Raw genomic sequence first — 57147 nt, forward strand, 5'->3', positions numbered from 1 at the left:
CCAGGTCGGCCTGGGTGTGCCGGCCTCCACCCGCGCGGCGGGCGGCGGCTACGTCCCGCCGTCCGTGGTGAACAGCGCCCTGGACTGCCTGACCAAGGGCTCGGGCTGCGGCTCCTTCAAGCCGCCCCGGACCTATCCGGACCTCCGGGGCGCGATGACCTGGTCGACCAACTGGGACGCTACGGCCGGCAACGCGTGGTCCAGCGCGGTGGGCCCGCACGTGCACGGCCTGCCGTAACCGGCCGCCGTCCGCCTCGCCGGCCCCCTAGAAGAACTCCCCCCACGGCTGGTCCCAGACCTGCTTCACGCACAGGACCAGGAAGAGCAGGCCCGCGACGGCGAGCATCGCGTTGCTGAGCGGGCCGTTGCGCCACTCCCGGGGTGTCCGGGGTGAGTTCAGGAGCCAGATCAGCGTGCCGGCGAGGAAGGGCAGGAAGGCCGCGCCGAGGACGCCGTAGATGATGATCAGCCGGAAGGGCTGGTCTTCGAAGAGGAGGATCATGGGCGGGAAGGTCAGCCAGAGCAGGTAGGCGCGGAAGGGCCAGGAGCGTTCGCGTGCGCCCGAGGCGACCTCCTCGCCCTTGGCCTGGCCCTTGCCCGACAGCCGGGCCACGAAGTCGGCGAACATCAGGCTCACGCCGTGCCAGACGCCGATCAGGGAGGTGAAGGACGTGGCGAAGAAGCCGATCAGGAAGAACTTCGCCGTCGCGGCGCCGTACTCGTCCTCCAGGATGTCGCCCAGCTGGATCAGGCCCTTGTCGCCGCTCGCGATCGCGACGTTCGCCGAGTGCAGCAGCTCCGCGCCGACGAAGAGCATGGCGACCACGAAGATGCCGGTCGTGGCGTAGGCGACGCGGTTGTCCAGGCGCATGACCTTCATCCAGCCGGTGTCGGTCCAGCCCTTGGCGTTGACCCAGTAGCCGTAGGCGGCGAGGGTGATCGTGCCGCCGACGCCGCCGATCAGGCCCAGGGTGTTGAGGATCGAGTCCTTCTCGTCCGGGAGGACCGGGAGAAGGCCCGCGAAGGCGTCGGGGATGTTGGGCGTGACGCGGATCGCCAGGTACACCGTCACCACGAACATGACGCCCACCAGGACCGTCATGACCTTCTCGAACACCGCGTACTTGTTGAACCAGACGAAGACCAGACCGACCAGACCGCAGGCGATGCCCCACCACTTCAGGTCCATCACGTCGGGGAACAGCGCCTGGAGCGGCAGCGCGCTCGACGACATCGCCGCCGCGCCGTAGACGAAGCCCCAGACCACGACGTACACGGCGAAGAACCAGGTGGTCCAGCGGCCGAGACTGGCCCAGCCGTCGAACAGGGTGCGGCCCGTGGACAGATGCCAGCGGCCCGCCGCCTCCGCCAGGGAGATCTTCACCAGACAGCCGATGATCGCGGCCCACAGGAGGGTGTAGCCGAAGTTGCTGCCCGCGATCAGCGTGGCGACCAGGTCGCCGGCGCCGACGCCGGTCGCCGCGACGACGATGCCGGGGCCGATGTACTTCCAACTCGCCTTACGGGGCTGAGGCTGGTGCGACGCCTCGTGGTCCGTGGTGTTTCCCGTGGTGTCCGCCATGCAGGTCAACAAACCGCAAAGAGCCCGGCCCGACAAGAGGGCCTGAGCGGAAACCCCTTAGGGGCGCGGGGCTGTATCGATATGCGGCTCCGCCGCGTGGGCGCGCCCAGCCCCCACGAACCCGCGGACGGGAACGGCCCCCCGGCGGCTGGGCGAGCCCCGGGGACGGCCGAACCCAGCGGAGCGTCACGGCTGTCGCCGACCACAGCCGTCCGATCCGCATGTGCCGAGCTCGAACCACACGATCTTGCCCGGCCCGTCCCGGTGGCAGCCCCAGCGCTGGGCCAGCGCGTCCACCAGGAACATCCCACGGCCGTTCTCCCCGGTGCCCGCCGCCAGCACCCGGGGCACGCGGCGTTCCCCGTCGGCGACCTCGCAGCGCAGGACGCCGTGCGCGGCGAAGAGTGTGAGCCGGAAGCGGCTGTCGGCGTGCACCAGGGCGTTGGTGGCCAGTTCGCCGACGAGCAGTTCCGCGACGTCCGCCACCTCACCGCGCTCCGCCAGCCCCCATCCCTCCAGGTGCCTGCGCACCTGAGCGCGGGCTTCGCGGACGGCGGAGGGCTCGGGGGCGAACTCGACGCTCAGGTGGCCTGCTCCCAGCGGCGGTTGCGGGAACGGGCCGTACCCGGCGTCGGGGTCCGGGAGGTGGGGCCCGGAGAGTTGCAGCATGCCTCCAGGGTGGCCCGGGGGCCGGTCGGGCACAGGGGGAGGACTACCCGATCCCCTACCTGCTTGTGCAGGTGGGCGGGTTATGCGTACTGGAGGCGGACGGTCGTTCCCCCGGCGTCGTCGCGGATGTCCACGTACGCGCAGACCTGGCGCGCGTACCACAGGCCCGGGCCGGGTTCCGCGCCGGTGGGCGGGGGCGGGACGAAGCCGGCGAGCGGGTCGCCGACGGGGCGGGCCGAGCGCAGTTCGCAGACGCAGGCGGGCGCCTCGCCCCACAGCAGGGCGGTGCCGTCGAGGGGCGCCAGGGCCGCCGCCGTTTCCGCGACGGCCGTGGCGAACAACTCGGCGTCGGCGGCGGGAAGCCCCCGGGCTTCTGCCCAGGCCTGCACGGCCGCGGCGTGCGTCTCCGCCAGGGGCTGGGCGCCCGCCGGGGGCAGGGGCAGTGGTACGGCGTCGAGTTCGGCCGTGAGCCGCAGCGGGTCCTGGTACACGTCCGTGCCGGGGTGGGCGCGGCGGGCCGCGGCGACGACGGCGGGGCCGGCGGTGCGGGTGTCGTAGGCACACAGGGCGGTCGTGGCCATGGGCGCGAAGAGGAGGTTGGCGAGGGCCTCGTAGCGGATCCACTCGGTGGTCTCGCGGGTCGAGCGGCCGGCGCGGCCGCTCCAGACGGGTTCCATGAGGAGGTGGATCCGGCCGCCGGGACCGGCGTGGGCGGTGAGGTAGGAGGCCGCCTGGGCGACGGCGTTGGCGGCGGAGCCGGTGTACCAGTCGGTGTGCGGGATGCAGGTGACGTCCTTGGCGTCCCCGCCGAGGGCGTCCCGCAGGAGGTCCAGGTTGCGGGGGTCGGCGATGGCCACGGGGGGTGGTTCGCCGGGCGCGGCGAGGCCTTCGCCGAGGAAGGACAGGGCGGCGGCCACGAAGTCGCCGTCGGTGTCGAAGACCGCCATGCGGTGGTCGAACGCGGCGGGCGTGGGGGGCTGTCGGGTGCTCATGGGCTTCCCTCGGGGTCTGTGGTGCGGGTGGGGGTCTGCGGTGCGGCGGTCAGCGCTGGGCCGTCATCCAGGCGGCGATCTGGCTGCGGTTGCTGAAGCCGAGCTTGCTGAGGATGCGTTCGACATGGCCTTCGGCGGTGCGGCGGGCGATCACCAGCCGGTCGGCGATCTGCTGGTTGGCGAGCCCTTCGGCGACGAGCCGGGCGACCTGGGTCTCACGGGGGGTGAGCCGGACCGGGGTGTCGTCGTGCGGGGCCGGGAACTCGCCGGGGTGCGGGCGGGCCGGTTCCTGGAGGGCGTGGCCGACGAGTTCGGCGAGGCCGAGGCTCCCGCCGCGCCGGTGGGCCTGTTCGAACGCGTCCCGTCCCAGGGCCCGGCAGGCCCGCTCCTCGCTGTCCCGGCGTGCGGAGTTGAGGGTGCGCGCGCCCCAGCGGGCGGCGTCGATGTCGGCCCAGACGCGGTCGGCGCCGCCCAGCAGCACGGCCGCGTGCCGGTGGGCGCCGCGTTCGGTGGCGATCGACGCGAGCAGGTCGAGGGTGAGGGCGATGCCGATGACGTCGTGGACGGCGAGCTTGAGGCGCAGGGCCTCGCGGGCGTGCCGCTCGGCCGGGGCCCAGTCGCGGCGCACGGTGTGCGCGAGGGCGAGCATGCGCAGCACGTACGACCGTACCCACTGCTCGCCGTACCGCTCGCACAGCCCGAGGGCCCGCTCGCACACCTCGACGGCCCGGTCGGCCTCGCCCAGGAAGCCCAGCGCGCAGGCGAGTTCGACCTGGCCGAGGCCTACGACGCTGAGGTGCTGGCCGGGCACGGGGCCGCGGGCGACGGTCGTCTCGAAGTGCCGCAGCGCGCCGGGCAGGTCGTCGCCGAACAGCCGCAGGACGCCGATGACGTACTCGGCGTGGGCGGCCTCGGCGGTGTCGCCCAGGACCCGGGCGAGGGCGAGGGCGTCCCTGGCGTCGCGGCGGCCGCGGGGGAAGTCCTGGGTGGCGGCGGCGAGCAGCCCGGCGACCCAGAGGCCGCGGGCCCGTTCCGGGGTCGGCTCGGGGTTGGCGGCCAGGGCCCGGTCGAGCCAGTACAGGCCCTCGCGCGGGGCGCCGCAGGCGTGCCAGTAGAACCAGAGGGTGCCGGCGAGCCGCAGCCCGGCGAGCGCCTCGCCCGGGGTGGAGAGGCTGAAGTCGAGGGCGGCGCGCAGGTTGTCCCGGTCGGCGCGCAGCCGGGCGACGGTCTCCGGCTGCCCGGGCCCGAACCAGCCGCGCTCGCACTCCCCGACCCACCGCAGCATCCAGTCCCGCTGCCGCCGCCGGACAGCGCCCTCCTCCCCGGCGGTCCGGCGCAACTGCTCCAGCCCGTACTGCCGCAGCGTGTCGAGCATCCGGTACCGCACCCCACCGGGCCCCGGCTCCCGGCACAGCACGGACTTGTCCACCAGCCCGGCGACGGCGTCGAGCACGTCGTCGGCACGGAGGCCCTGGCCGGGCCGGGCAGGCCAGGTACCGGCGGCGTCCGCGGCGGGCGGGGGCGCGGCGGGGTCTGCCGGGTCGGGCAGGGGCGGCGGCAGCATCGGGCCGCCGGAGTGGGCCGGAGCTGGGAACGAGGTCATGGCCCCGGGGCCGGGCACGGACGGGGGCCGCGTCAGGCCGCCGAGCCGGGACAGCGGCATGTCTCCCGGGCTCTGCGCGGGCGGGGGCAGGTGCGGGAACGAGGTCATGGCCTCGGGCCCCTGCACGAACGGGGGCCGCGTCAGGCCGCCGCCCGGGCCGGTCCCGGGGCTCGGGACGATCAGGGGCTCGGGGCGCATCACGGGCAACGGCACGGGCCCGGCTGCCGGAGCCGGCATGGGCGGCACCGCGCTGCCCGAACCGCCGTCGAGCGGGGGCAGCGTCACCGTCCCCGCGAGCGCCGGTGCGGGCCGGGTACGTTCACCGGAGCCGTCCGTGAACCGGGCGCCGCCCGACGGCACGTCGGGACGTGCCCCGCCCGGGACACCACCCGTGCACGCCCCGCCCGGCGGGAGCGCCTCCGCCGGCGCCGGGCCCCTTCCCCGCCGGGCGCCGGGCTCCCCCGTGTCGTCCGCGCACACCGCCTCCGCCGTCTCCAGGTCGAAGCTGCCCGCGAGGACCGACAGCCGGGCCCACACCAGTTGCTCGGGGGCGGTGCACAGGTCGTGGCTCCAGGCGACCGCCGCTCGCAGGGTCTGGTGGCGGGGCAGGGCGGCGGGGCTGCCGGTGGTGAGGAAGCGGTAGCGGTCGTCGAGGCGGTCCAGGAGCTGGTCGACGTCGAGGACGCGCATGCGCACGGCGGCGAGTTCGATGGCGAGGGGAAGGCCGTCCAGGCGGCGGCACAGGCGGGCCACGGAGGCGCGGTTGTCCGGGGTGAGGCGGAAGCCGGGGACGACGGCGGCGGCCCGGTCGGCGAAGAGCGTGAGGGCCGGGTAGCCCTCGGCGGCGGAGAGGTCGCCGTCCGGGTCGGGCACCGGCAGGGGCCGCACCTCCAGCAGATGCTCCTCGGTGAGCCCGAGCCGGTGCCGGCTGGTGGCGAGAACGCGGACGCCCTCGGTGCCGTGCAGCAGGGCCGCCGCGAGTCGCGCGCACGCACCCGCCAGGTGCTCGCAGTTGTCGACGACGAGCAGCAGCCGCCGGTCCCGCACCTGCTCGACGAGGGCGTCCAGCGGCGGCTGGGCGGAGTGGTCGTGCAGGCCCAGCGCGTCGGCGGCGGCGAGCGGCACGAGCGCCGGGTCGTGCAGCCCGGAGAGGTGCACGAAGCGCACGCCGTCCGGGAAGGCCCGCTGCACCCGGGCCGCGACGCGCGCGGCGAGCCGGGTCTTGCCGACGCCGCCCGGCCCGGTCAGCGTCACCAGCCGTGCGCGGGCCAGCAGCTCGCGGCCCTGGGTCAGTTCGCCCCGCCGGTCGACGAAGCTGGTCGTCTCGACCGGCAGTTGGTGGTCCCGTCGTGGCGCTGATCCGCCCATGATCAGCCAGTCCTCTGGGGGTGTGGTCCGAGGGCCGACAGGCCCTAGCGCGGGCCCTCACTCTCCCCCTTCGCGTACATATATGCACGCTCGGGTCACACCCGTGGGTGTACTTCGGCCGGGACAGCTCGACCGCAGGGCCGCACGCGTACACTGCGCGTCCGCTTTCAGTCTTGACCTGCTCATGCCATTAGCAGAACGATGTGCGCCACCCGCACCACGTACGTCGCACGGAACAACCCCACCTCCCACAAGGAGATTTCATGCGACTCCGCATACGAGGCTCCGGTGCCCGCACCGGCAGACGCACCGCCGCCCTCGCCGCCCTCCTCGCACTCGCCCTCGCGGCGCCCCTCTCCGCGACGACGACCGACGCCACCGCCGACAGCGTCCGCAAGGCGGCCCCCTCCGCCGACGACGTCCGGCAGTACGAGATCCACATGCACTCGACGGCCGGGGACCGCACGGCACTTCAGCGCACCGGAGTGACCGTGGACGAGGCCCACGGCCACGGTGTCGTCGTCTCCGGACGCGCGGACCAGATCAAGAAGCTGCGCACGCTGGGCTACGAGGTCACCCCGCTCGGCGCGGTCCCCGACCGGTCCGCCGGCGAGGACGACATCCGGATCTCCGACTTCCCGTCGGGCGACTCGAAGTACCACAACTACGCGGAGATGACGAGCGAGATCAACTCGATCGTCTCGGCCAACCCGTCCATCGCGAGCCAGCGCGTGATCGGCAAGTCGTACCAGGGCCGGAACATCGTCGCCGTCAAGATCAGCGACAACGTCGGCAGCGACGAGTCCGAGCCGGAGGTGCTGTTCACGCACCACCAGCACGCCCGCGAGCACCTCACCGTCGAGATGGCGCTCTACCTGCTGCGCGAGCTGACCTCCGACCACGGCTCCGACTCGCGCGTCACCAGCCTGGTGAACAACCGTGAGATCTGGATCGTCCCGGACATCAACCCGGACGGCGGCGAGTACGACATCGCCACCGGGTCGTACCGCTCGTGGCGCAAGAACCGCCAGCCCAACAGCGGCAGTTCGTACGTCGGTACGGACCTCAACCGCAACTGGAACTACCGCTGGGGCTGCTGCGGCGGCTCCTCCGGCTCGACGTCCTCCGACACCTACCGGGGCTCCGCGCCCGAGTCCGCGCCCGAGGTGAAGGTCGTCGCCGACTTCGTGCGCAGCCGGGTCGTCGGCGGGGTGCAGCAGATCAAGGCCGGCATCGACTTCCACACGTACAGCGAGCTGGTGCTGTGGCCGTTCGGCTACACGTACTCCGACACGACCACCGGGATGACCGCGGACGACCACGCGGCGTTCAAGACCGTCGGGCAGAAGATGGCCGCGAGCAACGGGTACACGGCGGAGCAGTCCAGCGACCTGTACATCACGGACGGGTCGATCGACGACTACCTCTGGGGCGCGCACAAGATCTTCGGGTACACGTTCGAGATGTATCCGAGGTCCGGCGGTGGCGGGTTCTACCCGCCCGACGAGGTGATCGAGCGGGAGACCTCCCGTAACCGGGACGCGGTGTTGCAGTTGCTGGAGAACGCCGACTGCATGTACCGGTCGATCGGCAAGGAAACCCAGTACTGCCGATAGTCGCCCGGCCGGCTACTCGGCGTCTTCCTCGAAGTAGGCGTCCAGTACCGCGTCCAACTGCTCGTCCCACTCCGTGAAACGGCTCCTGGCCGGCGCTTCGATCTCGATCGGGTACCAGCGCCGGTCAGGGGTGTGGACGGTGACGGTGTAGCGCTTGCCGAACCGGGCGGTCTCCGTTTCGACCGCCCCGATCTCGTCCCAGCGGAACTCGCATTCCTGGTCGTCAAGGGACAGGCGTACGCCTCTGCTGTCGGCGACTATCCTCGCCCGGCGGTCGGAGGCCTCGAAGACGGGGCCGTCGGCATCGGCCTCCTCCGGCTCGGAGGGCGACGTCTGAGCCGTCTCCGTCGTCTCCTCCTGCTCGGGGGCGGCCTCCTCGGCTTCCTCGGCCTCGGCGACCTCAGGATCCTTCTCCGGCCCGTCGTCCTCCGTCCTTCCGGACGCGGGTGACGTGAGCCCGGGGATGAAGGCCGGGTCGAATCCGGCGCCCTTCACGGGCTCGGCCTTAAGGGGCTGGCTGCTCGAACCTATGCGCTGCTCCACAGCGGAGCAGTATGGTCGACGAACCTGTGCCGCACACAGTCGGCCCCCGCATCGTTACACGAAGATGCTCAACACCGCGGCCACCACGAACCCGGCCACCGACAGGACACTCTCCAGCACGGTCCACGACTTCAGCGTGTCCCGCTCGCTGATGCCGAAGTACTTGGCGACCATCCAGAAGCCGCCGTCGTTGACGTGCGAGGCGAAGATGGAGCCCGCCGAGATGGCCATGATGACGAGGGCGACGAACGCCTGGGAGTGGTCGCCCTCGGAGAGCAGGGGCGCCACGATGCCCGCCGTCGTCACGATGGCCACCGTCGCGGAGCCCTGGGCGACGCGCAGCACCACGGAGATCAGATAGGCGAGGACGAGCACCGGCAGGCCCACGTCGTTGAACGTGTCCGAGAGGGCCTGGGCGACGCCGCTGGCCTTGAGGACGGCGCCGAAGATGCCGCCCGCGCCGACCACGAGCAGGATGTTGCCGACCGGCTTCAGGGACGCCGTGGACACCGTCTCAAGGGACTTGCGGGACCAGCCGCGCCGGATGCCGAGCAGGTAGTACGCGAGGAACAGGGCGAGGGTGAGCGCCACGAAGGGGTTGCCGAAGAACTCGATCACCGAGCGGAGCGTGGAGGGGTCCAGGGCGATCGAGGAGAAGGTCGCGGCGAGGATGAGGACCAGCGGGGTGCCGATGATGCCGAGGACCGTGCCGAGGGAGACCGGCTGCTCGCGCGGCTCCGTACCTGCCGCCCGCTGCTCGTCGACGACGGCCTGCTTGGCTTCCTGGGCCGCCTCGACCATGTCCTGCGGCACGGCGACGAAGATGCGGCGGCCGATCCACGCCGAGTACGCCCACGCGGCCACGACGGCCGGCAGACCGCAGACGATGCCCATGAGGATGACCCAGCCGAGGTCCACGTGCAGGAGGCCGGCCGCGGCGACCGGGCCGGGGTGCGGCGGCAGGAAGGCGTGCGTGACCGACAGGCCCGCGAGCAGGGGCAGGCAGTAGAGCAGGATCGACTTGCCCGAGCGCTTGGCGGCGGCGTAGACGATCGGCGCCAGGACGAAGATGCCGACGTCGAAGAAGACGGGGATGCCGAAGATCAGGCCCGTCAGGCCCATGGCGAGCGGGGCGCGCTTCTCGCCGAACATGCCGAGGAGCCGGCCGGCCAGCACCTCCGCGCCGCCGCTGACTTCGAGGATCGCGCCGAGCATGGTGCCCAGGCCGATGATGATGGCGACATGGCCGAGGATGCCGCCCATGCCGGACTCGATGGTGGAGACGGCGTCCGACTTCTGGACGGTGCCGAAGAGTTCGGTGACCGAAAGTCCGGCCGCGAGGCCGACGGCTATGGAGACCGCGAGCAGGGCGACGAACGGCTGGAGTCTCATCCTGATGATGAGGAACAGCAGCAGTGCGATGCCGAGCGCGGCGGTGAGCAGGAGTCCGGCCGTACCGTCGACCAGGAGGAGCAGGCCTCCGGTGTGGGGTGGGGTCTCGGCAGGGGCGGACGCGGCGAGCGGATGGGACATTTGGGGGTCCTCTGGGTAAATGCATACAGCTTCGGGGTAGGGGGGAGCGCGGCGCGGCGCATCGGTGGCGCCGCGCCTCACGGGCGTGCGGGAGTGGGAGTGTCAGCCGAGAACGGCCAGCGCGTCGATCTCGACGAGGAGACCCGCGGGCAGGCCGACGTAGACCGTCGTGCGCGCGGCGGGCGGCTGGGTCAGGCCCTGCTCCTCGAAGTACGCGTTGTAGATCTCGTTGAACTCGGCGAAGTGGGCCACGTCGGTGAGGTAGACGCGGATCATCATCGCGTCGTCCCAGCCGGCGCCGCCCTCTTCGAGGACGGCCTTGACGTTGGCCAGGGTCTGGAGGGTCTGCTCGCGCAGGGTCGGCCCGGCGGGCGTGGGCGGCTTGCCCTCCTCGGCGGGCAGGAAGCCGACCTGGCCGGCGACCTGGAGGATGTTGCCCTTCCTCACACCGTGCGAGAACTTCGCCGGCGGGGTGGTGTGGGTCTCGGGGATGAGCGCGGTCTTGTCCGTCATTCGGTGCCCTTCACTGGTGTTCTGCCGGAGTACTCGCCGCTGATGGCGTCCGCCGTACGGCGCACCAGCGGCAGCAGGGTGAGGAGTTCGTCGGCGGTGACGACGACGTTCGGCGCGGAGACCGACATCGCGGCGACGACCCGGCCATCGGCGCCGCGGATGGGCGCCGCGACGCAGTTGATGGACTCCTCGTGGCCGCCGAGGTCGGTGGCCCAGCCCTGTTCGCGCACCTTCTCCAGCTCACGCAGGAACGCGGTGGCGCTGGGTGTCGAACGGGCCGTGTACGCGGGGTAGTCGAGCTTCTCCGCCACCGCCCGCCGCTCGTGCTCGGGCAGGTCGGCCAGCAGCAGCTTCGCGACCGCGGCGACGGTGATGGCGACGGGCTTGCCGATGCGGGAGTACATCCGCACCGGGTAGCGGCTCTCGACCTTGTCGATGTAGAGGACCTCGTTCTCCTCGTACACGGCGAGGTGCACGGTGTGTCCGCAGCTCTCGTTGAGGCGGACCAGGTGGGGATGGGCGATCTCGCGGACGTCGAGGTTCTCCATCGCCTCCTGGGCGAGGGCGAAGAGGCGGGCGCCGAGGCGGTAGCGCTGGTCGGACTGGCGGTAGACGAGGCCGTGCTCGTGGAGGGTGCGCAGCAGGCGCAGGGCCGTGGACTTGTGCACGCCGAGGCGGTCGGCGACCTGCCCCAGGTCGGCGGGGCCCTCGGCGAGCAGCGGCAGGATGCTGAGCGCGCGGTCGACGGTCTGGCTCATGGCGTACGTACCTCCTCGGGGGCCCGCTGTGTGTCATCGGTCCAGCCCGGGCCGAGTCGCAGTCTCCCCCATGCGGCGTCGTCCAGGGCGGCGAGGCGGTCGGCGTGCTTCCGCGCGGGCGGCGCGGCGAGGTCGCCGGGGGCGGTGAGGGCGGCGGCGGCCAGCAGGTGCCCGTGCCGCAGCCGGTCCCGGACGGGCAGTCCGCGCAGGGTGGCGGAGAGGAACCCGGCGGCGAAGGCGTCCCCGGCGCCGACGGCGGCGACGACGTCGACCCGCGGGGCGGGCACGAAGGTGACGTCCCGCTTCTCGAAGACGGTGGCTCCCGCGGCGCCCTGCTTCACGACCAGCACCTCGGGTTCGGGGAGGGCGGCGCGGACGGCCTCGGCGCCGCGCAGCCCCCAGGCCTCGTCCTGCCCGACGAACACGAGGTCCGCGCCCCGCGCGAGGTCCCGCAGCACCTCCGGGGCGTCCGTGTCGCGCCACAGTCCGGGCCGGTGGTTGACGTCGAAGGAGACCAGGGGGCGGCCGGGCCGGCGCGCGGTCAGCTCGCGCATCAGGTCCAGGCAGGTCCCGGACAGCGCGGCCGTGATCCCGGACAGGTGCAGCACGCGGCCGGCGCGGACCGCGTCCAGGTCCACGTTGCCGGACGACATGGCCGAGGCCGCCGATCCGGCCCGGTAGTACGCCACCTCGTGCGCGTCGGTGGCCCGGTCCCCGGCGGTGCGGAAGTAGATGCCGGTGGGGCGGGCTGGGTCGCGCCGGACGTGTGCCACGTCCACTCCGTACCCGCCGATGGCCTCGACCAGGTGGTCGCCGAACGGGTCGTCCCCCACCCGGCTGACCCACCGCACGGAGTGCCCGGCGGCGGCCAGCACGCACGCCGTGTTGGACTCGGCGCCGCCGATGCCCCGGTCGAAGGAGGGGACGTCGGCGAGCCGTCCCGGCCGGGACGGCAGGAACGTGACCATGGACTCGCCGAGCGCGACGACGTCCACGACGTCGGGGGCGTTGCAGGGTCCGGTGGGGGTCACGATGCTCGTAGCTCCTGGTTGCTCGGCGGGGGCGGCGGGTGCGGCCGCTTTCGTTGACCCCGGGTGGCCGAGATGTTAGACAGCGTTGAGCGATATACGCAATGAATGTTGCAGTCAGTGCAACACCCCTGATCAGGGAGGCTTCATGACAGCCGATACCGCCGCCGAGTCCCTCGCCCGGCTCGCCGCCGAGCGCGTCGACCACCGCTTCAAGGGCCTCCCGCCGGACGCCGACGGCCTGACCGTGGGCGAGCTGGCCGCCCAGCGCCGGAACCTGTTCACCGGCGGCTTCGCCACGCCCGTGCTCGCGCTGTCCGCCGAGCGCCTGGAGCACAACCTGAGACTCATGGAGACCTACGCGGACCGGCACGGCCTGGCCTTCGCTCCGCACGGCAAGACCTCCATGGCGCCGCAGCTGTTCCAGAGGCAGATCGAGCACGGTGCGTGGGGCATCACGCTGGCGGTGCCGCATCAGGTGCGGGTGGCGCGCGCGTTCGGCACCCGGCGCGTGTTCCTGGCGAACGAGCTGGTCGACGCGGCGGCCCTGCGCTGGATTTCCGCCGAGCTCGACGCCGACCCGGAGTTCCGCTTCGTCTGTTACGTGGACTCGGTGCGCGGGGTGGAGCTGATGGACGCCGCGCTGAGCGGTGCCCGGCGCCCGCTGGACGTCGTCGTCGAACTCGCCGCCGGGGAGGGCGCCCGTACCGGGGTGCGTACGGAGGCGGAGTGCGCGGCGGTCGCGGACGCGGTGGCGGGGACGCGGACCCTGCGGCTGGTCGGCGTCGCGGGCTACGAGGGCGAGGTGCCGAAGGCCGACCCGGAGCGGGTCACGGCGTGGCTGCGGCGACTGGTCGCGCTGGCCGCCGACTTCGACAAGGCCGGACGGTTCTCCGGTGCCGACGAGATCGTCGTCAGCGCGGGCGGCAGCGCCTGGTTCGACGCGGTCGCCGACGTCTTCGCGGCGATCCCCCAACTCTCCCTGCCGGTCCTGAAGCTGCTGCGCTCGGGCGCCTACGTCTCGCACGACGACGGCCACTACCGCAAGCTGACCCCGTTCAACCGGGTGCCCGAGGAGGGCGCCCTGGAGCCGGCGTTCCGGCTGTGGACGCAGGTGGTGTCACGGCCCTGTGCCGAGCAGGCCTTCGTCAACGCGGGCAAGCGGGACGCGGCCTACGACCTCGACCTGCCCTTCGCCCAGGTGATCCGCCGGGACGGCGCCGAGCGCCCGGCCACCGGCGTGTCGGTGACGGCCCTGTCCGACCAGCACGCCTGGCTGAGCACCACACCGGAGGCGGACCTGGAGGTGGGCGACTGGGTCGGTCTGGGGCTGTCCCATCCGTGCACGTCGTTCGACAAGTGGCCGCTGATCCCGGTCGCCGAGGCCGACGGCACGGTCGTCGACTACGTCCGTACGTTCTTCTAGGAGGCCGGGAGCGATGGAAGAGCTCGTCATCCGGGACGCGGACGTCGTCGACGGCTCCGGCGCGGACTCCTACCGGGCCGATGTCGTGGTCGACGGCGGCCGGATCGTGTCCATCGTCAAGGAGGCCGCCGCGGCCGGCTGCCAGCGGCCGAAGGCACGCCGGGAGCTGGACGCCGAGGGCCTCGTGCTGTCCCCCGGCTTCGTCGACATGCACGCCCACAGCGACCTGGCCCTGCTGCGCGACCCCGACCACAGCGCCAAGGCCGCGCAGGGCGTCACCCTGGAGGTCATCGGCCAGGACGGGCTGTCGTACGCGCCGGTCGACGACCGCACGCTCGGCGAGGTGCGCCGGGCGATCGCCGGATGGAACGGCTCCGGCGACGACATCGACTTCGACTGGCGGACCGTGGGCGAATACCTCGACCGCCTGGACCGCGGGATCGCCGTGAACGCGGCCTACCTCATCCCCCAGGGCACGGTGCGCGCGCTCGCCGTCGGCTGGGAGGGCCGGGAGGCGACCCCGCGGGAGCTGGACCGGATGCGGCAGTTGGTCGCCGAGGGCATGGAACAGGGCGCCGTCGGCATGTCGTCGGGGCTGACGTACACCCCCGGCATGTACGCGCAGGACGCCGAACTGACCGAGCTGTGCCGGGTGGTGGCGTCGTACGGCGGCTACTACTGCCCGCACCACCGCTCCTACGGCGCGGGCGCCCTGGAGGCGTACCGGGAGATGGTCGCGGTGACCCGTCAGGCGGGCTGCTCCCTGCATCTCGCCCACGCCACCATGAACTTCGGCGTGAACAAGGGCCGGGCGCCCGAGCTGCTGGCCCTGCTGGACGAGGCGCTGGCGGAAGGGGCGGACATCAGCCTCGACACGTACCCGTACACGCCGGGCTGTACGACGCTGGCGGCCATGCTGCCGAGCTGGGCGAGCGAGGGCGGCCCCGAGCGGGTCGTCGAGCGGCTGGCGGACGAGGAGACGGCCGAGCGGATCCGCCACGACCTGGAGGTCACCGGCTCGGACGGCTGCCACGGCGTGCCCATCGAGTGGGACACGATCGAGATCTCCGGCGTGGGCGACCCGGCGCTGGCCGATTACGTCGGCCGGACCGTCCAGGAGTCGGCCGACCGGCGGGGCGAGGCCCCCTGGGTGACCGCGCGCGGACTGCTGCTGGCCGACCGGCTGGCGCCGACGATCCTCCAGCACGTCGGCCATGAGGAGAACGTCCGGGCGATCATGCGCCACCGCGTGCACACCGGCGGGTCGGACGGCATCCTCCAGGGCGCCAAGCCGCACCCGCGCGCCTACGGCACGTTCCCGCACTACCTCGGCCACTACGTGCGGGAGTTGGGGGTGCTGTCGCTGGAGGAGTGCGTCGCGCACCTCACCTCGCGCCCGGCGGCCCGGCTCCGGCTGCCGGACCGGGGCCTGGTGCGCGAGGGGTACGTCGCCGACCTGGTGCTCTTCGACCCGGCGACGGTCGCGGCGGGGTCGAGCTTCGCCGAGCCGCGCGTGCTCCCGACGGGCATCCCGTACGTGCTGGTCGACGGACGGTTCGTGATCGAGGACGGGCGCCGCACGGACGCCCTGGCGGGCCGGGCGGTCCGCAGGACTCCCGCGTGACCGCCCGCCCCGAGGGGACCTGCCCTGGCCTTACGGCTTGGGCAGGGTGCAGCCGCTCGCGCTCAGGTCGAGCTTGTTGTCGATGCCGAAGCAGGCCGGGATCTGGTAGGTCTCCTGGCCGTAGTTGATGCCCTTGCGGACCGTCACGTTGCCGCTCGCGTCGACTTCACACGGGTTGTTCACGGTGCAGCGCTCGCCGTCCGTGTTGCCGGTGTTGTTGACGGCGACGACCTTGCCGGTGGCCTCATCGACGACGGGCGAGCCGGACGTGCCGCCGATGGTGTTGCAGGCGGAGGTGTAACGGACCGAGTCCTTCCAGGTCCAGTCGCCTTCCTTGAGGGTGTGCGCGAACCCGTCGATGTCGCAGCTGTAGACCCGCTTCCAGTAGCCGGAGGGGATGCTGATGGCGGTGCCGGCGACCGGGTGCTTGTCGTTCAGCGTCAGCGGGTTGATGCCGTACGAGCTCTTGATCTGCCCGTAGGTGGTGGTGAGTTGGTAGAACGCGACGTCCGTGTCGGTCATCGTGCCGTAGGCGAGCTTGGCGGCGCGCAGGGTGGCGACGCGCGAGCCGGAGGCGTTGAGCAGGCTGAAGGTGCGGCTGGACGCCTTGTCGACGAGGACCTCGCCGGGGCCGGGGAAGCCGGACTCCAGACAGTGGCCGTTGGTCATCACCAGCGCCGGGTCGTCGGCCTCGGAGTCCGGCATGCGCACGACGGAACCGGAGCAGTTGCTGAGCGCGACGGTGCCGGCGAGGTTCACGGCCTTGGCCGACGGGTTGAGCCCGGACAGCGCCCGCTCCACGGACGTGACCACGTCCGGGACGGCGGACGTGGCCGAGCCCGTGTCCGCGACCTTGCCGACGCCCGTGGGGGCGGCCTCGGCAGCGGTCGCGGGAGCCGCGCCGGCCCCGGCTATCGCCAGGGCGCAGAACGCGGCTGCGAGAGGTTTTCTCATGGGGGGTCCCCTCTTGCGACGGAGGCGGCCGGAAATCTTCCGGCCGCCCGCAGTGTTGTCATGCGCATTGTGATCGTCGCAAGGCGGGTGGGGCAAGGAGTTGTTCCGCACGTGGAACCTGTCCGTCCGGTTTGACCCTACCCAACGGCCTTTCCCGGCGGATCACTTGGGGCCCTTGGCGCCGCCGGGACGTGTCGGTGGACGGACTCGCGGGCGCCGGGCCGGACAGCTCGCCACGACCGTTCGCCGGCCGAAGGGCGGGGCCTCGGGCGGCGATGCCGTCGGCCGCCACCGGCCCCGGCCGGCCCGCCCTCGCTCAACGCGGCCCCTGCTCAACGCCGCCCGAGAACCGACTACTTGGGGCCCTTGGTGCCGCCGGGACCATGCCCGGGCTTTCCCTCGGTCCGGCCCGGGGGCGCGGCGGTGGCGGTGGGAGCGGAGGTCGTCGGGGTGACGGCCGTGGGGCTGTCGGCCGAGGGGCCCGGGGTGTCGGGCCCGGACTCGGACGGGGTGGGGCTCTCCGCGGTGGACGGGTTCGCGGACGCGGCGCCGGACGCCTCGCCGCTGTCCGCCGGCGGGGCGACGAGGGGGGTCCCGGGGGTCGGAGTCCGACCGGTGCCGGTGGACGGCGCCGTCGGCGACTCCCCCGCCGCCGGTCCCGTACGGCCGCCTCCGCCCTCGCGCGACCCGCCGGAGGGCGCGTCCGAGAAGCCGAGACCGGCGATCAGCGCGGCGGCCGACACGGCACCCACGGCTCCGGCGGCGACCGCCACGCGGCGTGCACGCCAGGACCGCCGTCCCCGCCGGGAGTGGCGGCCCGCACCGGACCGGCCATGCGCCGGCATCGACACAGGCACAGGCACAGGCACCGGCACCGGCGGCAGCTCGCGTGTGTCGTCCATGCCGCGCGCGGCGTCCCGGGCGTTCCGGGTGTCCTGGGTGTTCCGGGGGTCCCGGGTGTCCTGGGTGTTCCGGGTGTCCTGGGTGTCCTGGATGTTCCGGGCATCCGTCGGGTCGTACACGTCCTGCCACCCGTGCGCCGCCGCCGGATCGGCGTACGCGTCGTACGCCGGGGGCGGGTCGGTCTGCGGCAGGTACACGTTCGGCGGGCCCTGGGGCTCGCCGCCCGTCGCTCCGTCGGCGTATTCGGATGGCCTGAACATGGCCGCGAATTCTAGGCATCGATGGTGCTGGTGGGACAGCGAACGGCGTTATCCGCACAAACCGACGCGTCTCACGTGGCGGAAAACACGGCCCATGGCGCAATACCGGGCCGTAAGCTCCCAGACATGCAGGTGATCCAGTCGACCAAGCTCGCCAACGTCTGTTACGAGATCCGGGGCCCGGTGCTCGAGGAGGCGATGCGGCTGGAAGCCGCCGGTCACCGCATCCTCAAGCTGAACACCGGCAACCCGGCCGCCTTCGGCTTCGAGTGTCCGCCCGAGATCCTGGAGGATGTCCTCCGGAACGTGTCCTCGGCGCACGGATACGGAGACGCCAAGGGCCTGCTGGCCGCCCGCCGCGCGGTCGTGATGCACAACCAGACCCTCGGCATCGAGACGGACGTCGAGCACGTCTTCATCGGCAACGGCGTCTCCGAGCTGATCGTGATGGCGATGCAGGCGCTGCTGGACGACGGGGACGAGGTCCTCGTGCCGGCCCCGGACTATCCGCTGTGGACCGCCGCCGTGTCCCTGTCCGGCGGCACCGCCGTGCACTACCGGTGCGACGAGCAGGCCGACTGGATGCCGGACCTGGCCGACGTCGAGCGCAAGGTCACCGACCGCACCAAGGCGATCGTGATCATCAACCCCAACAACCCGACCGGAGCCGTCTACGACGAGGCGATGGTCAAGGGGCTCACCGACATCGCCCGCCGCCACAACCTGCTGGTCTGCTCGGACGAGATCTACGACAAGATCCTCTACGACGGCGCCACGCACACCCCGACCGCCGCCGTCGCCCCCGACCTGCTGACCCTCACCTTCAACGGCATGTCGAAGGCCTACCGGGTGGCCGGCTACCGGGTCGGCTGGATGTCGATCTCCGGGCCCCGCGCGCACGCCGACTCCTACATCGAGGGCCTGACGATCCTGGCGAACATGCGACTGTGCGCGAACATGCCGGGTCAGCACGGCGTCGTCGCGGCGCTCAGCGGACGCCAGACGATCAACGACCTGGTGCTGCCGGGCGGCCGGCTGCGCGAGCAGCGGGACGTCGCCTACGAGCTGCTGACCCAGATCCCGGGCGTGACCTGTGTGAAACCGAAGGGGGCGCTGTACCTCTTCCCGCGCCTCGACCCCAAGGTCTTCAAGATCAAGGACGACCGGCGGATGGTCCTGGACCTGCTCCGGCGCGAGAAGATCATGGTCGTCCAGGGCACCGGCTTCAACTGGCCGGAGCCGGACCACTTCCGGGTGGTGACCCTGCCGACGGTCGGGGACCTGCGGGACGCGGTGGGCCGGATCGGGCACTTCCTGGACGGCTACAGCCAGGCCTGACGGGGCGCCTCGCTCACGTTATGTGTGCGGTCAGTCCGGCTTTGTGAACAACTCAACTTTAGACGAAATCTAAGCTAGGATGGCTTCCTGAAAGCACTCAGGAGGCCCTCCCATGTACGAACCGATCCGCACCAAGTCGGTCCACAGCACGGTGGACGGCCCCAACCCCGACTTTCCCCACCGTTCCCGCGAGGAAGAGCTGGACATCCAGCTCGCGGGCCATCTCGCCGCCCTGCTCGCCGTCACGGACGAGCTGCGCGCGACGAAGGCCTCGGCCGATCTGGACACCGCGGCGGAGCGGCTCGCGGAGCAGGTGGGCCGACTGCGCGGAGGGCGCGCACCGGTCCGCGCGTCGATGAGCGGCTCCCGCCGTGAGCGCGGCGGGACGGCCCTGCACCGGCGGGCACACGCCCTGGCCGGTCGCGCGCTGGTGGTGGCCGCCTCCCGCGCCGACACGGCGGCCGCGATCCTGGCCGCCGAGCGGATGGACGCGCACGCCGCGGCTCTCGAGCCGCGCGAACTCGCGTCCCGCTGAGCCCCACGGGGGCTCCCCCGACGGCCCCGGTCCGCGCGCACCCGCAGCGACGCGCGGACCGGGCGCCACAACAGCACCGCATCGGCTTGAGCCGGTTGTCGCCGTTGTGGTTCTCGGGTGGGTTGGTGCGGGGTTGAGTGCGGCTGGTCGCGCCCACGCGGCGGAGCCGCACATCGATACAGCCCCGCGCCCCTGAGGACGTGCCCCTCAGCGCCTCACGTAGACCTCCGCCGAGGCCGTTGAGCCCTCGTGCAGACCGTCGCCCGGCCAGCTGACCGTGTAGGTCACCTCGCGGCGGGTGCGCGGCACGTCGTTGATCGTGAACGTGCCGTCGGCGGCGACGGTCACCGACGACAGGGCGCCCGTACCGAGCCGGTCCTCGCGCACGACCTTGAGCACGGCCCGCTCGGGCAGCGCCTTGCCCTGGGCGGTGAACGTGCCGGTGATCTCGATGCCGCCGGACATGCTCGCCTCCTCGGGCGCGGTGAGCGCGATCGAGGTGGGCGCCTTGCCGACCGTCACGGTGTGGGTGACGTCGGTGGCCGGCCGGTGGGTCAGATCCCCGAGATACGACACCGTGTACGTGGCCTCGCCGACCAGGTCGGGCTCGTCGAGGACGGTGAAGGTGCCGTCCGCCTTGACGGTGGCGGTCCCCAGGTCGTGGGTGCCGCCCGCGTCGGTGCGCGTCGCCCTGACCTTCAGCGGCTCGGCGGGCGCGGGTCCGTCGTGCTCCAGCCTGCCGCGCACGGCCAGCGGCTCGCCCGCCACGGCCTGGCCGGGGCTGTGGGTGAGGCCGCCGGTGAAGCGGGCGTCGTACTGGACGGCGGGCGGCTTGATGATGTGCAGCCAGTACTGGCCGCCGGCCGCGTTGGTGGTGACCGCGAACAGCCGGGAGCCGTCCGCCGACCACTCCATGCCGCGCGGCACGACACGGTCGCCGTCGAGGCTGCCCTCGAAGACGAACTCCAGCGGGGTGGTCGAGTCGCCCGGGTCGGCCGGCTGCACCAGCAGGTCGGGGACGGAACCGGTGGCGGCGGATCCGCGTGCGATGTACGTGCCGTCACCGCTGAAGGCGACCGCGCTGGCGGTGGCACCGTCGGGCAGGGCCTGGTAGCCGGTCGCCGCGTCCGACAGGTCGCCGGTGTTCAGCAGCCGGGTGCCCGCGGTGGCGTCGGCGACGGCGACCTTGCCGCCGTCGGCGGACAGCGCCAGGTCCTTGAGGTTCAGGGCGCCGTCGCCCGCGTCGTCGGCGAAGCGGCGCGCGGCGTTACGGACCAGGGCGCCGTTGCCGGTGTCGTACACGGCGAGGAAGGGGTCGGCCGCCTTCGCGTTGAGCGGCTGACCCATGAGCATGCGGTCCCCGGCGCCGGACTCCAGCAGCAGATCGCCGTAGTCGTTCCAGCCGGTGTACGTGTACGCGCCGTTCACGATCCCCGCGAGGTGGGTCTCCGAGGTGGCGCACTGGGAGACCGAGGACGCGTTGGGCGTCGTGAAGTAGAGCTGGCCGCTGGACTGGGCGACCTCGCGGCCGCAGTAGTCGGTGCCGACGGCGACGGCGGCGGTGCGCTGGAAGGTGGTGGTGTCGTAGGTCTCGACGCGGTCGCGCAGACCGGCGTAGAGCTTGCTGCCGTCGGCGCTGACCGCGAGGCCCGAGACGTGGGCCTGGTTGGTGGTGAGGGTCGTGAGGCGCTCGCCCTCGAAGTTGTAGACGGCGATGGTGCCGGAGTTGAGGTAGTAGCCGACGTTGCTGTCCGCCACGAAGACACGCTGGTGGACGTTGTCGACGGCCAGTGCCGAGTACGACGAGATCGGCAGCTTGGCGACGGCGTCGGAGGCCGCCGCGTGTGCCGCGGGCGCGGCGGCGACGGTGAGCCCGGTCCCCGCGAGTAACGCGGCGGACAGCGTGGCCACGAGCCGTCTGGAACGGTGTGCAGTCTTCAACTGTGCCCCCCACAGGCTTGTCTGCGGCCTCACCGGGACCGGTGAGACACCTGGAGAGAGCATGAAACAGGCGTGAAGATCCTGTGAGCAAGGGGGCGCGACGGAAACGGCGGAGGCAGGGGCCCGCACGCCGTTGTGCGGGCCCCTGCCTCCCCTGGTGCTGTCACCGCGGCCGGCCGTGACGATGTTGCTGGTCAGGGCACGATCGGAGCCGGCCGCGGCGTCGGTGGAGGGCTGTCTCAGCCCAGGCGCTGCACCAGCGCGCGGTACTCGTCCCACAGCTCCTTGGGCGTGTGCTCGCCGAAGGTGTTGAGGTGCTCGGGGACCAGGGCGGCCTCCTCGCGCCAGACCTCCTTGTCGACGGTGAGCAGGAAGTCCAGGTCGGAGTCGGCCAGTTCCAGGCCGTCGGTGTCCAGGGCCTCCTTGGTCGGCAGGATGCCGATCGGGGTCTCGACGCCCTCCGCCTTGCCCTCCAGACGCTCCACGATCCACTTCAGGACGCGGCTGTTCTCACCGAAGCCGGGCCAGACGAACTTGCCCTCGTCGTCCTTGCGGAACCAGTTGACGTAGTAGATCTTCGGCAGCTTCGACTGGTCCTTGCCCTTGGCGACGTCGACCCAGTGGCCCATGTAGTCGCCCATGTTGTAGCCGCAGAACGGCAGCATCGCGAACGGGTCGCGGCGCAGCTCGCCGACCTTGCCCTCGGCGGCGGCGGTCTTCTCTGAGGCCACGTTGGCACCGAGGAAGACGCCGTGGTTCCAGTCGAAGGACTCCGTCACCAGCGGTACGGCGGTGGCGCGGCGGCCGCCGAAGAGGATCGCCGAGATCGGCACGCCCTTCGGGTCCTCCCACTCCGGCGCGATGATCGGGCACTGGGCGGCGGGGACGGTGAAGCGGGCGTTCGGGTGGGCCGACGGGGTCTCCGACTCCGGGGTCCAGTCGTTGCCCTTCCAGTCGGTGAGGTGGGCGGGCGGCTCCTCGGTCATGCCCTCCCACCAGACGTCGCCGTCGTCCGTCAGCGCCACGTTGGTGAAGACCGCGTTGCCCCAGAGCGTCTTCATCGCGTTGGCGTTGGTGTGCTCGCCGGTGCCGGGCGCGACGCCGAAGAAGCCCGCCTCGGGGTTGATGGCGTACAGCCGGCCGTCCTCGCCGAAGCGCATCCAGGCGATGTCGTCGCCGATGGTCTCGACCGTCCAGCCGGGGATGGTCGGCTCCAGCATGGCGAGGTTGGTCTTGCCGCAGGCGCTCGGGAAGGCCGCCGCCACGTACTTGGACTCGCCGCGCGGCGGGGTGAGCTTGAGGACGAGCATGTGCTCGGCCAGCCAGCCCTCGTCACGCGCCATCACGGAGGCGATGCGCAGGGCGTAGCACTTCTTGCCGAGCAGGGCGTTGCCGCCGTAGCCCGAGCCGTAGGACCAGATCTCGCGGTCCTCGGGGAAGTGCGAGATGTACTTGGTCGTGTTGCAGGGCCAGGGGACGTCCTCCTGGCCGGGCTCCAGCGGGGCGCCCAGGGTGTGCACGGCCTTGACGAAGAAGCCGTCGGAGCCGAGCTCGTCGAGCACCGCCTGGCCCATGCGCGTCATCGTGCGCATGGAGACCGCGACGTAGGCCGAGTCGGTGATCTCCACACCGAGCGCGGACAGCGGCGAGCCGAGCGGGCCCATGCAGAAGGGCACGACGTACATGGTCCGGCCGCGCATCGAGCCGCGGAACAGGCCGCCCTGGCCTCCGGAGCCCTGGAAGATCTCCCGCATCTCGGCGGGGGCCTTCCAGTGGTTGGTCGGGCCCGCGTCCTCCTCCTTCTCGGAGCAGATGAACGTCCGGTCCTCCACGCGGGCGACGTCGATGGGGTCGGAGGCCGCGTAGTAGGAGTGGGGGCGCTTGATCGGGTCGAGTTTCCGGAAGGTGCCCTTCTGGACGAGCTCCTCGCACAGTCGCTCGTACTCGGCCTCGGATCCGTCACACCAGACCACGTTGTCCGGCTGCGTCAGCTCGGCGATCTCGTTCACCCACGAGATCAGGCCCTGATGGGTGGTGGGGACGGTGGGAGCCGCGATGTCGCGCGCCACGATTGCTCCTAAATGAGGGATTTTTTTGATGTGGAGGAGGCCCCGTGGGGGCTGCGACCCGGATGCTTCACGGTGAAACTTGGGCGCTCATCCGGTGCCGACTGCACTCATTTGATCATCCGACGCCTGCGCCCATCTGTCCAGAGGAGCGCACAGGTGAGCAACGTGAGGATCGCCACGGTTTCTCGCGCCCCTTTACATGCACGTTGGGTTCACCTGACCATCCGTTTGCGTAACCATCGTTCGACCCCGGTGAGAGGATGGCCACTCTTCATCGGCCGATCGACGGGACCGATAGGTCACTTACGGTTCCGTAGCTAACATTTGGCCATGACTGCGTTCGCCCCCGACGCGCCTTCGGACACGCCGGCCGACGGCCGTGGTCCCACGGCGCTCTCCCTGCCGCACCCGGTGAAACCCAAGCTGCGCGGTTGGATTCACCTCGGCATGTTCCCGGCCGTCCTCGTCGCGGGCCTGGTTCTGACCGCCCTCGCGGACTCCACCAGAGGACGCATCGCCTGCGGAATCTTCGCTCTGACGGCGTGCCTGCTGTTCGGTGTGAGCGCGCTGTACCACCGGGGCGACTGGAGTCCGCGCATGGACGGCGTGCTGCGCCGTCTGGATCACGCCAACATCTTCCTGATCATCGCGGGCACCTACACACCGCTGACCATGCTGCTCCTGCCGGGCTCCAAGGGTCAGTGGCTGCTGTGGAGCATCTGGGCCGCGGCGGCGGCCGGCATCCTCTTCCGCGTCTTCTGGGTCGGCGCCCCGCGCTGGCTCTACACGCCCTGCTACATCGCCATGGGCTGGGCGGCCGTCTTCTTCCTGCCGGACTTCATGCGGACCGGGGGCGTCGCCGTCCTCGTCCTGGTCGTCGTCGGCGGCCTGCTCTACAGCGCGGGCGGCGTGATCTACGGGATCCAGCGGCCCAACCCGTCACCACGCTGGTTCGGCTTCCACGAGGTGTTCCACTCCCTCACACTGGCGGCCTTCATCGCGCACTACGTGGGGATCTCGCTGGTGGCGTACCAGCACGGCTAGAAGCCCGCTCCACCCTCCCGGCCACGGCTTTCGAGCCGTGGCCGTTTGCGTTGCCCTCGGGTTTCGTTGCACTCGGGGTGAAATTGACAGTGGATGGTGATTGAGAGTTACTGTCGATTCATGGCCAGTGTCACCCCCGCCGACCAGCCCCCATTGGGACTCCGGGAGCGGAAGAAGATCAAGACCCGCAAGGCTATCCGCGCCGCGACCTACGCGCTGATCGAGGAGCAGGGTTACGACGCCACGACGATCGAGCAGATCGCCGACCGGGCCGAGGTGTCGCCGTCGACCGTCTTCCGCTACTTCCCGACCAAGGAGGACATCGTCATCACCGACGAGTGGGACCCGGTGATACTGGCGGAGCTGCGGGCCCGGCCGGACGACGAGTCGTGGGCCGAGGTCCTGCGGCACGTGATGCGCGCGGCCCTCGATCCGAGCCTCGCCGAGGAACCCGAGGTGACCCGGCTGCGCAGCCGGCTAGGGGTCGAGGTCCCCGCCGTCCGCGCCCGCATGATGGAGAGCATGGCGGCGACCGGCCGACTGCTCCGGGAGGCCCTCGCCGAGCGCTCGGGGCTGGCCCCCGACAGCCTGGAGCTACGGGTCTTCGCCATGTCCGTGATGGGCGGGCTGATGGAGGTCTCCCACTACTGGGCCGAGACCGGCCACCGGGACGACGTCCGGGAACTCGTCGACCGGGCCCTGGACGTCCTGGAACACGGCCTGGCGACCGGAAAACACCGAGGCCGGCGCCCGTCGCCGTGACATCCTGACCGGGTGAACGGTCCCGAGATCCACGTCGAGTTCGCCCCCGAGCTGCACGTGTTCGTCCCCCAGGCCCGGCGCGCGGGCACCCTGCTCGCCACCACGGACGGCGTCTCCAGTCTGGGCCATGTCGTCGAGTCGCTGGGGGTGCCGCTGACCGAGGTGGGCGCCCTGGTCGTGGACGGCCGCGAGGTGCCCGTCTCGCACGTCCCGGCGGCCGGCGAGTCGGTGACCGTGCGGACCGTCGCCCGCCCCCAGCGGGTGCCCGGCGCTCCCCTGTGCTTCCTCCTCGACGTGCACCTCGGCACGCTGGCCCGCCGCCTGCGGCTCCTCGGTGTCGACACGGCCTACGAGTCGACCGACATCGGCGACCCCGCGCTCGCGGCGCGTTCGGCGGCCGAGCAGCGCGTCATGCTCAGCCGCGACCGGGGGTTGCTGCGGCGCCGCGAGCTGTGGGCGGGGGCGTTCGTCTACAGCACCCGGCCGCAGGAGCAGCTCCGGGACGTCCTGGACCGGTTCCAGCCCGAACTGCGGCCCTGGACGCGGTGCACGGCCTGCAACGGGCTGCTCCGCAAGGCGACCAAGGACGAAGTCGCCGACCAGCTCAAGCACGGCACGCACGCGACGTACGACGTGTTCGCGCAGTGCACGGAGTGCGGCCGGGCCTACTGGAAGGGCGCGCACCACGAGCAGCTCGAGGCCATCGTGGAGCGCGCCCTCGCCGAGTTCGGAAGCTAGCTCTTCCTCATGTCTCCCTTACCGCAGGCGATCCCGTCCCCGTTGCGGTCCAGGCGCAGCGGGTCGTCCTTGCCGTTGACCTTCAGGCGGCCGTAGTCGTTCGCCTTGAGCCACGCGCAGCGGGCTGCCGTCGTCTTCTGCACCTGCGCCGGGAAGTCGGTCGGCACGCAGACGTTGATCGAGCCGTAGTGGCGGTCGCAGCCGGAGATCGTCGGGCTGACCTTCTGGGACGTGCGCTTCTTGCCGGGCCCCGCGACCTTGCCCTCGGGCGAGTCCGCGAAGTCGTGGACGTGCGCCGAGGCGTCGGTCGCCTTGAGGGCCTGCGGGCCCTTCAGGTGCACCCACTTCGCCACCGACGGCACCCCGTTCGCGTCCACCGCGAAGAGCATGTACCAGCCGGGCGGGGCCAGGTTGGGGTTGCTCGTCACGTTCAGGTCGACGTTGTTCCCGTCGACGGACAGCGGCAGGTCCACGAACCGCTGGTTCGGGTCGGAGGAGTGCGTGACGGCGGCCGGGCGGATCAGCTCGGCCTTGGCGATGGGCCGGTCGACGGTGATCCGCTGGGTGTCGCCGTAGTTCCACTCGGTGTCGATCACCGAGGTGATCGCCGGTCGCGGTCCCTTGAACAGGTAGGGCGGGCTGTAGACCGACACGTCGTGGTTCCAGGAGCCGTTGCCCGGGTTGTCGCCGGTGGTCATCACGCGGCCGTCGGGGAGCAGGAACGCCGAGGCGTGGTAGCCGCGCGCCTCGGGGTCGACGGCCACCGGGTCGAAGGTCTCCGACTCGGGGTCGAAGACCGACGTCTCGTAGACCGGGTTGGCGCGGTTGTGCAGCGCGCCGCCCGTCTCCAGCACCTTGCCGTCCGGCAGGAGCACCGCGGAGACGTACATCTTGCCCTGGTTCCCGGTCTGCGGGACGGGCCCGTTGCCCAGGTCGACCGTGCCCTGCGGGATCGGCGGCCCGGCCACGTAGGACGGGTTCGGCTGCTTGAGGTCGATGATGTCGGTCAGGCGGTTCGCCTCGGGGTTGGAGTCGATGTTGCCGCCGCCGAGGGTGAGGACCTTCTGGTCCTGCGCCGGGGGCAGCAGCACGCTGGCCGACTGGTCGCGCTCGTCCTTCCTCTGGAGGCCCGGGACCTGGGTGGTGGTGTTGGCGCCGTAGTCGTAGATCGCCGAGCCGGTGCCGGGGATGTTGTTGCCGAAGACGTGGCTGCCCGAGTAGAAGAGGCGGCCGTCCTGCATGAGGATCATCGACGGGTACAGGCCCCAGTACGACCAGGTCTGGTTGACCTTCCACAGCGGCTGCCACCGCTGCTCGGCCTCGGAGAACAGCTCGGCGGTGACCGAGCCGGTGGAGTCCTCCTTCAGGCCGCCGAAGGAGATGACGTCGCCGTTGCCGAGGATCGTGGCCGACGGGTACCAGTGGCCGTCGTTCATGTCGTTGGTCTTCATGTAGGTCTCGGTCTCCGGGTCGAAGATGTACGAGTCCTTGTAGCCCTGGTAGCCGACGCGGCCGTCCGCCGACGGGTAGCCCTTGTTGCCGCTCATCACCAGCACGCGCCCGTCCTGGAGCTGCACGTGGCCGGCGCAGAACATGTCCTTCGGCGTGGGGACTACCTTGTAGGAGCCGTTCGCCGGGTCGTAGACCGCGGAGGTGAACGTGCCCGCCTTGAACATCGACTCGTCGTTGCCGGAGCCCGCGATGAGCAGCACCTTGCCGTTGTTGAGGACGACGGAGTGCATGGAACGGACCGGGTTCTTCGTGGGCAGCACGTCCCACTTGCCGTTCGCGCACTGCTCGGCCGTGCCGGTGCACTTCGGCGGCAGGACCGGGTCGGGGACCTGGTCCATCCGGTAGTCGTCGGTGGTGGCGGAGCCGGTGCCGTAGACGGAGACGCCCCAGGAGATGCGGTCGGTGCCGGCCGGGACCTCGGGGGTGCGGACCGTGGCCTCGGTCCAGTCGCCCGCCAGGTCCAGCGTCTTGAGGTCGGTCCAGTACTGCCAGCCGGCCGTCGCGTCGTGCCGGAACAGCGTGATCGACGCATCGGGCGTGGTCGTCTTGTACCAGAGGCCGAGGTCGTACTGCTTGCCCGGCGTCACCACCGGCGCGCACTCGGCGGACTCGGTGATCAGCGCCTTGCGGTCGCCGCCGGCGCGGCGGGTCAGCTCGACCTTCATGGCCTTGCCGCCCGTGTGCGCGTCGTTCGTGGTGGTGAAGGTGAAGTCGTTGTCGCCCCAGCCGGACTTCTCCCAGCAGTACGGCATGTCGCCGGTGCCGGCGGTCTCGAAGCCCGGGTTCCTGATGAGGTTGGCGGCGGAGGCGGGCTGGGGCGCGCTCAGCAGGAGGCCGGCCGTGAGGGCGCCCACCCCGGCGAGTGCGGTTCTTCTCCGGTACTTGTCCAGGTACTTGTTCACGCGGCTCTCCTCGCGGTGCGGCTCTCGCTCACGGGCTTCTCCGGGCCCCGGCGCGGCAGATAGACCAGCGCTTCGGTCGCCGCGAAGCGCAGGACGAACGTCGTCACCAGCGCGAGCGCGGTGGCGGACAGCACACCCAGGTGGAACTGGTGCACGAACAGCGCGATCAGCGGGATCCGCAGCACCAGATCGGCGTTGGCGAGCAGCGCGAACCGCCCGGCCCGGTCCCACCACCGTCGGTGCCGGCGCCGCTCGCGGAACAGCAGGTGCTCGATGAGCACGAAGTTCCAGGCGACGCCGAGCTGGTTGGCGAGGATCTCCGCCGGTACGTAGTGCATGCCGGCGGCGGTCAGCGCCCACAGGCCCAGCAGGTTCGGCACGAAGCCGGTGAGCCCTATCAGGCCGAAGCCGACCATGCGCGCGACCGGCGAGGCGGCGCGCAGCCCGGCCAGGTGGCGCAGGAAGCGCAGACCCTCCTGGGCGGTGGACTTGGACTCCCCGGCGAACCGGTCCCGGAAGACGAAGGGCACCTCGGTGACCGTGCGGGGGCGGCTGCGCACGGCGAGTTCGAGGAGGATCTTGTAGCCGAGCGGCTGGAGGACCTCGGCCGTGACCGCGCTGCGGCGGATCGCGAAGAAGCCGCTCATCGGGTCGCTGATGCCGTGCAGCCGGCGCGGGAACAGCGCCTTGGTCAGCCAGGTCGCCCCGCGCGAGACGGCCACGCGGTAGCTGCCCGCGAGCCCGGCCCGGCTGCCGCCCTTGATGTACCGGGAGGCGACGACGAGCCCGGCGTTGGCCCGCTCGCCGGTGGCGACCAGGTCGGGCACGAGGGACGGCGGGTGCTGGCAGTCGCCGTCCATGACGACGATCCAGTCGGACGTGGCCGCCTTCAGCCCCTCGACGACCGCGCCGCCGAGCCCTCCCACCGGTTCCTGGCGGTGCAGCACGGTCACCGGGAAGGGGCAGTCCTGCGCCGCCTTCTGGATCACCTCGGGCGTGTCGTCGGTGGAGTCGTCCACGAAGACGACCTCGCAGGGCAGCCGGGCCGGCACGGCCTCGGTGATCTGCCGCAGCAGCTGCCGTACGTTCGCCGACTCGTTGAACGTCGGTACGACGATGGTGACGGCGCCCGGTTCGGGGATCTCGGCGGTCTCGACGACCTCACCGGGGACGGTGGACTCCTGGCTCATCGCGCGCCTCCGGCGGTGGTCTGGATCTGGCGGATCTCGATGCGGTCGGGACCGGTGCCGAAGGTGGCGACCGGGGCCGAGTGCTCCATGGCGGCCTTGACGTTGGGCAGGTCGGCCGCGTCACGCCGCACGGTCGGCGAGGCGACGACGTAGTCGAGGTCCTTCCAGCCGCGCGGCATCGTCTTCGTCACCGCAGGGTCGAGGTCGGCCTTGTAGAACCAGATGACGCCGAGCCCCGGCCGGTAGCCCTGGTGCACGAGGTCGAGCCAGAGGGCGTCGTCGACCAGCACGCGGGTGCGCTCCGGGTTCTCGACCTCGGTGGCCAGCCACTTGGAGGCGGCCTTGTAGGGGGCGTTGGCGTCGGTGGTGACGGCGGTGCGGGCGCCGTCGTACCAGTGCGGTACGACGTAGGCGCCGGCGGCGAGGGCGAGGACCGCGGCGAGCGCGTACCGGCCCACGGCGACGTGCCGTTTCTCCGCCTCGGAGCGCCAGCGGCTCAGCACGGCGTGCGCGACGGAGGCGGTTCCTCCGGCGAGGACGAGCGCGAGGAACGGCAGGGCCTGGATGACGTACATCGCGGGCAGGTAGCCGTTGGGGCGCAGGGCCAGCGCGGCGAAGATCGCGACGGCGAGGGCCGGTCCGGCCAGGGCGCGGGCGGTGACCGACCAGCGCCAGGTGACGAGGAGCAGCAGGGCGCCCGCGAGGCCGCCGAGGGGCAGGATCTTGTCGTAGTACAGCCACGACTGGAGCACGCCCCAGGAGCCGGAGCCCTGGTCCAGGACGAAGCCCGAACCGGGTCTGGTCATCTGGTACTTGACGCCGTCCCAGAGGGAGACGTGCCCGGCACCCGGCAGCAGCTCGCCCTTGAGCAGGGCGAACAGCGGATACGAGAAGCCGATCAGGGCGCAGGCCGTGACGGCTCCGGTGAGGGCGAACTTGCGGGTGTCCTTGTGGCTGTGCCGCCACATGGTGAGGAACAGGGCGGGCAGGACGATGAGCATCGTCTCCTTGGTGAGGACGGCCGTGGCGGCCGCCATTCCCGCGCCGAAGTGGTGCCAGAGGTGGCGGCTCGGGGACGCTGCCAGGGTGAAGGCCAGCAGCGTCCACATCACCGCGAGGTTGTCGAGGAAGATCTCCCGCTGGAGGACGACCGACAGCGGCGAGAGACCGAAGAACACCATGCCGAGTGCGGCCGCCCAGCGGGGCAGGGCGAGGCGGCGGCCCAGTACGTAGACGAGGACCGCGCTGATGCCGCTGATCACGAGCATCGCGGCCCGCATGGTGCCCACCGTCATCGACTCGGGGCTGATCAGCGCCGGGATCCAGGTCAGCACGGCGATCTGGATCCAGCCGAGCGGCGGGTGGTCGTACCAGTAGGTGTAGTGGGCGAGGCCGTTGCCCTGCTGGACCGACCAGGCCTGGGCGAGGTAGGTGCCCTCGTCGTCGCTGAGGGCCGGGTAGTCGGCGATGTTCCAGCCCTGCACGACGAGGATCGCCACGAGGAGGACACCGCACAGGAGCAGGTCGGGCCGGGAGGAGCGCAGCCGCTTCGGCGGCTCCGCCCGCCGTTGCGCACCGGTGCCGGGCACAGGCCGGCGCTGCGCGGGGACCTTCGCTGTGGTCACCGCGGGAAGGGTGGAGGTCACGCGGGAACGTCCTCTCGGGTCATGGGAACGTCCTGCCGGGTCACGGCCGTCTCGTCGAGATGCGCGCCGACGTGGGTCGTCAGCTCCCAGTCGTTGCGGCCGCGCTGCTCACGCCACACGGCACGGACGGCCGCCCCGGCGAGCAGGACCTGGTAGAAGGGGCCGCCCACGACCAGTTTCAGGTAGTGCGCGAACCGCACGCGCAACCCGTACTGCTTGCCGAAGTCGTGAAGGCCGACGATCTCGAAGACGAAGGTGACCAGGGCGGTGACGGCCGGCAGGAAGGTGATGAAGGCGATGCCGACGGGCACGTCCAGGAACAGCGCGATCGCCACGTTCAGCGGGATGATCAGGCCGGTGAAGGCCTGCATGAACGGCGTCATCAGGGTGTAGCGGGCGAGCAGCCGCTGCCCGAGGGTGGGCAGTTGCTTCCAGTCCTTCTTCCGGTACACCTGGAGGAATCCCTGGTTCCAGCGGGTGCGCTGCTTCAGCAGGGACATCAGCGAGCCCGGGGTCTCCTCCCGGGTCACCATGTCGGAGTCGTAGGCGACGACGACCTTCTTGCCGACGCTGGAGAGCCTCACGCCCAGGTCGCAGTCCTCGGCGAGGCAGTTCGGGTCCCAGCCGTCGGCGTCCCTGAGGACGTCCGTACGGACGAAGACGGTGTTGCCGCCGAGCGGGATGAAACCTTTCTGCGCGTGCAGGTGGAGCCGCGAGCGGAACCAGAAGAAGTACTCCAGGCAGTTGCGCAGGCTGTACCAGCTGGAGTGGAAGTTGATCAGCTGCACGCCGCCCTGGACGACGTCCGCGCCGGTGGTGCGGAAGGCGTGGTCGACGTGCGCGAGGAGCTCGGGGTGGACCTGGTCCTCCGCGTCGAACACGCCGACCACGTCACCGCGGCAGTGCGGCAGGGCCGTGTTCATGGCCTTCGGCTTGTTCTTCTTCTCGTGGCGGTCGACGACGACACGGACCCGTGGATCACGTGCCGCGGCCTGCTCGGCCACGGCGGTGGTCTCCGGGTCGTCGTGTCCGACGATCACGATGATCTCGAAGTCGGTGTGGCTCGACTCCAGCAGCCGCTGGATCGTGTGGTCCAGCACCGCCTGTTCGTGCCGGGCGGGCAGCAACAGCGAGAACGAGACGTGCTCGTCCCCGTCCGGACTGCTGAACCGCGTGGAGGCGAGCACTTCCGGCGTGCGCCAGGCGTGCATCTGCCACCACAGAGTGAAGGCCGCCATCCAGAACAGGGCCAGTGAAACGGCAGCGATGAAGACAGACGTCAGCAAACAGATCCCCCCAGATCCCAGAACCCCCACGAGTGACGGTGTGCCGGTGCAGCCCCATCCGTCACGTCGCTGTGCAGAGATTAGGGGGGAACTGTGAAGCCTGGGGGCTGTTCAGATAAAGAGCATGTTTCCGTTGATTCCCGACTTCAGTCGCCCAACACCGCACGCAACCGCTCAACTTCCGTTGTCGGCGCGTCACATGTGAAGTTACGGCAGACGTACGCGGCCGGTTCACCGCCGACCAGCGGACGGTCCGCGAGCAGCGGAAACTCGTCGCTCTCCGGGGCCCCCACCGCGACGACCGCGCCGGGCGCGGTACCCAGAAGTGCCGTGCGGTGCAGGGTCCTTGTCCCCTCGTGATCGAGGGACGGTCCCACGATCGCGACCTCGCGCGGCCCGTCCAGCGCCGCCTCGGCGGCGGCGAGCCCCCAGCCGATGAAGCGGGGCACGCGCGGCCCGAGCGCCTTGACGACGCCGAGGGACCGCTCGGCGGCGGTGCGGTGGGGCCCGGACCCGGTGTGCGCGGCGTAGCTCAGCAGGGCGTTCGCCGCCGCGGTCCAGCCGGACGGGGCGGCGTTGTCGGTCGGGTCCTGCGGGCGCCGGATCAGCCGCTCGGCATCGGCGGCCGTGTCGAACAGGGCGCCCGACTCCTCGTCGGTGAAGCGGGCCAGGACGTGGTCGAGGAGGAACCCGGCGAACTCCAGCCAGACGCCCTCCCCGGTGACGGACGCCAGCGCGAGGAAGCCCTCCGCCACGTCGGCGTAGTCCTCCAGGACACCGGCGTTGGCGCCGGCGTGGCCGTCCTTGCTGGTGCGGGTGAGGCGGGCCTGCTCGTCGAGGTGCAGCCGGACGAGGAGGTCGGCGGCGGCGAGGGCGGCTTCGACGAGGTCGGGCCGGTCGAAGTAGGCGCCGGTCTCGGCGAGCGCGGCGATCGCGAGCCCGTTCCATGCGGCGACGACCTTGTCGTCCCGGCCGGGGGCGGGACGCCCGGTTCGCGCCGCCAGCAGCCGCTCGCGGATCGAGGCGATCTTCCCGGCGTCGAACAGGCCGTCCTGCTGCGGCAGCTGGAGCACGGACTGGCCGTGCTCGAAGGTGCCCTCCTCGGTCACGCCGAAGTACTGGGCGGCGAGTTCGGCGTCCTGCTCGCCGAGGACCTCGCGCAGTTGCTCCGGCGTCCAGACGTAGTACGCGCCCTCGACGTGCTTGCCGGTCCCGTCGTCGCTGTCGGCGTCCAGCGCGGAGGCGAACCCGCCCTCGGCGGTGCGTAGTTCGCGCACCATGAAGTCGGCGGTCTCCAGGGCGACCCGGCGGGCGAGTTCGGAGCCGGTGGCACGCCAGAGGTGGGCGTAGACCCGGCACAGCAGGGCGTTGTCGTACAGCATCTTCTCGAAGTGCGGCACGATCCAGTCACGGTCGACCGAGTAGCGGGCGAAGCCGCCGCCGAGCTGGTCGTAGATGCCGCCGCGGGCCATGCGCTCGCAGGTGTCCTGCGCCATCTGGAGGGCGCCCTCGGCGCCGGTGCGGGCGTGGTGGCGCAGCAGGAACTCCAGCACCATGGACGGCGGGAACTTCGGCGCCCCGCCGAATCCGCCGCGCTGCGGGTCGTACTCGCGGGTGAGCGCGAGCAGCGCCTGCGCGAGCTCCTGCTCGCCGGGCATCCGCGCGTCCCCGTAGGAGATCTCCCGCCCGGCCAGGTCCCGGACGATCTTCCCGGCGACCTCGGTGACCTCGTCCCGGCGTTCCTCCCACGCCCGGTGGACGCCCTGGAGCACCTGCCGGAAGGAGGGCATGCCCTGGCGCGGGGCGGGCGGGAAGTACGTGCCGAAGTAGAACGGCTCGGCGTCCGGCGTGAGGAAGACGGTCATGGGCCAGCCGCCGTGGCCGGTCGCGGCCTGCACGGCCTCCATGTAGACGGCGTCGACGTCCGGGCGCTCCTCGCGGTCCACCTTCACGCTCACGTAGTGCGCGTTGAGGTACTCGGCGGTCTCCTGGTCCTCGAAGGACTCGTGTGCCATCACGTGACACCAGTGACAGCTGCTGTATCCGATGCTGAGCAGCACGGGCACGTTCCGCTTGCGGGCCTCCTCGAAGGCCTCCGCCGACCAGGGCCACCAGTCGACGGGGTTGTCGGCGTGCTGAAGGAGGTAGGGGGACGTCTCGTGCGCCAGTCGGTTCGGCATGGTTCCCATCCTGCCGCAGTACCCGGCCCGGCACGCGTCAGGCGCCGCGCGGGCGCCGCGCGGGGCGCACGCCCGACGGACGCGCGCTGCCTCAACCCGCCCGTGTCTTCACACAATCGGGCCGGTCACGCCCCCTCGCCCCGATGCGCCGTCGGCAGCACACTTGACCAAGGAAACGACCGAGGGAACGACCGAGGTGACAAGCGAGCACGCCGTCGCCGCCGGAGGGGGACGTGACATGCGGGACAGTCATCGGGCGGATGCCGAGCGGCTGTTGGCACGGGCCGTGGAGGAGGAGGTACGCCGGACGGGCGGGCGCACCGACGGGAAGGTGCTGCTCGCGCGGGCGCGCGGGGCGCTCGACGCCATGGCGCAGAGCGCGGCCGAGGAGTACGAGGCCTACACGCGCGCCCTGGACGAGGCGGCGGCCGGGCAGCTCACCTTCGGGCAGCGCTACGCCCGGGAGGGCGCCGGGACACCGCTGCTGGTCGCCGGGGTCGCGGCGGTCGCGGCAGTCGTCGCCGACATGGCCCTGGGCACGAGTACCGGTACGGCGCTGGGCGCGGGCGTCACCGTGGGTGTGGTGGGCGCCGCGGCGACCGTCGTGAAGGTCGTCGGCTCGCATCTGCCGGCCGCACACCACCGGGCCGGGGCCGTGAGCCAGCCGGGCGGGCCCGAACAGCTGCGGCTCCAGTGGCTGACGGCGCTGGAGGTGCGGGGCATCCGGCCGTTCCTGGACCAGCAGCGGGTGCTCGCCGCCTCCACGGGGCCGAAGAAGACGGGGCCGCGGCTGCGGGGCGCCGACAAGAGCGCGGCGGCGCGCGGGCGCAACGTGCTGGAGCAGTCCTTCGCGCAGCTCCCGGAACCGGCGGAGCCGTTCGCGGGGCGGCGGCACGAGCTGGCCCAGATCCGGCAGTGGGTGCAGGCGGCCCGGGCGAGCACCGAGACCCAGCCGACGGTGGTCGTCCTGCACGGCACGCCCGGCAGCGGCCGTACGACCCTCGCGGTGCACGCCACGCACGATCTGAAGGACTACTTCCGCGGCGCCTGCGTCGTCGACCTGCGCTCCGACGGCCCGGGCGAGTCGCCGCTGTCCACCCGCGACGCCCTGCTGCACCTGCTCAACCGGCTCGGCGCGCCCCGCGAGCAACTGCTGTTCCGCGAGCGCTCCTCCCCCGATCAGCAGGTCAAGCGGCTGAGCGAGCTGTACCACCAGCATCTGACCGGCCTGCCGGTCACGGTCGTCCTGGACGACGCCTCGGACGCCGAGCAGGTCCGCGCCCTGGTTCCGGAGCGGTCCGACAGTCTCGTGCTGGTGACCGCGCGCAAACCCCTGGAGCCGGCGGAGCTGCCCGCGCGGGTGCACCAGCTGGCCGTGGAGCCGCTGGACGCCGCCGGTGCGGAGGAACTGCTGGGCGCGGCGGCGCAGGACCGTTCCTCTCCGTACGACGCCGAGTCCGCCGACCGGGTCCGGGAGCTGTGCGGCGGGCTGCCGCTGGCGCTGCGCATCGCCGGCTCGTGTCTCGGCCCGCGCTCGCCGCGCGCACTGGCCACGGACCTCGCCGCCTACGGCCCGGTCGAGCCGGTCGAACGCGCCCTGTGGCTGCGCTACACCGACCAGCCGGAGCCCGTACGGCGGCTGCTGCGCCGCCTGGCCCTGGCCGGCCGGGCCTCGCTGGGCGCCGCCGCGGCCGCCGCGCTGCTGGCCACCGACGAGGCGGAGGCGAAACGCCACCTCCAGGCCCTGACCCGGGCGGGCCTGATCGACCACGTCCGGGGCGACCGCTACCGGCTGCACGACCTGGTCCGCGCCTTCGCCCAGGCCCGGCTCCTCGACGAGGAGGAACCGGCCGAGCGCACGGCGGCGCAGGAACGGCTGATCGTGAACTACGCCGAGCTGGCCGACTCGGTGCTGCGCATGGTCGACGGCAACATGTCGACCCGCACGAACCGCTTCAGCCCGTACGGATTCACCTCCCTCGACGAGGCGCTGCGCTGGCTGGACGACGAGTCGAGCTTCATCACCGCGGCGCTGCGGCACGCCGAGGGCGTGAACCAGGCGGCGGTCCTGAACCTCCTGGGCGCCCTGTGCGACTACTGCCTGCTGCGCGGCGACCTCTACCGCCTGGGCGAGATCAGCGAGCTGGCCCAGGCGGTGGACGAGGGCCTGCTGGTCCGCTCGGTGCAGTGGCGCACCGGCATCGCGGCACGGCAGCTGGGCGAGCTGGACAAGGCCCGTACGACTCTCACCTCGGTCGTCGACCTGTACCGGGAGGCCCACCACGACGCGGGTGCCGCCCGGGCCCTGTGCTCCCTCGGCATCACCCTGCACCACCAGGGCAATCTGACGGAGGCGTCGGCGAAGCTCCGCGAGGCCCTGGCCCTGCAGTCCTCCCCCGAGCTGGCGACGGACCGGGCGTGGACGATGCACGCCCTGGCGGCCGTGGAGCGCGACCGCGCCCGGGTGGCCGAGGCGCTGGACCTGCTCACCGAGTCGCTGGTGCTGCACCGCGCCGGCGAGTCCGTGCACGGCCAGGCGTGGGCCCACTTCCAGCTCGGCCAGCTCGGCCTGCGCATGGGCGACGTCCCGCGCGCCGAGTCCGAGCTGCGCGCGGCCCTGGAGCTGTACGGCCGCACCCGCGACGCCCGCGGTGAGGCGTGGGCCCTGACCCAGCTGGCCCGCGCCCGGCTGGTCGCCGGTGACGCCTCCCCGGCCGTGGAGGAACTGCGCGGAGCGGCCGCCCGGCACCGCGACAACGAGGACGCGCGCGGCGAGGCGTGGACGCTGTACTACCTCGGCCAGGCCCTGGAGGAGACGGGCAGCCTGGACCAGGCGGTCCGCGAACTGGAACGCTCCCGCACGATGTTCTCCCGCATGCGGGACGTCTACGGCCTGGCCTGCGCCCGCCACCACTCGGCGCGCGTCACCCGCGACCAGCGCGCGGCCCAGACGGGCTCACTGCGCAACTCGGGCTTCGCCCGCCAACTCCTGGTGGACGCCCGCGCCGACTTCCAGCGCATCGGCGTCGCCCACGGCGAGGCGTGGACCTGCCTGGAGCTGGCGGTCGTGGACGCGGGCAACGCCCGCACGCAGCAGGCCCTGGCACTGTGCGACGAGGCGGCGGCCCTGTTCACGTCGTACGGCGACCGCCGGGGCGAGGACTGGGCCCGCTTCCTGCGCTGCACGCTCCTGCCGTACGCGGCCCCCGGCGGCATCGAGGTCGGCACGGCCGTGGCCGAGGAGGAACTGGCCCAGCTGTCCCGCGCGAGCCATCCGCTGCGCGACCAGAAACTGGACGACTACCTCGACGCGTACGCCTTGCTGCTGGAACGCGGCGTCACCCTGGAGGCCGGCTGGCAGGCCTGGCGCCTGGGCATGGTGCCGAACCGGCACGCGCGGGAGGTGATGGGGGTGGCCGTGGAGTAGAAGACGTAGAGGGTGTCCGCGAAATCCCGCCCGCTCCGCGAGGCCCGGCACGCGAGGCCCGGCGCGCGCGGCACCCGTCGGCGGCGAACGGCCACCGACGGGTGTCTCCCGGGGAAAGACGGCCGCCCCGGAAGGGGCGTCAGCCCTGCTTCTGCTTGCCCTGGCCGGAGGTCTCCGCGTCCGCGGTCCCCGGCTCTGCCTGCTCGGCCTCGGGGTCCGGGGCCTGGGTGAAGTCGACCTTGTTCATGTGGCGGCTCATCGACTTCATCAGGGCCCACACCGCCAGGGCCATCGCCGCGAAGACGATGAAGCCGAGGACGCCGGGGGTGACCTTGTCCTCGTCGACCTCCTTGGCGAAGGAGACGAGGTGCGTCATTGCCAGGCTTGCGCTTGCGCTCATGTCAGGCATTGTCGCGGACGCCCGCGAAGAGGTCGTCCTCGGGGAGGGAGGTATCGACGAGGGACTTCGCCAGCTCGTACTCCTCCGTCGGCCAGACCTCCTGCTGGATGTCCATCGGGACCTTGAACCAGCCGCCGTCGGGGTCGATCTGCGTGGCGTGCGCGATCAGCGCCTTGTCGCGGATCTCGTAGAAGTCGCCGCAGGGGACGTGCGTGGTGAGCGTGCGCTCCTTCATGCCGAACTCGTCCCAGCGCTTGAGCCATTCCCCGTAGGGCGACTCCAGGCCCCGGTCGAGCATCGCCTGGTGCAGCGCCTCGGTGCGGGGGCGGTTGAAGCCCTGGTTGTAGTAGAGCTTCTGCGGCTGGTACGCGGGGCCGTACTCGGCCTCCGGGTACTTCTCGGTGTCCGCCGCCCCCTCGAACGCCACCATCGAGATCTTGTGGGTCATGATGTGGTCGGGGTGCGGATAGCCGCCGTTCTCGTCGTAGGTGGTGATCACCTGGGGACGGAAGTCACGGATCTTGCGCACCAGCTCACCGGCCGCGTGGTCGACGTCCTCCAGGGCGAAGCAGCCCTCCGGCAGCGGCGGCAGCGGGTCGCCCTCGGGCAGGCCCGAGTCGACGAAGCCGAGCCACTCCTGCTTGACGCCCAGGATCTCCCGGGCCTCGTCCATCTCCTTCTTGCGTACCTCGTGGATGTGCTCCTCGACGTACTTGTCCCCCTGGAGCTTCGGATTGAGGATGGAACCGCGTTCCCCGCCCGTGCAGGTCACGACCAGCACGTCCACCCCCTCGGACACGTACTTGGCCATGGTCGCCGCGCCCTTGCTCGACTCGTCGTCGGGGTGGGCATGAACGGCCATCAGTCGCAACTGGTCAGTCAAGACTCAATCCTCAGTAAGTCGGCGCCCTGTGTGCCTCGGCGCAATCAGCGGCTTCTATAGTGACCGAAACGGGGGGCGAATAATTCCGGGACCGGGTCCCGGGCCCCTCACGGGACCTTCGTCCCGGCCCTGCCTGGAGGACGATCATGAGTACGGCGAGCACGCGACTGCCCGAGGGACGTTACGGCCGTTCCTCGGACGAGCGCGCCGACCGCACGCTCAAGGCCGTCGGCGCCGTCCTCGCGGCAGCACTGCTGGGGCTCGTCGGCTGGTTCGGCTACCACTACGTCGCCCAGAGCGAGATCAGCGCCGAGGTGATCAGCTTCGAGCCGGGCAAGGAGTCCGTGCAGGTGCACCTGGAGGTCCGCAAGGACGCCGGTACCGACGGCTACTGCACCGTGCGCTCGCAGGCCGAGAACGGTGCCGAGGTCGGCCGGGCCGATTTCCGCTTCGACGGGGACGCCACCCGCATCGACAAGGTCGTCACGCTCCGTACGACCTCCCCGGGGACGACGGCCGAGCTGCTGGGCTGCCACACCGGCTGAGACCTCGCCGGGGTCACCCGCAATACGTAGCGCCTGACCTGCGCCGACGTGAAACTGGTGGCTTATGTCCTCCCCCTTCCGGCCCTGAATTGTTAGGCTCGTGGTTTCGCCCATCCGTGAAGGAACATGCTTCTGGGTAGGGCGATGCTTTGTATTCCCAGTACCTACGAGGAGCACCTGTGACCCAGACCAGCGAGAACGTCACCTGGCTGACCCAGGAGGCGTACAACAAGCTCAAGGCTGAGCTTGAGTACCTTACTGGTCCCGCGCGGGCGGAGATCTCCGCGAAGATCGCCGCGGCGCGCGAGGAGGGCGACCTGCGTGAGAACGGCGGGTACCACGCAGCCAAGGAGGAGCAGGGCAAGCAGGAACTCCGTGTGCGCCAGCTCACCCAGCTCCTCGAGAGCGCCAAGGTCGGCGAGGCGCCCGCGGCGGACGGCGCCGTGGCGCCCGGCATGGTCGTCACGATCGCGTTCGACGGTGACGAGGACGACACGCTGACGTTCCTGCTCGCCTCGCGCGAGTACGCGAGCGCCGACATCGAGACGTACTCCCCGCAGTCCCCGCTGGGCACCGGAGTGATCGGCCACAAGGTCGGCGAGGACGCGCAGTACGAGCTCCCGAACGGCAAGAAGGCCACGGTGAAGATCCTCAAGGCCGAGCCGTACGAGGGCTGAACCACCCCGGCCGATGTCTTGGTCCGCCCCCGGTGCCCTCGCGGTACCGGGGGCGCTGTCATGCCGTCGCGGAGCGGTACTTGCGCACCGCCAGCGTCCTGAAGACGACCAGGATCAGGATCGAGTAGATCAGCGAGGCCCAGACGGGGTGCTGCATGGGCCAGGCGTCCGACTGCGACTGGCCCGGATTGCCGAACAGCACGCGGCAGGCCTGGACCGTGGCGCTGAAGGGGTTCCACTCGGCGATGTGACGCAGCCACGGGGTCATGTGGCTGGTGTCCACGAACGCGTTGGAGATGAACGTGACCGGGAAGAGCCAGATCAGCCCGCTGGACGTGGCCGCCTCCGGGGTCCGGACGGACATGCCGATCAGGGCGCCGATCCAGGTGAACGCGTAGCCGAGCAGGAGCAGCAGGCCGAAGGCCCCGAGCACCTTGCCGGCGTTGGTGTCGCCGTCCGACCCGACGCGCCAGCCGACCATTAGGGCGACGACCGCGAGGACGACCAGGGTGAGGGCCGTCTGCACGGAGTCGGCGAGGGTGCGCCCGGTGAGGACCGCGCCGCGTGCCATGGGCAGGGAGCGGAAGCGGTCGATGAGGCCCTTGTGCATGTCGTCGGCGATACCGGCGCCGGAGCTGGCGGTGGCGAATGTGACGGTCTGCGCGAAGATGCCCGCCATCAGGAAGTTCTTGTAGTCGACGGCGCTGGTGCTGCTGCCGATCTGCATGGAACCGCCGAAGACGTAGGTGAACAGCACCACGAACATGATCGGCTGGATCAGCCCGTAGATGATCATCTCCGGGATCCGGGACATGCGGATCAGGTTGCGTTTCGCGACGACCAACGAGTCGCGGATGGACTGGCTGACCGGGTTCGCGGCCGGCGCGACCCGCACGGTGTCGGTGACGGCGCTCACTTCGCGGCCTCCTTGTCGTTCTCCTCGTTCTTCGCCTCGGCCACGTGACCCGTCAGCGACAGGAAGACGTCGTCGAGGGTCGGCCGGCGCAGGCCGATGTCGTCGATCTCGATGCCCCGGGTGTCCAGTTCGCGGATGACCTCGGCGAGGAGTTTGGCGCCGCCGGTCACCGGCGCGGTGAGCTTGCGCATGTGGTCCTCGACCGTGGTGTCGCCCTTGCCGAAGCCGGCGAGCACCTCGGCGGCGGCCTGGATGTGTTCGCGCTCGTGCACCACGACCTCGACGCGCTCGCCGCCGGTGCGGGCCTTGAGCTGGTCGGAGGTGCCCTTGGCGATGACCCGGCCGTGGTCGACCACCGCGATGTCGTGCGCCAGGTGGTCGGCCTCTTCCAGGTACTGCGTGGTCAGCAGCAGCGTCGTGCCGCCGGAGACCAGTTGCTTGATGACCTCCCACAGCTGCTGGCGGTTGCGGGGGTCGAGGCCGGTCGTCGGCTCGTCCATGAACATCACGGGCGGCGAGACGACGAGGGCCGCCGCGAGGTCGAGCCGGCGGCGCATGCCTCCGGAGTAGGTCTTGGTGGGGCGGTCGGCCGCGTCCGCGAGGTGGAACTGCTCCAGCAGTTCGGCCGCGCGCTCCTTCGCCGCCTTGGCCCTCATCTGGTAGAGCTGGCCGACCATCTGGAGGTTCTCGCGGCCGGTCAGGTACTCGTCGACGGCCGCGAACTGGCCGGACAGGCCGATGGAGCGGCGGACGGCGTCGGGCTGTTCGAGCACGTCGATGCCCGCGACGACCGCCCGCCCGCTGTCGGGGCGCAGCAGGGTGGTCAGGCAGCGGACGGTGGTCGTCTTCCCCGCGCCGTTCGGCCCGAGCAGGCCCAGGACCGTGCCCTCGGGCACGTCGAGGTCGACGCCGTCCAAGGCCCTTACGTCACCGAAGGTCTTGACGAGACCTTCGGCATAGATGGCGCCTGGCATATGAGTCTCCACGTCTTCGGGGATCACCGGACAGGTGGGTCACGCTTCGCACGAACACACCATAACGCGATGTATCGCGTCTCACAACGAGATTTCCCGCGCTGGGTTCATGCGCCGAAGGGATCTTGAACCAGGCTCCGGAGGCGGTCAGCCCATGACCGTGTAACCCGCCTCGCGCAGCGCCTGGCCCACCTCGGCGCAGTGCGCCGGGCCCTTCGTCTCCAGGTGCAGCTCGACCTCCGCCTCCGTGAGCCCGAGCCGTGGGTCGGTTCGTACGTGGCTCACATCGAGGACGTTAGCGTCGACCACTGACAACACGCCCAGAAGTGTGGCAAGAGCGCCGGGACGGTCCGTCAGCCGCAGCCGGACGGCCAGGTAGCGGCCCTGCGCGGCCATGCCGTGCCGCAGCACCCGCTGCATCAGCACCGGGTCGACGTTGCCGCCGGACAGCACCGCGACGACCGGCCCCTCGAAGGAGCCGGGCCGGCTCAGCAGCGCCGCGACCGGGCTCGCCCCGGCCGGCTCCACGACCAGCTTGGCCCGCTCCAGGCACAGCAGCAGCGCGGCGGACAGCTCGTCCTCGCTGACCGTCCGCACTTCGTCGACCAGCTCGCCGACGATCCCGAACGGCACGTCGCCGGGCCGCCCGACCTTGATGCCGTCTGCCATCGTCGCCGGATTCTCGACCGAGACGGGCCGGCCCGCCGCCAGCGAGGGCGGATAGGCCGCCGCGCCCTCCGCCTGGACGCCGATGATCTTCAGGTCGGGCCGCAGGGCCTTCACCGACACCGCGATCCCGGCGGCCAGCCCGCCCCCGCCGATGCCGACGACGATCGTGCGCGCCTCCGGGCACTGCTCCAGGATCTCCAGGCCGACCGTGCCCTGGCCCGCGATGATGTCGGAGTGGTCGAAGGGGTGGATGAACACCGCGCCCGTCTCGGCCGCGTACTCCTGTGCGGCGGCCAGCGTCTCGTCGACCACCTGGCCGTGCAGCCGCACCTCGGCCCCGTAGTCCCGGGTGGCGCTGACCTTGGGCAGCGGGGCGCCCTGCGGCATGAACACCGTCGAGCGCACGCCGAGCAGCGCGGACGCCAGGGCGACGCCCTGCGCGTGGTTGCCGGCGCTCGCGGCGACGACACCGGCGGCGCGCTCCTCGGGCAGCAGACCCGCGATCCGGACGTAGGCGCCGCGCAGCTTGAACGAACCCGTCCGCTGGAGGTTCTCGCACTTGAGGTGCACCGGCGCGCCGACCAGCTGGGACAGGTGCCTGCTGCCCTCCATCGCGGTCACCCGCGCCACGCCCGAGAGCATCTTCTGGGCGCCGCGCACGTCGTCGAGGGTGACGGGTCGCAAGGAGTCAGCCGTGCTGTAGCTCATGACACCAGCATCGCAGTTCACGGGCGGGAACGGCCGTTGTGACCAACCTCCGAGACCCGCTTTGCGCAGCGCCGGTACGGCCCGCGCCCCGGCCGCGTACCCTGTCCCCCAATCAGCCAGCCCTCCACGAAGTGAGCCCCCGGCCATGCCCACAACACCTGAAATGTCGATGGACATGACGACCGTCGGTGACACCGGTCTTCTCGAAACCCTCCAGCACGAGGTGGCGGTGTTCGCCCGCCGTGCCGAACAGACCCGGCTCGGCGGGGTCGGGCAGGTGCGCAACTCCATGGACCGCGCCGCGTACCTGCTGCTCAACCGTCTCGACAAGGAAGGCCCGATGGGCGTCAAGGCGCTCGCCGCGAGCATGGGGATCGACTCCTCGACGGTCACCCGGCAGGTGGCTCCGCTCGTCGACACCGGTCTGGTCAAGCGCACGTCGCACCCCGAGGACGGGCGTGCGGTGGTGCTCCAGCTGTCCCCGCGCGGGCAGGCGCGGCTGGAGGAAGTGCGCTCGTCCCGGCGGCAGTTGATGGCCGAGCTGACCGGGGACTGGGAGCCGGAGGAGCGCGAGGCGTTCTGCTCGCTGCTCACGCGCTTCAACAGCGCGCTGTCCGCCCGGATGGCGGTGTCGGGGCTGCCGGGGCCGGAGGCGCAGTCGCCGTCGTAAGACAGGCACGACAGCACAGTCGCACGACATCACAGACTCACGGCATCGCGGACGCACGACGTCACAAACACACGACGGGCCGTTCGCTCTCCGGGGGCGCCGGAACGACGCGTGCCCGCCACGCGCGCGTGGTGGAGGGAAGGGCGGGCGCGAGCTCGTGTGGTGATGGTGGCGGCCGGCCGGGCCCGAGCGGGGCTCCTGACCGCGGGGCCGCCCGCGCCGTCCGGGTCATCCGCCGTCCCGAGCCTGTGCGCGGCTCTTGACCGCGGGGCCACCCCTGGCCTGATATGAGACCGGGTCTCCGTCGTACGCGGCCGTCGCGCCCGTACCCGGCCGGGCCCGCATCTTCGGGTCGCCGTCGGGCGGGAGGCGCGGTGCGACAACGGCATGCGTCCCAGGCGACCCGGCGAGACCGGGAGTTCGAGGCGTTCGTCGCGGGCGCGGCCGGGCGGCTGCTGCACGCCGCGACCCTGCTCACCGCGGAGGCCCCGGACGACAACCCCCGCGCGCGACGCCTGCTGACCCTGTCGCTGGCGCACACGTACGCGTGCTGGGACCGGCTGCGCGGCGAGGACCCGTACGACCGCACGCGGCAGTACCTGGCCACCCGCTTCGCACGCGGCGCGTGGCACCACCACGGCGGTCTCGGCCGCTCCCGGCCGCACCCGGCGAGTCCCCTGGCCCCGCTCACCCCGCAGGAGCGGCTGATCCTGGTGCTCAGGCTCTACGAAGGCGTCGCCGAGGAGCAGACGGCGGCCCTGCTCGGCCTGTCCGCGGAGCGCGTACGGGTCATCTGCCACCGGGCTACGACGACCCTGCTGCACCGCTCGCGAGGACCGGCACCGGCACCGGTGGCTCCGAAGGCGGTGCCGTCATGAGCGCTGCGGACCGGAAGCCTCCCGGCGAGCCCGGTCACGGCGAGCGCCCTTCCGGCGAACGGAGGCGGGTATGAGCGGGAAGAACCGCGAGGCGGCCGCCCGGCGGCTGCTGGAGCAGGCGTCGTCGCGGTCGGTGCCGCCCGAGATCCACGCGGAGGCGGTGCGCCGGGGCGCCCGGATGCTGCGGCGCAGGCTGGTCGCGCGACGCCTGGTGTGGCTGCTGATGTTCGCGGCGGCCGTGGCGTTCGCGGTGTGGGCGCTGACGGCCCGCCCGTGGGTGGAGCCGCCGTCGGACACGACTCCACCCCTCACCAGCTGGTGACCCCGCCGGGTTCCTAGCCGAGCGCCTGCTGAAGGTCTTCCAGCAGATCGTCGGCGTTCTCGATGCCGACGGACAGCCGCACCAGGTCGCCGGGCACCTCAAGGAGCGAGCCCGCCACGGAGGCGTGCGTCATCCGGCCGGGGTGCTCGATCAGCGATTCGACGCCGCCCAGGGACTCGCCCAGCGTGAACACCTTGGCGCGGTTGCAGACCTCGACGGCAGCCTCCTCGCCGCCCGTCACGCGGAAGGAGACCATGCCGCCGAACGACTTCATCTGCTTGGCGGCGACCTCGTGACCGGGGTGCTCCGGCAGGCCCGGGTACAGGACGCTCGTCACGCGCGCGTGCCGGGTGAGCATGTCGGCGACCTTGGCGGCGTTCTCGCTGTGCCGGTCCATGCGCACCGCGAGCGTCTTGGTGCCGCGCAGCACCAGCCAGGAGTCGAAGGGCCCGGCGACCGCGCCCATCGCGTTCTGGTGGAAGGCCAGTTCCTCGCCCAGGTCCGGGTCGTCGGTGATCAGCGCGCCGCCGACGACGTCCGAGTGACCGCCCATGTACTTGGTCAGCGAGTGCACGACGACGTCCGCGCCGAGCGAGAGCGGCTGCTGGAGGTAGGGCGTGGCGAAGGTGTTGTCGACGACGAGGCGGGCGCCCGCGTCCCGGGCGACCTGAGCGACGGCGGCGATGTCCGTGATGCCGAGGAGCGGGTTGGAAGGGGTCTCCACCCAGACGACCTTGGTCTTCGGGGTGATGGCGGCCCGTACGGCGGCCGGGTCGCTGGTGTCGGCGACCGACCACTCCACGCCCCAGCGGGCGACGACCTTGGCGAACAGTCGGAAGGTGCCGCCGTAGGCGTCGTTGGGGATGACCACGTGGTCGCCGGGGCTGAGCAGCGTGCGCAGCAGGCAGTCCTCGGCCGCCAGCCCGGACGCGAACGCGAGACCGCGGCGGCCGCCCTCCAGGGCGGCGAGGTTCTCCTCCAGCGCCGTCCTGGTCGGGTTGGCGCTGCGGCTGTACTCGTAGCCGCCGCGCAGGCCGCCGACGCCGTCCTGCTTGTAGGTCGACACCTGGTAGATCGGCGGGACGACCGCGCCGGTCAGGGGGTCGGCGGTGTTGCCCGCGTGGATCGCGAGCGTCTCGAAGTGCTGACTGATATGCCTGTCGCTCATGGGCACCGAGGGTAGTGCGCCGACGCGCTGAGTGCCGGGCGAGGAGGCGGCGGGCCCCGGGGCGGGGTTTTCCACAGGGTGACGGGGGCGGCTCGGCCGGGTTTTCCACAGAGTCGGGGACCAGGTTGGCCAATTGTCGGCGCGGTCTGGTTCGCTTGTTGCATGGAGATTCTCTGGGTCCTGATCGCACTGGTCATGCTGGGCTTCGTGCTGCTTCCCTTCCTGCGGCGCAGGCGCGGGGCCGCGATCGGGCTGGTCTCGCCCGACCACCCGGACGCCGCGGACCCGGCGAACTACGGCTTCGTCCGCGAGGAGGAGCTGGACATCCGTATGCCCGGCCCCGACCAGGACCTGCTGGACGTCCTGGACGTGGTGCAGCGCACGCAGGACTACCGCGCGGCGCAGCAGCTCCTCGCGGGCACGGAGGCGGAGGGCGAGCAGCGCTGGCAGCGTGTGCAGGCCTTCGCGGGTGCCGCCTCGCTGGAGCTCTCCCAGCGGCCCGGCGGGGTGGGCGAGGCGCCGGGCGGGCAGTGGCTGCGGGTGTGGCGGGCCGAGGCGCCCAAGGACGCGGGCGGGGCCGCGGTGCACGCCGAGTTCCTGGTGCAGCAGGCGTGGCGTACGGCGACGCCCGGGACGGACGAGTTCCGGATCATCATGGAGGAGGCGAAGGCGGCGTGCGGCGAGGCGGCGCTGCTGGCCCCCGGGGACCCGATCCCGTACATCGTCGAGCTGTCGGTGGCCCGCGGGCTGAACTACTCCCAGAAGGAGTTCGAGCAGGTCTGGCTGAGGATCCTGGACCGGGCCCCGGCCCACATGGGAGCGCACCTGGCCGCGCTGCACTACTGGTGCGAGAAGTGGCACGGCTCGCGTGAGCTGGCGTACGAGTTCGCGGAGGCCGCGGCGGCCCGCGCGCCCCGGGGCTCCCTCCTGGCGGCGATGCCCCTCTTCGCGGTGTTCGAGCACCTCCCCGAGGTGACCCTGGTCAGCAGCTTCTGGCAGACCGAGGTCGTCTCGAAGGCGGTCCACGGCGCGCTGCACGCGGTGCACTCGGCCCGCCCCGACGACCCGATGCTGGCGCACGTACGGCACATGCTGGTCTTCTTCCTGGTCCGCAGCGAGCGCTGGTCGGAGGCCATGAACCAGCTGGTGCACATCGACGGCCATGTCGGCGCCCTGCCCTGGACCCTGTCCGCCGACCCGGCCGCGGAGTTCGCGGTGTACCGGGCCCTGGCCGTAGCAGGCTACGAGGCGAACGGCGGCAGCCCGGCGAGCCTGCCGCACTGAGACGCGGCCCCACCCGAAACACCCGCCCCCTCCGCGCGAGACACCCGCTCCGCCGCCACCGCCCGAGGCGCGGCCCCCCGCCGATCCGAAGTGCGGCCCCGGCCGGAATTCCCTCCGGCCCCGGCACGTTGAACGTGGCGTCGCCCCGCGTGGGTGTCGCGCCGATTGGAGACCGCATGTTCCTGCACAGCCGTACGTCCCAGCTGCCGACCCCCGAGCAGGCGCTGCCCGGCCGCTCGGAGCCGGCGTTCACGGTCCCCGACCGCCACACCGTCCTCGGCAACCCGCTGCTCGGCCCGTACCCGGAGGGTCTGGAGAGCGCCGACTTCGGCCTGGGCTGTTTCTGGGGCGCCGAGCGCAAGTTCTGGCAGCTGCCGGCAGGGGTGTGGACGACCCTGGTCGGTTACCAGGGCGGCTACACGGAGAACCCCACGTACGAGGAGGTCTGCTCGGGCCTGACGGGTCACACGGAAGTCGTCCGCGTGGTCTACGACCCGAAGCTGATCTCGTACGAGCGCCTTCTGAAGACCTTCTGGGAGTCCCACGACCCCACGCAGGGCTTCCGCCAGGGCAACGACGCGGGCACGCAGTACCGCTCGGCGATCTACACCCACACCCCCGAGCAGGCGGCCACCGCCAAGTCCTCCCGCGAGTCCTACCAGAAGGTCCTCGCCGCCTCCGGCTACGGCGACATCACCACGGAGATCGTCCCGGCGGAGGACCGCCCGTTCTACCCGGCGGAGGGCTACCACCAGCAGTACCTGGACAAGAACCCGGCGGGTTACTGCGGCATCGGCGGGACGGGCGTGTCCTGCCCGATCGGCGTGGCCAAGGCCGACGGGTGAGCGCCGGCCACTGACTGCGCGACACGAGTGAACAGCGGCACCACTGGAACCCATGGGGCGCGCTGGCAATAGGGTGCCTCCGTGACTGCGCCCTTGAGTTCCACGAAGACCCGTGACGCGCTCCGGATATCGGCCCGAGTGTCCGCAGAGTTGCTGCTGGTGCTGGTGATGCTGGCAGTGGCCCTGTGGCTGCTTGGTCGTATGTGGTCGGTTGTCTGGCCGCTCGTCGTCGGATTGCTGCTGACCACGCTGACCTGGCCCGCGGCCCGTGTCCTGCGTCGCCGCGGGTGGCCTCCCGCGCTCGCCGCGTCGGTCGTGACCGTGCTGTTCCTGCTGGTCTCCGCGGGTGTCGTGGCGTTGATCGCCGTGCCCGTGGCGTCCCAGTCCGGTCAGCTGACCGACGGCGTGGTCGAGGGCATCCAGAAGATGCGCGAGTGGGCCGCCGGGCCACCGCTGAACATCGGTGACGCCCAGATCAACAAGGCCTTCGACACCGCGGTCGCCCGCGCCCAGGAGGGTCTCGGCAGCATGGTCGGCGCTGTCGTCACAGGCGTGAGCACCGTGGTGAACGGCCTGGTCACCGCCGTTCTCGCCCTCTTCCTGATGTTCTTCTTCCTCAAGGACGGCCCGCGCTTCCTGCCGTGGCTCTCCCGTCAGCTGCCCGGTCGGCTCGCCGCCGACGTCCCGACCGTGTTCGAGCGCGGCTGGAACACGCTGGGCGCCTTCGTGCGCTCCCAGGCGGCCGTCGGCCTGCTGGACGCCGTCCTGATCGGCCTGGGCCTGTGGATCCTCGGCGTACCGCTGGTGCTCCCGCTGGCGGTGCTGACCTTCGTGTCGGCGTTCGTGCCGATCATCGGCGCCCTGTTCGCGGGTTTCGTCGCGGTCCTCATCGCGCTCGTCTCCAACGGTCTGACGGACGCGCTGATCGTGCTGGCCATCATCGTCGTGGTGCAGCAGCTCGAGGGCAATGTGTTCCAGCCCATGATCCAGAGCCGGGGGCTCGGCCTGCACGCGGCCGTGGTGCTGCTGGCGGTGACGCTGGGCGGCAGCCTGGCCGGCATCGTGGGCAGTCTGCTGGCCGTCCCGGTCGCCGCGCTGATCGCGGTGGTCTGGAACTACGTGCGCGAACAGCTCACCGACCCGCCTCAGGAACCGGACGGCACCGACGAAGCGGACAGCGCCGCCCCCGTAGCGTCGTAACGGGCCCGGACGCGCGAACGGTCGCGGACGTCCGGGCGGCCCCGGACGCCCGGACTGCCCCGGACGCGCGAACGGCCCCGCCCAGGTCGCGGGGCTCCTTCTCGCTTGCGAGCCTGCAAGCGAAGGGAGTTCCGCCCCATGATTCCTGTCACCGCGTCGCCCGTACGTCTGGAGGCGTCCCTCGACGCCCGGTTGTCCCGCTGGCTGTGGCTGGTGAAGTGGCTGCTCGCCATCCCGCACTACATCGTGCTGTGCTTCCTCTGGATCGCGTTCGTCCTCGTCAGCTTCGTCGCGTTCTTCGCCATCCTCTTCACCGCCCGGTACCCCCGTGCCCTCTTCGACTTCAACGTCGGCGTGCTGCGGTGGAACTGGCGGGTCACCTACTACGCCCACACCGCGCTCGGCACCGACCGGTACCCGCCGTTCACCCTGTCCGACGTGCCCGATTATCCGGCCCGCTTCGACGTCGCCCACCCCGAGCGGCTCTCGCGCGGACTGGTGCTGGTGAAGTGGTGGCTGCTGGCGATCCCGCAGTACATCGTCGTCGCGATGTTCGTGGGCGGTGGCTGGGGGTGGGGCTGGGGCGACGGGGACGGCGACGGCTGGCGGGGCAGCGGACTGATGCCGTTCCTCTCGCTGGTCGCGGTGGTCGTCCTGCTGTTCACCGCCCGCTATCCGCGGCACCTGTTCGACTTCCTGATCGGCCTCGCCCGCTGGTGCGCCCGGGTGACCGCGTACGCCGCGCTGATGACCGACCGGTACCCCCCGTTCCGCCTCGACATGGGCGGACAGGAGCCCCCTGGCCAGGAGTCCCCCGCCCAGGAGCCCCCCGCCCAGGGGCCACTCACCAAGAGCCCCTGACCAAGAGCCAGGGGTCCCCGACCAGGAGCTCCCGACAAAGGCCGCGATCCCCAGCGGAAGCGCTTCCTCCCGCTCTACGCTCCTGCGCATGACGGTCAGACGAGCATTACAGATGATCATGGTCATCGCCCTGGCCCTCGCGGGGGCGGTCCAGGGCGGGGTGAGCTCCGCGCAGGCCGAGGACGGCGGGCGGCAGCTCCTCTTCTACAACCACGCCTACGGCGTGCTCGACCGGGAGACCGCGGACGCCATCGAGCACTCCGCCTTCCTGAGGGACTTCGCCAACTTCCAGGTCCGCACCACGACCGGTGCCGGCGGGCAGACCTGGACCGGCCGCTATCTGATGGGCCGCGAGACGTACATCGAGCTGTTCGGGACCGGTGACCTCCCCGGCAAGGACGGCACCCTCGGCTCCACCGGCATGGGCGTCTCGACCGAGAGGGAGGGCGACCTGGCGAAGGTCGTCACGCGGCTGCGCGAACTGGGGATCAGCGACCCCGTCGAGTTCCGGCAGACCCGGGACTTCGGCGACGGCGTCCCGGTGCCCTGGTTCGACGCCGTCTTCACCACCGACCAGTACGACCTCTTCGGCACCTGGGGCATGGAGTACCGGCCGGAGTACTTCGCCGACCCGCGCGGCAACACCGAGCCCGCCGCGCACCCCGGTGACGTGGGCCGGGAGCGCTACCTGTCCGACGGCTACCGCGACCACCTGATGCGGGACGTGACCGGCATCCGGCTCGCGGTGACCGCCCGGGACCTCGCCAACACGGTGCCGCTGCTGAAGGCCGGCGGGTACACCGTACGGTCCCTGCCCGGCGGGGGCGCCCTCGCGCAGGGCGGCGGCACCACCCTGCGGTTCGACGCCGTGCCGCTCGACCAGGTGGGTCTGCGGCAGGTCGAGATGTCGCTGAACAGGCCGGTGTCCTACCGGCACGAGGAGCGGATCGGCCACTCGGCCCTCGTCGTCGGCCCGGGGTCCCGTGCCGTGTGGACCTTCGGCGACCAGGACCGGCCGAGCCGCTCCGGGTGACGCAGTGCTCCCGCAGGAACTAGCCGAGCCTCTCCCGTAGAAACTCCTCCCAGGTCCGCTTCCCCGCCTCCGCCCCCTCCAGCGTCAGGTTCGCCCCCGCCCGGTACGCCCGCCCCGCCTTCCCGGGGATCCGCACCGGCAGCATCGGGCGGCGCCGGCCGCGCAGGCGGAGGTAGGGGCGGGCCAGGGACGCGAGGTCGTGGACGTCCGGTCCCGTCATGTCCGCGACGAGGCCGGACGGAGCGCCGAGGGTCAGTTCCGCGAGACGGGCGGCGACCTCCCGCGAGTCCACCGGCTGGAGCCGGAGGCCACCGGGCACCGGGAAGACCGGCAGCTTCGCCATCTTCTCGACCATGGTCAGCGCCAGATCGTGGAACTGGGCCGCGCGCAGCGTCGTCCAGGGGATGCCGGAATCGGAGACGGCCCGCTCCGACTCCAGCTTCGTCCGCATCCAGGCCAGGGGGACCCGGTCCGCGCCGATGACCGAGATGTAGAGAAAGTGCCGTACGCCGGCCCGGGACGCGGCGCGCACCAGGGTGCGGGTGGCCTCGTCGTCACCCTTGGGGCCGCCCGCCAGGTGCAGCACGGTCGCCACGCCGTCGACGGCGGCCTCGACGCCCTCGCCCTCCAGCAGGTCGCCGGTGACGTACTCGACGCCGTCCGTGGCGGGACGGGCCTGCCGGGTGAGGACCCGCACGTCGTGGCCGGACGCGCGCAGCAGCGGCAGGACGTGGCCGCCCAGAGTGCCCGTGCCGCCAGTGACCAGGATCGGTGATGTCATGACTGCTCCCAGCTCTTCGCCTTCTGATGTCGCCTTCGCCGGTATGACGCGGGGCGACGCGAAGATGTGACGAGCCGGGGGCGAGGGCTCAGCCGCCGCTGCCGTACGGCCGCGTGATGATCTCCAGACGGTGGCCGTCGGGGTCGTCGAAATACGCGCCGCGGCCGCCGTCGTTGTGGTTGATCTCGCCGGGACGGCTGTGGAACGGATCCGCCCAGTACCTCAGACCGGCCTCCTGGATCCGGGCGAAGATCTGGTCGAACTCGTCCTCCGAGACGAGGAAGGCGTAGTGCTGCGACGTGATGGCGCCGGGGCTGTCCATGTAGTCGAGCGTCACGCCGTTGGAGATCTCGACAGGGAGGAACGGGCCGTAGGGCGGACTCACGTCCAGCCCCAGGATGTCGGCGAGGAACCGGGCCGAGACGCGCTTGTCGCGCGCGGCGACGATGGTGTGGTTCAGCTGCACGGTCATGGCGGGCCTCCCCTGAGGTACCTGGCGAACCCCCTGGTGCACTCCCCCACGGGTACCCCGCGGGCACCTCCTCGTGCATGACGAACGCCCTGAGGGCCCCGGCGCGCTGCCGTGGCCCTCGGGGCGGGTGTGAAGCCGTCGGTCTCGGCGAAAGCCGTCGGTGTCAGATGGTGGCGGTGTCGATCACGAACCGGTAGCGCACGTCGCTGGCGACCACCCGGTCGTACGCCTCGTTGATCTGGTCACCGCGGATCAGCTCGATCTCGGCACCGAGGCCGTGCTCGGCGCAGAAGTCCAGCATCTCCTGGGTCTCCGCGATGCCGCCGATCATGGAGCCGGCGAGGGTCTTGCCGCCGCCGATCACCGAGAAGAGGTTGAGGGCGATGGGCTCCTCGGGGGCGCCGACGTTGGCCAGCGTGCCCTCGGTCTTCAGCAGCGAGAGGTAGGCGTTGAAGTCCAGCGGCGCCGAGACCGTGGAGACGATCAGGTCGAAGGTGCCGGCCAGCTCCTCGAAGGTCTTCGGGTCGCTGGTGGCGTAGTAGTGGTCCGCGCCCAGCTTCAGGCCGTCCTCCCGCTTGCGCAGGGACTGCGACAGCACGGTCACCTCGGCGCCCAGCGCGTGCGCGATCTTCACACCCATGTGGCCGAGGCCGCCCAGGCCGACGATCGCGACCTTCTTGCCGGGACCGGCGCCGAAGCGCTTGAGCGGGGAGTAGAGCGTGATGCCGGCGCACAGCAGCGGCGCGGCGACGTCGAGGGAGAGACGGTCGGGGATGCGGACGGTGAAGTTCTCGTCGACGACGACCTTCTGCGAGTAGCCGCCGTAGGTGGGCTCGCCGTCCTTGCCTATGCCGTTGTACGTCGGGATGTTGCCCTTGACGCAGTACTGCTCGCGTCCGGCCTTGCAGTTCTCGCACTCGCGGCAGGAGTCGACCATGCAGCCGACGCCCACGCGGTCGCCGACGGCGAACTTCGTGACGCCCGGGCCGACCTCGGAGACGACACCGGCGATCTCGTGGCCGGGGACCATCGGGAAGATGCCCTCACCCCAGCCCTCCTGGGCCTGGTGGATGTCGGAGTGGCAGATTCCGGCGAACTTGATGTCGATCAGGACGTCGTACTCGCCGACCTCGCGGCGCTCGATGGTGGTGCGCTCCAGCGGAGCCTTGGGCGCGGGGACGGCGTACGCAGCAACAGTGGTCATGCCGGGGGTTCTCCTAGCAGGGTTCCGTGCCCGGCTGCCTTCTGATGTTCCGACCGGGCACGATCACCACCGTGCCAGACCCGCGAGGGTCTACCCAGACCACGGTTTTGCGTACGCACAGCGTGCGTACCACTGGCGGGGTCAGGCTCGTGTGCGTACGACCGTGAATACTGGAGGGCATGGACGAACAGCCCGAACCCGTACAGGAGCCCGCACCTGAGACCGGCGGGGGCCTGGACCGGCGTGCCGAGCTCAGTGAGTTCCTGCGCACCCGGCGCGCCCGGCTGAAGCCGGAGGACGTGGGGCTGCCCGACTTCGGACGGCGTCGGGTTCCGGGGCTGCGTCGTGAGGAGCTGGCACAGCTGGCCGGGGTGTCCGTGGCGTACTACACACGGCTGGAGCAGGGCAACGGGCGCAACGTCTCGGCGGAGGTGCTGGACGCGATCGCGCGCGCCCTGCGGCTGACCGGAGCCGAGCACGCCCACCTGACGCACCTGGCCAAGCCGAAGCAGCACAAGAAGAAGCAGACGGCGCGGGCCCAGCAGGTACGGCCGGCGCTGCGGCATCTGCTGGGCTCGATCGACACCGTCCCGGCGTACGTCGTCGGGCGCCGCTCGGACATCCTGGCCTGGAACCGGATGGCCGCTGCCCTCTTCGGCGACTGGGCGGAGCTGCCGGCGCCGGAGCGGAACTGGGCGCGGCTGGTGTTCCTCAGGCCCGACTACCGCGAGCTGTTCGTCGAGTGGGACCAGAAGGCCTCCGACATCGTCGGCTATCTGCGCCTGGACGCGGGCTGCCATCCGGACGACCCGAAGCTGTCCGCCCTGGTGGGCGAGCTCTCCGTGAAGAGCGAGGAGTTCCGCCGGCTGTGGGCCGCGCACGACGTCAAGGAGAAGAGCTACGGCGTCAAGCGGATGCGGCACCCGCTCGTCGGCGACCTGGCCCTGTCCTTCGAGACGTTCCGCCTGGTCGACGAGCCCGAGCAGTCCCTGATCACGTACCACGCGGAACCGGGCTCGCCGTCGGCGGAGGCGCTGCGGCTGCTGGCGAGCTGGGGCGCGGACGCGACCCGGGCGGGGACCGGTACACCGGCTCAGTGAACGGGAACGGCCCGCCGGAAGCCGAGGCTTCCGACGGGCCGCTCACTGACAAGCGCTACAGCTCACCCTGCGGCGCAGGGCGGTGGCTCACTTGCCGTAGTACGCGTTGTAGATCGAGATCGTCGACTTGTTGCCCTTCCTGTCGGCGATCTTGGCGTGGAAGGAGATGGCCTTCCCCTTCGCCGGGTTCTTGAAGCTGACCTTGCCCTTCTTGACGGTGAGCTTCTTCCAGGTCTTGCCGTAGTCGTACGACACGTACACCGACAGCGACTTCAGGTTGCTGCCCTTGGCCGCGCCCTCGACGGTGACCGGGATGCTGACCGTCTTGCCCGCCGGGACCTTGCTGTCCAGGCCCGTGGCCGCGTTGAAGCGGGCCGTGGAGGCGGGCAGCTGCTTGAGGTCGGTGGTCTTCTTGGAGCGGAACGTCCAGCTCGCGTCGATGCGGGTGGAGGCCGCCGCGACCTTGACGCTGCGCTTGACCGACGTCGTCAGCTTGTACTCGGCGTCGCCCGCCGGGACCTTGAACTGCTTCTCGCCGAACAGCGGGTCGTCGTTGCTGCCGACCTTCTTGCCGTTGCGGTACAGCGTCGTGTCGACCGCGGAGAAGGTCGAGTAACCCACGTTGCGCTTGCCGTCCGCGAACAGCGGCAGGGAGCCGAAGAGCTGGTCGCCCTCACGGAAGATGCCGAAGTCGCCGTCGAGGCGCGGTCCGAAGACGGCCGTGTTGACGGTCTCCGAGTAGGTCTTGCCGGCGGCGTACTTCTGCGTGCCCAGCGAGTAGGCGGCCTCGTCGACCGGGAAGCCCTCCTCGTCCACACCGCCGTACTGGTTGAAGTCGAGCCCCCACTGCACGCCGCCCGTGGTGGACAGGTGCAGCGTCCGCGTGCCGGGCAGGGACTGCTCGATGCCGATCGAGGAGGCGCCGCTGCTCCCCGGCAGCCAGCCCACGGCGCTGATCGCGCCCTTCTTGCCCTTCGCCGCGGCGCCGAGGCCCGCCTTCACCGTGGCGAGCTCGCTCGCCTTGTAGTGCTTGGTGTAGCCGGTGGCGAGCTGCTTGACCTTGCCGCCGCCGGTGACGTCGTACTGCTCCTTGGCACCCTTGGACCAGTGGCCGTCCCACTGCTGGGTCACCGAACCGTCGGTGATCTGCGGGCCGACGTGCGCGGTGCGGATGTCGGCGAAGGAGTCGAGCATCCAGCCGAAGCCGTAGCTGGAGTCCTTCGTCTCCACCGTGTAGTCGGAGTAGGCGAACTCCGACTTGACGGCCTTGTCCGGCACGGTGATGTTCACCGGCTTGGCCTTGCGGGCGTCCAGCGTGACCGTCGTCTTCTTGGTGACGTTCAGCTTGGGCTGGGCCAGCCAGTCGGCGCCCTGGAACTTCTCCGGGTCGTCGCCCACGAAGACGTTCGTGTTGAGGACGTAACCGCCCTTGGGCACACGGGTGGTGACGGTGCCGTCCTCGTCGTACGGCATGAAGAACTTGCCCTCGCCCAGGCCCGAGACGGCGGCCAGGTCGGCGCTGTAGTTCTTGGTGGGCTTGCCGTCACGGCCGACGAACTTCAGCGTGACGTCGTACGACTCGACCTCGCGCTGCACGGCGGCGGCCGTGCGGACG

49 protein-coding genes (2 of these 49 running past the window's edge) are annotated in these 57147 nt (G+C 71.4%); 21 read left to right on the plus strand and 28 right to left on the minus strand.

Annotated features, from left to right (window positions below; translation table 11 throughout):
- Nucleotides 1-238: the 3' end of a chitinase gene (locus tag QC385_RS28365; RefSeq protein WP_279544222.1), read on the plus strand. The gene continues 1451 nt to the left of window position 1, outside the view; the window shows 238 of its 1689 coding nt (coding positions 1452-1689); the start codon falls outside the window, past its left edge; the stop codon is at nucleotides 236-238.
- Between the two features lie 27 nt (nucleotides 239-265).
- On the opposite strand, the gene QC385_RS28370 is transcribed toward QC385_RS28365, so the two are convergent.
- The 4 genes from QC385_RS28370 to QC385_RS28385 form a co-directional block, all read right to left on the minus strand.
- On the minus strand, nucleotides 266-1582 hold the full coding sequence (locus QC385_RS28370; RefSeq protein ID WP_279544223.1) for an Nramp family divalent metal transporter: 1317 nt from the start codon (nucleotides 1580-1582) through the stop codon (nucleotides 266-268).
- A 186-nt stretch (nucleotides 1583-1768) separates the two neighbouring features.
- On the minus strand, nucleotides 1769-2251 hold the full coding sequence (locus tag QC385_RS28375; RefSeq protein WP_279544224.1) for an ATP-binding protein: 483 nt from the start codon (nucleotides 2249-2251) through the stop codon (nucleotides 1769-1771).
- Nucleotides 2252-2331: 80 nt separating this feature from the next.
- Nucleotides 2332-3243, minus strand: coding sequence for an MEDS domain-containing protein (locus QC385_RS28380; protein ID WP_279544225.1), 912 nt, complete (start codon nucleotides 3241-3243; stop codon nucleotides 2332-2334).
- A 49-nt stretch (nucleotides 3244-3292) separates the two neighbouring features.
- Nucleotides 3293-6214 carry an ATP-binding protein gene (locus QC385_RS28385; protein ID WP_279544226.1) on the minus strand — a complete coding sequence of 974 codons (2922 nt, stop codon included), beginning with the start codon at nucleotides 6212-6214 and terminating at the stop codon, nucleotides 3293-3295.
- Nucleotides 6215-6477: 263 nt separating this feature from the next.
- On the opposite strand from QC385_RS28385, the gene QC385_RS28390 reads away from it, so the two are divergent.
- Nucleotides 6478-7830 carry a M14 family metallopeptidase gene (locus QC385_RS28390; protein ID WP_279544228.1) on the plus strand — a complete coding sequence of 451 codons (1353 nt, stop codon included), beginning with the start codon at nucleotides 6478-6480 and terminating at the stop codon, nucleotides 7828-7830.
- 12 nt (nucleotides 7831-7842) lie between these two features.
- Here the strand turns inward: QC385_RS28390 and QC385_RS28395 are convergent, their stop codons facing one another.
- The 5 genes from QC385_RS28395 to QC385_RS28415 form a co-directional block, all read right to left on the minus strand.
- A complete protein-coding gene (locus QC385_RS28395) occupies nucleotides 7843-8373 on the minus strand; it encodes a hypothetical protein (protein ID WP_279544229.1) in 531 nt (176 codons plus the stop codon).
- Nucleotides 8374-8427: 54 nt separating this feature from the next.
- Nucleotides 8428-9906, minus strand: coding sequence for a GntP family permease (locus tag QC385_RS28400; RefSeq protein ID WP_279544231.1), 1479 nt, complete (start codon nucleotides 9904-9906; stop codon nucleotides 8428-8430).
- A 102-nt stretch (nucleotides 9907-10008) separates the two neighbouring features.
- Entirely contained in the window at nucleotides 10009-10419 is a 411-nt protein-coding gene (locus QC385_RS28405) for a RidA family protein (protein ID WP_279544232.1), read from the minus strand.
- Entirely contained in the window at nucleotides 10416-11177 is a 762-nt protein-coding gene (locus tag QC385_RS28410) for an IclR family transcriptional regulator (RefSeq protein ID WP_150482763.1), read from the minus strand. The genes QC385_RS28405 and QC385_RS28410 overlap by 4 nt, the downstream gene beginning before the upstream one ends.
- Nucleotides 11174-12208, minus strand: a complete 1035-nt coding sequence (locus QC385_RS28415; RefSeq protein ID WP_279544233.1) for a sugar kinase — start codon at nucleotides 12206-12208, stop codon at nucleotides 11174-11176. Before QC385_RS28415 ends, QC385_RS28410 begins: the two co-directional genes overlap by 4 nt.
- A 145-nt stretch (nucleotides 12209-12353) precedes the next feature.
- Between QC385_RS28415 and QC385_RS28420 the strand changes: the two genes are divergently transcribed.
- A complete protein-coding gene (locus QC385_RS28420; protein WP_279544234.1) occupies nucleotides 12354-13631 on the plus strand; it encodes an amino acid deaminase in 1278 nt (425 codons plus the stop codon).
- Nucleotides 13632-13644: 13 nt separating this feature from the next.
- Nucleotides 13645-15255 (plus strand): N-acyl-D-amino-acid deacylase family protein, encoded by a 1611-nt coding sequence (locus QC385_RS28425; RefSeq protein ID WP_279544235.1) that lies wholly within the window; start codon nucleotides 13645-13647, stop codon nucleotides 15253-15255.
- Nucleotides 15256-15285: 30 nt separating this feature from the next.
- Here QC385_RS28425 and QC385_RS28430 read toward each other — a convergent pair whose 3' ends face one another.
- A complete protein-coding gene (locus tag QC385_RS28430) occupies nucleotides 15286-16209 on the minus strand; it encodes a trypsin-like serine peptidase (protein WP_279544236.1) in 924 nt (307 codons plus the stop codon).
- A gap of 353 nt (nucleotides 16210-16562) precedes the next feature.
- On the minus strand, nucleotides 16563-17372 hold the full coding sequence (locus QC385_RS28435) for a hypothetical protein (RefSeq protein WP_279544237.1): 810 nt from the start codon (nucleotides 17370-17372) through the stop codon (nucleotides 16563-16565).
- Between the two features lie 126 nt (nucleotides 17373-17498).
- Here QC385_RS28435 and QC385_RS28440 point away from each other — a divergent pair, with 126 nt between their 5' ends.
- Nucleotides 17499-18710 (plus strand): pyridoxal phosphate-dependent aminotransferase, encoded by a 1212-nt coding sequence (locus tag QC385_RS28440; RefSeq protein ID WP_279544238.1) that lies wholly within the window; start codon nucleotides 17499-17501, stop codon nucleotides 18708-18710.
- A gap of 112 nt (nucleotides 18711-18822) precedes the next feature.
- Complete coding sequence (locus QC385_RS28445) at nucleotides 18823-19245, plus strand: SCO4983 family protein (protein ID WP_279544239.1); 423 nt, start codon at nucleotides 18823-18825, stop codon at nucleotides 19243-19245.
- 207 nt (nucleotides 19246-19452) lie between these two features.
- Here QC385_RS28445 and QC385_RS28450 read toward each other — a convergent pair whose 3' ends face one another.
- Entirely contained in the window at nucleotides 19453-21249 is a 1797-nt protein-coding gene (locus QC385_RS28450) for an Ig-like domain repeat protein (protein WP_443033017.1), read from the minus strand.
- 176 nt (nucleotides 21250-21425) lie between these two features.
- Complete coding sequence (locus QC385_RS28455) at nucleotides 21426-23255, minus strand: phosphoenolpyruvate carboxykinase (GTP) (protein ID WP_279544241.1); 1830 nt, start codon at nucleotides 23253-23255, stop codon at nucleotides 21426-21428.
- A gap of 330 nt (nucleotides 23256-23585) precedes the next feature.
- On the opposite strand from QC385_RS28455, the gene trhA reads away from it, so the two are divergent.
- From trhA to QC385_RS28470, 3 genes are all read left to right on the plus strand, one after another.
- Nucleotides 23586-24299 (plus strand): PAQR family membrane homeostasis protein TrhA, encoded by a 714-nt coding sequence (trhA, locus tag QC385_RS28460; protein ID WP_279544242.1) that lies wholly within the window; start codon nucleotides 23586-23588, stop codon nucleotides 24297-24299.
- A gap of 120 nt (nucleotides 24300-24419) precedes the next feature.
- Nucleotides 24420-25061, plus strand: coding sequence for a TetR/AcrR family transcriptional regulator (locus QC385_RS28465; protein WP_279544243.1), 642 nt, complete (start codon nucleotides 24420-24422; stop codon nucleotides 25059-25061).
- A 12-nt stretch (nucleotides 25062-25073) separates the two neighbouring features.
- A complete protein-coding gene (locus tag QC385_RS28470; RefSeq protein WP_279544244.1) occupies nucleotides 25074-25799 on the plus strand; it encodes a Mut7-C RNAse domain-containing protein in 726 nt (241 codons plus the stop codon).
- On the opposite strand, the gene QC385_RS28475 is transcribed toward QC385_RS28470, so the two are convergent.
- The 5 genes from QC385_RS28475 to QC385_RS28495 form a co-directional block, all read right to left on the minus strand.
- Nucleotides 25796-28213 carry a galactose oxidase-like domain-containing protein gene (locus QC385_RS28475; protein ID WP_279544245.1) on the minus strand — a complete coding sequence of 806 codons (2418 nt, stop codon included), beginning with the start codon at nucleotides 28211-28213 and terminating at the stop codon, nucleotides 25796-25798. The two genes, QC385_RS28470 and QC385_RS28475, sit on opposite strands and share 4 nt — an antisense overlap.
- The gene (locus tag QC385_RS28480) at nucleotides 28210-29403 is read right to left on the minus strand and encodes a glycosyltransferase family 2 protein (RefSeq protein ID WP_279544246.1); all 1194 of its coding nucleotides are present in this window, start codon (nucleotides 29401-29403) and stop codon (nucleotides 28210-28212) included. Before QC385_RS28480 ends, QC385_RS28475 begins: the two co-directional genes overlap by 4 nt.
- On the minus strand, nucleotides 29400-31049 hold the full coding sequence (locus tag QC385_RS28485; RefSeq protein WP_279544247.1) for an ArnT family glycosyltransferase: 1650 nt from the start codon (nucleotides 31047-31049) through the stop codon (nucleotides 29400-29402). The genes QC385_RS28480 and QC385_RS28485 overlap by 4 nt, the downstream gene beginning before the upstream one ends.
- Nucleotides 31046-32335 carry a glycosyltransferase gene (locus tag QC385_RS28490; RefSeq protein ID WP_279544248.1) on the minus strand — a complete coding sequence of 430 codons (1290 nt, stop codon included), beginning with the start codon at nucleotides 32333-32335 and terminating at the stop codon, nucleotides 31046-31048. Before QC385_RS28490 ends, QC385_RS28485 begins: the two co-directional genes overlap by 4 nt.
- 146 nt (nucleotides 32336-32481) lie before the next feature.
- Nucleotides 32482-34515: a thioredoxin domain-containing protein gene (locus tag QC385_RS28495; RefSeq protein WP_279544249.1), complete on the minus strand. Its 2034-nt coding sequence runs from the start codon at nucleotides 34513-34515 to the stop codon at nucleotides 32482-32484.
- Between the two features lie 238 nt (nucleotides 34516-34753).
- Between QC385_RS28495 and QC385_RS28500 the strand changes: the two genes are divergently transcribed.
- Entirely contained in the window at nucleotides 34754-37942 is a 3189-nt protein-coding gene (locus QC385_RS28500) for a tetratricopeptide repeat protein (RefSeq protein WP_279544250.1), read from the plus strand.
- A 139-nt stretch (nucleotides 37943-38081) separates the two neighbouring features.
- On the opposite strand, the gene QC385_RS28505 is transcribed toward QC385_RS28500, so the two are convergent.
- Both QC385_RS28505 and mca read right to left on the minus strand, forming a co-directional pair.
- Nucleotides 38082-38351, minus strand: coding sequence for a hypothetical protein (locus tag QC385_RS28505; protein WP_279544251.1), 270 nt, complete (start codon nucleotides 38349-38351; stop codon nucleotides 38082-38084).
- A complete protein-coding gene (gene mca / locus QC385_RS28510; RefSeq protein WP_279544252.1) occupies nucleotides 38344-39225 on the minus strand; it encodes a mycothiol conjugate amidase Mca in 882 nt (293 codons plus the stop codon). The genes QC385_RS28505 and mca overlap by 8 nt, the downstream gene beginning before the upstream one ends.
- Before the next feature lie 146 nt (nucleotides 39226-39371).
- Here mca and QC385_RS28515 point away from each other — a divergent pair, with 146 nt between their 5' ends.
- Both QC385_RS28515 and greA read left to right on the plus strand, forming a co-directional pair.
- Nucleotides 39372-39770, plus strand: coding sequence for a DUF4307 domain-containing protein (locus QC385_RS28515; protein ID WP_279544253.1), 399 nt, complete (start codon nucleotides 39372-39374; stop codon nucleotides 39768-39770).
- Between the two features lie 179 nt (nucleotides 39771-39949).
- On the plus strand, nucleotides 39950-40447 hold the full coding sequence (greA, locus tag QC385_RS28520; protein WP_279544254.1) for a transcription elongation factor GreA: 498 nt from the start codon (nucleotides 39950-39952) through the stop codon (nucleotides 40445-40447).
- A gap of 58 nt (nucleotides 40448-40505) precedes the next feature.
- Here the strand turns inward: greA and QC385_RS28525 are convergent, their stop codons facing one another.
- The 3 genes from QC385_RS28525 to ilvA form a co-directional block, all read right to left on the minus strand.
- Entirely contained in the window at nucleotides 40506-41363 is an 858-nt protein-coding gene (locus tag QC385_RS28525) for an ABC transporter permease (protein WP_279544255.1), read from the minus strand.
- Nucleotides 41360-42337 (minus strand): ATP-binding cassette domain-containing protein, encoded by a 978-nt coding sequence (locus QC385_RS28530; protein WP_279544256.1) that lies wholly within the window; start codon nucleotides 42335-42337, stop codon nucleotides 41360-41362. The genes QC385_RS28525 and QC385_RS28530 overlap by 4 nt, the downstream gene beginning before the upstream one ends.
- A 147-nt stretch (nucleotides 42338-42484) precedes the next feature.
- Complete coding sequence (gene ilvA, locus QC385_RS28535; protein WP_279544257.1) at nucleotides 42485-43714, minus strand: threonine ammonia-lyase; 1230 nt, start codon at nucleotides 43712-43714, stop codon at nucleotides 42485-42487.
- Between the two features lie 163 nt (nucleotides 43715-43877).
- On the opposite strand from ilvA, the gene QC385_RS28540 reads away from it, so the two are divergent.
- From QC385_RS28540 to QC385_RS28550, 3 genes are all read left to right on the plus strand, one after another.
- Entirely contained in the window at nucleotides 43878-44384 is a 507-nt protein-coding gene (locus QC385_RS28540) for a MarR family winged helix-turn-helix transcriptional regulator (protein WP_279544284.1), read from the plus strand.
- A 374-nt stretch (nucleotides 44385-44758) separates the two neighbouring features.
- Nucleotides 44759-45262 carry a sigma factor-like helix-turn-helix DNA-binding protein gene (locus QC385_RS28545; RefSeq protein ID WP_279544258.1) on the plus strand — a complete coding sequence of 168 codons (504 nt, stop codon included), beginning with the start codon at nucleotides 44759-44761 and terminating at the stop codon, nucleotides 45260-45262.
- Between the two features lie 70 nt (nucleotides 45263-45332).
- Entirely contained in the window at nucleotides 45333-45584 is a 252-nt protein-coding gene (locus QC385_RS28550; RefSeq protein ID WP_279544259.1) for a hypothetical protein, read from the plus strand.
- A 13-nt stretch (nucleotides 45585-45597) separates the two neighbouring features.
- On the opposite strand, the gene QC385_RS28555 is transcribed toward QC385_RS28550, so the two are convergent.
- Nucleotides 45598-46752 carry a cystathionine gamma-synthase gene (locus QC385_RS28555; protein ID WP_279544260.1) on the minus strand — a complete coding sequence of 385 codons (1155 nt, stop codon included), beginning with the start codon at nucleotides 46750-46752 and terminating at the stop codon, nucleotides 45598-45600.
- Between the two features lie 162 nt (nucleotides 46753-46914).
- Here QC385_RS28555 and QC385_RS28560 point away from each other — a divergent pair, with 162 nt between their 5' ends.
- The 5 genes from QC385_RS28560 to QC385_RS28580 all read left to right on the plus strand — a co-directional run bounded on the left by QC385_RS28560 (nucleotide 46915) and on the right by QC385_RS28580 (nucleotide 51975).
- Nucleotides 46915-48036: a hypothetical protein gene (locus QC385_RS28560; RefSeq protein ID WP_279544261.1), complete on the plus strand. Its 1122-nt coding sequence runs from the start codon at nucleotides 46915-46917 to the stop codon at nucleotides 48034-48036.
- A 176-nt stretch (nucleotides 48037-48212) separates the two neighbouring features.
- A complete protein-coding gene (gene msrA, locus QC385_RS28565) occupies nucleotides 48213-48881 on the plus strand; it encodes a peptide-methionine (S)-S-oxide reductase MsrA (RefSeq protein ID WP_279544262.1) in 669 nt (222 codons plus the stop codon).
- 81 nt (nucleotides 48882-48962) lie between these two features.
- Entirely contained in the window at nucleotides 48963-50081 is a 1119-nt protein-coding gene (locus tag QC385_RS28570) for an AI-2E family transporter (protein ID WP_279544263.1), read from the plus strand.
- 138 nt (nucleotides 50082-50219) lie between these two features.
- Entirely contained in the window at nucleotides 50220-50942 is a 723-nt protein-coding gene (locus QC385_RS28575; protein ID WP_279544265.1) for a DUF4389 domain-containing protein, read from the plus strand.
- Between the two features lie 112 nt (nucleotides 50943-51054).
- Nucleotides 51055-51975, plus strand: coding sequence for a DUF5829 family protein (locus tag QC385_RS28580; RefSeq protein ID WP_279544266.1), 921 nt, complete (start codon nucleotides 51055-51057; stop codon nucleotides 51973-51975).
- A 19-nt stretch (nucleotides 51976-51994) separates the two neighbouring features.
- Here QC385_RS28580 and QC385_RS28585 read toward each other — a convergent pair whose 3' ends face one another.
- From QC385_RS28585 to QC385_RS28595, 3 genes are all read right to left on the minus strand, one after another.
- Nucleotides 51995-52756 carry an SDR family oxidoreductase gene (locus QC385_RS28585; protein ID WP_279544267.1) on the minus strand — a complete coding sequence of 254 codons (762 nt, stop codon included), beginning with the start codon at nucleotides 52754-52756 and terminating at the stop codon, nucleotides 51995-51997.
- A gap of 88 nt (nucleotides 52757-52844) precedes the next feature.
- On the minus strand, nucleotides 52845-53228 hold the full coding sequence (locus tag QC385_RS28590) for a VOC family protein (RefSeq protein WP_279544268.1): 384 nt from the start codon (nucleotides 53226-53228) through the stop codon (nucleotides 52845-52847).
- A 163-nt stretch (nucleotides 53229-53391) separates the two neighbouring features.
- Nucleotides 53392-54432 carry an NAD(P)-dependent alcohol dehydrogenase gene (locus tag QC385_RS28595; protein WP_279544269.1) on the minus strand — a complete coding sequence of 347 codons (1041 nt, stop codon included), beginning with the start codon at nucleotides 54430-54432 and terminating at the stop codon, nucleotides 53392-53394.
- 179 nt (nucleotides 54433-54611) lie between these two features.
- On the opposite strand from QC385_RS28595, the gene QC385_RS28600 reads away from it, so the two are divergent.
- Entirely contained in the window at nucleotides 54612-55532 is a 921-nt protein-coding gene (locus QC385_RS28600) for a helix-turn-helix transcriptional regulator (protein WP_279544270.1), read from the plus strand.
- An 87-nt stretch (nucleotides 55533-55619) separates the two neighbouring features.
- On the opposite strand, the gene QC385_RS28605 is transcribed toward QC385_RS28600, so the two are convergent.
- On the minus strand, nucleotides 55620-57147 hold the final stretch of the coding sequence (locus QC385_RS28605) for a S8 family peptidase (protein ID WP_279544285.1). The gene runs 1787 nt beyond the window's last position; 1528 of the gene's 3315 nt are visible here — the last part of the coding sequence; its start codon lies beyond the right edge, outside the window; its stop codon occupies nucleotides 55620-55622.

Source organism: Streptomyces sp. DH10, from assembly GCF_029813805.1.
Classification (GTDB): domain Bacteria; phylum Actinomycetota; class Actinomycetes; order Streptomycetales; family Streptomycetaceae; genus Streptomyces; species Streptomyces coeruleofuscus.

Excerpts from the sequence above, each read along its gene's own strand:
- QC385_RS28370 (WP_279544223.1), bottom strand. The coding sequence starts at position 1,582 with ATGGCGGACACCACGGGAAACACCACGGACCACGAGGCGTCGCACCAG.
- QC385_RS28430 (WP_279544236.1), bottom strand. The coding sequence starts at position 16,209 with ATGAGAAAACCTCTCGCAGCCGCGTTCTGCGCCCTGGCGATAGCCGGG.
- QC385_RS28585 (WP_279544267.1), bottom strand. The coding sequence starts at position 52,756 with ATGACATCACCGATCCTGGTCACTGGCGGCACGGGCACTCTGGGCGGC.
- QC385_RS28410 (WP_150482763.1), bottom strand. The coding sequence starts at position 11,177 with ATGAGCCAGACCGTCGACCGCGCGCTCAGCATCCTGCCGCTGCTCGCC.
- QC385_RS28425 (WP_279544235.1), top strand. The coding sequence starts at position 13,645 with ATGGAAGAGCTCGTCATCCGGGACGCGGACGTCGTCGACGGCTCCGGC.
- QC385_RS28600 (WP_279544270.1), top strand. The coding sequence starts at position 54,612 with ATGGACGAACAGCCCGAACCCGTACAGGAGCCCGCACCTGAGACCGGC.
- trhA (WP_279544242.1), top strand. The coding sequence starts at position 23,586 with ATGACTGCGTTCGCCCCCGACGCGCCTTCGGACACGCCGGCCGACGGC.
- QC385_RS28465 (WP_279544243.1), top strand. The coding sequence starts at position 24,420 with ATGGCCAGTGTCACCCCCGCCGACCAGCCCCCATTGGGACTCCGGGAG.
- QC385_RS28560 (WP_279544261.1), top strand. The coding sequence starts at position 46,915 with ATGGAGATTCTCTGGGTCCTGATCGCACTGGTCATGCTGGGCTTCGTG.
- QC385_RS28375 (WP_279544224.1), bottom strand. The coding sequence starts at position 2,251 with ATGCTGCAACTCTCCGGGCCCCACCTCCCGGACCCCGACGCCGGGTAC.
- QC385_RS28420 (WP_279544234.1), top strand. The coding sequence starts at position 12,354 with ATGACAGCCGATACCGCCGCCGAGTCCCTCGCCCGGCTCGCCGCCGAG.
- QC385_RS28590 (WP_279544268.1), bottom strand. The coding sequence starts at position 53,228 with ATGACCGTGCAGCTGAACCACACCATCGTCGCCGCGCGCGACAAGCGC.
- QC385_RS28550 (WP_279544259.1), top strand. The coding sequence starts at position 45,333 with ATGAGCGGGAAGAACCGCGAGGCGGCCGCCCGGCGGCTGCTGGAGCAG.
- QC385_RS28380 (WP_279544225.1), bottom strand. The coding sequence starts at position 3,243 with ATGAGCACCCGACAGCCCCCCACGCCCGCCGCGTTCGACCACCGCATG.
- QC385_RS28505 (WP_279544251.1), bottom strand. The coding sequence starts at position 38,351 with ATGCCTGACATGAGCGCAAGCGCAAGCCTGGCAATGACGCACCTCGTC.
- QC385_RS28405 (WP_279544232.1), bottom strand. The coding sequence starts at position 10,419 with ATGACGGACAAGACCGCGCTCATCCCCGAGACCCACACCACCCCGCCG.
- QC385_RS28530 (WP_279544256.1), bottom strand. The coding sequence starts at position 42,337 with ATGCCAGGCGCCATCTATGCCGAAGGTCTCGTCAAGACCTTCGGTGAC.
- QC385_RS28495 (WP_279544249.1), bottom strand. The coding sequence starts at position 34,515 with ATGCCGAACCGACTGGCGCACGAGACGTCCCCCTACCTCCTTCAGCAC.
- QC385_RS28500 (WP_279544250.1), top strand. The coding sequence starts at position 34,754 with ATGCGGGACAGTCATCGGGCGGATGCCGAGCGGCTGTTGGCACGGGCC.
- QC385_RS28385 (WP_279544226.1), bottom strand. The coding sequence starts at position 6,214 with ATGGGCGGATCAGCGCCACGACGGGACCACCAACTGCCGGTCGAGACG.
- QC385_RS28540 (WP_279544284.1), top strand. The coding sequence starts at position 43,878 with ATGTCGATGGACATGACGACCGTCGGTGACACCGGTCTTCTCGAAACC.
- msrA (WP_279544262.1), top strand. The coding sequence starts at position 48,213 with ATGTTCCTGCACAGCCGTACGTCCCAGCTGCCGACCCCCGAGCAGGCG.
- QC385_RS28555 (WP_279544260.1), bottom strand. The coding sequence starts at position 46,752 with ATGAGCGACAGGCATATCAGTCAGCACTTCGAGACGCTCGCGATCCAC.
- QC385_RS28390 (WP_279544228.1), top strand. The coding sequence starts at position 6,478 with ATGCGACTCCGCATACGAGGCTCCGGTGCCCGCACCGGCAGACGCACC.
- QC385_RS28515 (WP_279544253.1), top strand. The coding sequence starts at position 39,372 with ATGAGTACGGCGAGCACGCGACTGCCCGAGGGACGTTACGGCCGTTCC.
- ilvA (WP_279544257.1), bottom strand. The coding sequence starts at position 43,714 with ATGAGCTACAGCACGGCTGACTCCTTGCGACCCGTCACCCTCGACGAC.
- QC385_RS28480 (WP_279544246.1), bottom strand. The coding sequence starts at position 29,403 with ATGAGCCAGGAGTCCACCGTCCCCGGTGAGGTCGTCGAGACCGCCGAG.
- QC385_RS28580 (WP_279544266.1), top strand. The coding sequence starts at position 51,055 with ATGATCATGGTCATCGCCCTGGCCCTCGCGGGGGCGGTCCAGGGCGGG.
- QC385_RS28400 (WP_279544231.1), bottom strand. The coding sequence starts at position 9,906 with ATGTCCCATCCGCTCGCCGCGTCCGCCCCTGCCGAGACCCCACCCCAC.
- QC385_RS28445 (WP_279544239.1), top strand. The coding sequence starts at position 18,823 with ATGTACGAACCGATCCGCACCAAGTCGGTCCACAGCACGGTGGACGGC.
- QC385_RS28575 (WP_279544265.1), top strand. The coding sequence starts at position 50,220 with ATGATTCCTGTCACCGCGTCGCCCGTACGTCTGGAGGCGTCCCTCGAC.
- QC385_RS28435 (WP_279544237.1), bottom strand. The coding sequence starts at position 17,372 with ATGTTCAGGCCATCCGAATACGCCGACGGAGCGACGGGCGGCGAGCCC.
- QC385_RS28450 (WP_443033017.1), bottom strand. The coding sequence starts at position 21,249 with ATGCTCTCTCCAGGTGTCTCACCGGTCCCGGTGAGGCCGCAGACAAGC.
- QC385_RS28595 (WP_279544269.1), bottom strand. The coding sequence starts at position 54,432 with ATGACCACTGTTGCTGCGTACGCCGTCCCCGCGCCCAAGGCTCCGCTG.
- QC385_RS28440 (WP_279544238.1), top strand. The coding sequence starts at position 17,499 with ATGCAGGTGATCCAGTCGACCAAGCTCGCCAACGTCTGTTACGAGATC.